The sequence below is a fragment of the Candidatus Allofournierella merdipullorum genome (assembly GCF_048426865.1).
GTDB classification, from domain to species: Bacteria; Bacillota; Clostridia; order Oscillospirales; family Ruminococcaceae; genus Allofournierella_A; species Allofournierella_A merdipullorum.
In genome coordinates this window covers 1-56477 of sequence record NZ_DBFNWJ010000001.1, presented here as the reverse complement: position 1 = coordinate 56477, position 56477 = coordinate 1, and the positions used below count along the sequence as shown (strand labels likewise).

Here is a 56477-nt window from a genome sequence, read left to right as displayed (position 1 = left end):
CAACAGGGAATTTCTCCTCTTTCCCTCTCCCTGTTAACACAACAAGAACATTATAATCAGTTCTATTCGTAAATGCAAGGAAAAACGCCGATTTTTGCCGTAACTGACATTTTTGTCACAATCTTTCTGGTAAATATGCAAAAAATTCAAAAATAGCACTTTCTCTTGGAGCGCATTTATATTATAATAAGAAGTGAACGGTTGTCCCGGCGGGGGCAAAAGCGTGTGCCGGGGCAGGAAACTCGGCCACAAACTCCGCTCAGAGTAATTATTAGTGAGGATACGATGGTTAATAAAGTGAGAGTGACCATTGCGGGCGCACCCTATGCGATCGCAACGACGGATTCCGAAAAGTATATCGCCTCTCTGGCCAAACGGCTGGATGAGGATATCACCAAGCTGCTGGACACCAACGAAAACCTTTCGGTGACCAAGGCGGCGGTGTTCTGCGCCATGGATTATCTGGACGAGTACAAAAAGAGCACCGGCAGCGCCGAGAATATGCGCAGCCAGATCCAGAATTATATTGCCGATGCCGCCAGGGCAAAGCTGGCTGAGGATAAGGTAAAAGCAGAAAATGAAACGCTGCGGCGTGAAAACGATGCCCTGCGGGAGCAGCTGGCACGCCTGCAGGCCAAGCAGAAGGCAGACCGGGAAGCAAAGACGGAAGCGTGAATGGGGGCGCGGTGAGCGCGCCGGAACAAAGGGAGTATTATGCCAAAGATCGAGATCCTTGCCCCGGTGGGCAGTGAAGAGATGCTCCGCGCTGCGGTGTTCAGCGGTGCGGACGCGGTATATCTGGGCTTTTCGGGCTTCAATGCCCGGACAGGGGCCGGAAATTTTGATGCGGACAGCCTGAAGGAGGCAGTCCGGTTCTGCCATGCGCGGGGTGTCAAGGTGCACGTGGCACTGAACACCACCGTTTACGGCGGGGAGCTGGCCGCGCTGGCCGGTGCCGTGAAGGCTGTGGCCGAGAGCGGCGCGGATGCGGTCATCTGCCAGGATCTGGCGGTGGCGCAGCTCATCGGGCGGATCACCCCCGACCTGCCCCGCCACGGCTCCACCCAGATGAGCGTCCACACCCTGCAGGGCGCGCTGGAGCTGAAGGAGCTGGGCTTTACCCGGGTGGTGCTGGCCCGTGAGCTGAGCCTGCCGGAGGTGGAGCACATCACAAAGCACTGCGGCATCGAGACCGAGTGCTTTGTCCACGGCGCGCTTTGCATGTGCGTCAGCGGCCAGTGCTATATGTCGGCCTTCCTGGGCGGCCGCAGCGGCAACCGGGGCTCCTGCGCCGGGCCCTGCCGCCTGCCCTTTGAGGCAAACCCGCTGCCCGAGGGCAAGCCGGGCCGTCTGCACCACCTTTCCCTGAAGGATAACTCCGTCATCGACAAGCTGGATCGGATGCAGGCTGTCGGTGTGGCATCGGCCAAAATCGAGGGCCGTCTGCGCACGCCGGAGTATGTGGCGGCGGCGGTCAGTGCCTGTCTGGCAGGCCGCGAGGGCCGCGCCTACGACCGTGACCTGCTGAAAAATGCGTTCAGCCGCTCCGGCTTCACCTCCGGCTATCTGGATGGAAAGATCGACGGCACCATGTTCGGCGTGCGCAGCGAAGCCGATGCGGAGCTGACCAAAAAGACCCTGCCTGCCCTGCGTGAGCTCTACCGCCGCGATCGCAGCCGGGTGCCGGTGCAGTTCAGGCTGGAGATCGAAGAGGGCGGCGAGAAGCTGACCGTGACCGACGCGGACGGCAACAAGGCCTTTGCCTACGGCGATGCGGAACCGCAGCCTGCCCGCACCGACCCCACCGAGAGCCTGCAGCGCAGCCTTTCCAAGACGGGCGGCACCCCCTTTGCGGTGGAAAAGATCGATGTGGAGATGGACGGCGGCCCCTGGTTCGTGCCGGGCAGTGCCGTGAACGAGCTGCGCCGGGATGCGCTGGAGGCCCTGCTGAAAAAGCGGGAGGTCCTGCGCCCCTGGCCGGTACACGAGGCGGAGCCGGATGCTCTGCCCTTGCGCACTCTGCCGCCCCGCCGCACCCTGCGCGCCCGCTTTGAAGCTTGGGAGCAGGTGCCGGAGCAGGCCCTGAGCGGGGTGGAGTATCTCATCCTGCCCATTGCCCAGGCCGACCGGGTGCCCCGGGAGTGGCGGGAGAAGACCCTTCTGGAGCTGCCGCGCGTGATGTTCGGCGCGCTGGAGGAGGACACCGCCCGCCGCATTGCCGCCACCCAGGATGCGGGTTTTGCGGGCTATGAGGTAAGCAACATCGCCCACCTGCGGCTCTGCCGTGGCCTGCCGATGACCGGCGGTTTCGGCCTGAACGTCACCAACCAGATGGCGGCGCAGTTCTACGCCGACCATGGCCTGAACAGTGTGCTCATCCTGCCCGAGGTCAAGGACAGCGATATCAGCACCATTGCCCCCACCCATAACGGCAAGCCTGTGCCCACCGGTGTGCTGGTCTATGGCCACATGCCGCTGATGGTCACCCGTGCCTGCCCGCTGCAGAACATCCATGACTGCGCCCACTGCAATAAAGCAGGGGAACTGACCGACCGCAAGGCCAAAAAGTTCCCGGTGCGCTGCGGCATGGGCGTGCGGACGATCTATAACCCTGTACCTATTTATATGGGAGACAAGCCCGGTGCCCTGACTGTGGACTATGGCGTGGCCTACTTCACGCTGGAATCCCGGGAGGAAGCTGCCGCCATTCTGGACAGCATCCGTGTCCACGCACCCTTTGAGGGAGAGTTTACAAGAGGACTGTATTTTAAGGGGACGAATTAAACCTCTCAGTCTCGCTTCGCAGGCCGTCAGGCTTTGACGGAGAGGTTTAGCAACAAACAATTTATGAGGTATACTATGGAACCGATCACCGTAAACTATAAAGTATTGGACCCCCGGGCCAAGGTGCCCGCCTATGCAACGCCGGGGGCAGCGGCGGCCGACCTGTGCGCCGTGCTGGATGCGCCCCTGACGCTGGCCCCCATGCAGCGGGCGTTGGTGCCCACCGGCCTTGCCATCGAGCTGCCTGGCCCCCACGCTGTGGCGCTGGTCTATGCCCGCAGCGGCCTTTCCATCAAGCACGGCCTGTGCATGGCAAACGGCGTGGGTGTGGTGGACAGTGACTACCGCGGGGAACTGAAGGTGCCCATGATCAATCTGGGCACCGAGGCCTATACCATCCAGCCCGGTGAGCGTGTGGCACAGCTCTGCATTGCACCGGTGTATACCGCTGCCTTTGCTCAGGCGGCCGAACTGGGGGATACCCAGCGCGGCGCGGGCGGCTTTGGCTCAACGGGGAAGTGAAGCGTATGAAAGATCTGATCCTGGCTTCCCAGAGCCCCCGACGGAAAGAACTGTTGAGCCTGTACACGACGGATTTTACCGTCTGCGTCAGCGATTTTGACGAGGATGCCGTGACGGCGGATACCCCCGCCCGGCTGGTGGAACAGCTTGCCCGGGGCAAGTGCCTTGCTGTGGCCAAGGAACACCCCGGTGCCGTGGTGCTGGGCTGCGATACCGTGGTGGATGTGAACGGCGAGGTGTTTGGCAAGCCTCACAGCCCGGACGATGCCAGACGGATGCTCCGCGCGCTGTCCGGCGCGACTCACTATGTGCACACCGGTGTCTGCGTTTCCGATGGCACCCGCACCGAGAGCTTTGTGGATACCTGCAAGGTCACCTTCTTTCCGCTGAGCGAGGAGGAGATCGAGCGGTACGCCGCCACAGAGGAGCCCTACGATAAGGCCGGTGCCTACGCCATCCAGGGCCGCGCGGCGGTCTGGCTGGATGCCATTGAGGGTGATTATTACACCATTATGGGCCTGCCTGTCAGCCGGACGGTCCGCCTGCTTGAACAGTTCTGACAGTTTGCGCGGCGGAACGTGCAGAAAAATGAAAAATACGGAAAAACTTGACAAAACGCTTGAGAAAACGTTGACTTGCGGCTATAATAGAAACGTGTTATTCTGCGATAGGCGGTCAAACCCTGTGGAGTTTGGGCCGCCGTGCGTTTTGGAATAGACCGGAAATACGAAGGAGAGCTTCATTATGAGTTTTTTGTCAAAGGACGTTGGCGTTGATCTGGGTACTGCCAATACCCTGGTTTACATGAAGGGCAAGGGCATCATCATGCGGGAGCCCTCGGTCGTGGCTGTGGATACCAAGACCGATGAGGTGCGCTGCGTGGGTGCTGAGGCAAAGGCTGTCATCGGCCGTACCCCCGGCAGCATCGTGGCGGTCCGCCCCCTGAAGGACGGTGTCATCGCCGATTTCGATATCACGGCAAATATGCTGGAGAACTTCCTGAAAAAGGCCTGCGGCAACAGCATGTTCTCCCGCCCCCGCGTGGTCATCTGCATCCCCTCGGGCGTGACCGAGGTGGAGCGCCGCGCTGTGCGTGAGGCGACCCTCAAGGCCGGTGCCCGTCAGGTCTCCGTCATCGAGGAGCCCATGGCTGCTGCCATCGGCGCCGGTCTGCCCATCAGCGAGCCCTCCGGCAGCATGGTGGTGGACATCGGCGGCGGCACCAGCGAGGTGGCCGTCATCAGTTTGGGCGGCATCGTGGCGGCCCGCAGCGTGCGCGTGGGCGGCGACGAGTTCGACCAGAGCATCATCGCCTACATCAAGCGCAAGTACAACCTGCTCATCGGTGAGCGCACCGCCGAGCAGATCAAGATCGAGATCGGCTCCGCCTACGAGCTGGACCAGGAGACCAGCATGGAGATCAAGGGCCGCAACCTGGTGGACGGCCTGCCCAAGAACATCACCGTCCACTCCGAAGAGGTGCGGGAGGCTCTGGAAGAGAGCCTGCAGAAGATCACCGACGCCATCAAGGAGACCCTGGAGCGCACCCCGCCGGAGCTGTCGGCGGACATCATCGACCACGGCATCATGCTCACCGGCGGCGGCGCTCTGCTGCGCGGCCTGGATCAGCTGATCAACCGTGAGACCGGCATCGACGTGCACGTGGCCGAGAATCCTCTGGACTGCGTGGCCGTGGGCGCGGGCGCGGTGCTGGATCATCTGGACATCCTCAGCGACGTGCTGGACGACGATTCCAGCCACTTCTGATCGCCGCGAAAAAAGCGGCGCAGCGCGGAAAAACTGTGCGCGGGCGGCGTTCTTTCGCCGCCCGCTTTTGAATTGAACGCCCCGGCGGGCCCGGGGCGCAAGGAGTCTTGCCCATGCGCGACTTTTTCTACACCAAAAAATTCAAGATCCTGCTGGCGGTGGCGGTGGTGCTGGCGGGCATGATGGCCTGGGCCGGCGCCAACGGCCGGCTGACCAACGCCCCCCAGGAAATCATGGGCGCGCTGCTCACCCCAGTCCAGAAAGCGGCCCAGCTGTTCAGCGGCGGGCTGGACGGCCTGCTGGACAAATACGTGCGCATCGACCAGATCATCGCCGAGAACGAGCAGCTCCAGCAGGAGAACCAGGAGCTGCGGGACCAGCTGGTGGACTATGACCAGCTGGCGGCGGAGAACAAGGCCTTCCGGGACCTGCTCAACATCCGGGAGGAGAACCCCGAGTTCCAGTATGCCTCGGCCTTCGTCATCAGCCGCGACCCGCTGGACCGCTTCGGCGGCTTCACCATCGACCAGGGCACCCTGCACGGGGTGGAGAAGGGCGATGTGGTGGTCAGCGACAAGGGCTACCTTGTGGGCCGTGTGCTGGAGGCGGACCTCTCCAGCAGCAAGGTGATGACCATCCTGCAGCCCGGCTCCTATGTGGCCTGCCTTGTGAGCCGCACCCGTGACAGCGGCAACCTGAACGGCTCGGCGGACTACGCCGCCGACGGCATGTGCGTGCTGGAAAACCTGCCCCGGGACACCCTGGCCATGGTGGGCGACGAGATCATCACCACCGGCCTGGGGGGCGAGTTCCCCGCCAACATCCGGGTGGGCACCATTCTGGAACTGCTGCCCGAGAACAGCGGCACCTCCACCATCGCGGTGGTGGAGCCGGGAGCGGACATCAACAAACTCACCCATGTATTCATCGTCACCGACGTATCCGCCGGGGAGTAAACGCAGGGAGGACGCGCCATGACCTCACGCAGAAAGCGCAATCTGATGCTGGCCGGCAAATGGGCCGGCTACTTTGTGCTGCTCCTGCTGGCCGCCACCCTCCAGACCACCCCCGGTTTTCTGGTGCTGGGTGAGATACGCCCGGTGTTCATCCTGCCCCTGTGCCTGGGGGTGGCGGTGTGCGAAGGGGAGTATCCCGGCGCCTTTTTCGGCGCGGTGGGCGGCCTTCTGTGGGACTTCACCGCCGGCCGTCCCGGCGGCCTGCTGGCGCTGGAACTGCTCTTTGTCTGCTTCGGCGCGGCCATCCTGGTGGAGCTTTACCTGCGCCTCAATTCCATGAACTTTGTGCTGGTGAGCGGCGTGTGCGCCCTCATCGTCACCGGCGTGGACTTTTTGTTCTTCTACGCCATGCCCGGCTACGCCGGCGCGGCGGCCCGCTACTTTGAGGTGGTGCTGCCCATCGCGGTGTTCACCGCCGCCCTTTCGCCCACCAGCCTCTGGGCGGCCCGGCAGGTGAACCGCCGCTTCGCATTGCCCGACTGAACCCTGACTTTCACTCACCGACGCACTGAAGGAGGTGCCGCCCATGGACCGAAAAAGCCTTGCCCGCCGTCTCGGCGCGCTGATCGTCGCCACTGTGGTGGTGCTGGGAATTTTTCTTTTGCGGCTGGTGCAGTTCCAGCTGGTGCAGGGCGAAGAACTGCTGGAAAAGGCCCAGCAGGTGAGCAACTACCTGTTCAGCATCCCCGCTGCCCGGGGCGAGATCGTGGACGAATACGGCCGGGCCATGGCCTCCAACGTTTCCGGCTACAACCTGGTCATCAACAAGCTGATGCTCACTGGCGATCTGAACGAGACGCTGGTGGAGCTGGTGGAGATCCTGCAGGCCGGCGGCGATGAATGGAACGACACCATGCCCATCAGTATGCCGGAGAACGGCCACTATGAATTCACCGCCGACGAGGACGACGCCCGCGCCCAGAGCCGGCTGGAGGAGCTGAAGGACAACCTGGTCAAGCAGCAGTACGCCACCGCTGACCAGGTGATGGTCGCCGTGGTGGAGCGCTATGACCTGCAGGACTATGACCCCGAGTGGCAGCGCATCCTGGGCGGCATCCGTTACCAGATGGAGCTGGAAGAATTCAGCGACAACAACAACTTCACTCTCGCCGAGGACGTGAGCAGCCGCACGGTGGCCACCGTGAAGGAGCGGGGCCTCACCAGCGAGGGCGCGGACATCACCGAGACCAGCTACCGGGTCTACGCCGACGGCACCCTGGCGCCCCATCTTCTGGGCTATGTGGGCCCTATCTACGCCGAGGACTGGAAAGTCACCGACGAGGACGGCAATGTCAGCTATCCCCTGAAGGAAAAGGGCTACGCCATGAACGACACCATCGGTCAGGCGGGCCTGGAGCAGGTGGGTGAGGATAAACTGCGGGGCAGCGACGGCCTCAAGCAGGTCACCCGCGACAAAAACGGCGTCATCATCTCCACCGAGGTCATCCAGAACCCGGAGCCGGGCCTCACCATGGTGACCACCATCAACGCCGACCTGCAGAAAAAGGTCTACGAGGCGCTGGAAAACCAGATCCTCAACCTGCAGGCCAACGGCAAGCAGTATAAAGGCAAAGAGGCCTGCGCCGGCGCGGTGGTGGTGATCGACGTCAAAACCGGCGGCGTTTTGGCCTGCGTCAATTACCCCAGCTACGATCTGAACCTGCGCAGCACCAACGCCGCCCAGTATGCCAGCGATCCCAACACCCCGCTGGTGGACCGGGCACTGCGCGGCCTGTATTCGCCGGGCTCCACCTTCAAGCCGGTGGTGGCGCTGGAGGGCCTGCTCTCCGGCCTCATCACCCCCACCGACACACCGGTGCGCTGCGGCGGCGCCCAGGCCAGCTACAACTACTACGTCACCAGCGGCGGCCCCCGGTGCGAGGGCATCGGCCATGTGGGCGGCGGCAGCCTGAACGTCTACGACGCTTTGGGCTACAGCTGCAACACCTATTTCTACGACCTGGGCCGCCGGGAAGGGGCCGAGAACTTCAACGAGATGGCCCGTCAGCTGGGCCTTGCCACCGAGACGGGGGTGGAGCTGTCGGAGTACACCGGCCGCACCACCGACCCGGACGACGACAACTTCACCCTGGGCCTTGAGCTGATGGCCGCCATCGGCCAGGGCAACACCGCCGTGACCCCGGTGCAGCTGGCCACCTACGCCGCCACCATCGCCAACGACGGCACCCGCTACCGCACCCACTTCATCTCCAGCTACCGCGATTCCAACACCGGCGAGGTGGTGGAGAGCTTCGAGCCGGAGGTGGTGGCTCAGGTGGAGGACAACGTGGGCGCCTTCGACGCGGTGGAGGAAGGTATGATCCGCGCCGCCAAGAACAGCAGCGCCCTGCGGGACTACCCTATGACCATCGCCGTCAAGACCGGCAGCCCCCAGCGCGCGGAGTACTACGACAAGGAGAACGGCCTGACCTACCTGAACAGCGCGGTCATCGCCTACGGCCCGGTGGAAGATCCCCAGATCGCCATCGGCGCCATCATGGAATACGGCGGCGGCGGTTCCAATCTGCTGCCGGTGGTGCGGGACATCTTCAACGCCTATTTCATCGAAAAAACCGGCGACCTGCAAAGCGCCGAAGCGGGCCAGCTTCTGCCCTGAAAAACGGCGCAGCAACGCCGTTTGCGGGCGGTTTTTGTCCCTTCTTCACAAAATATCCCTTGCGCTCCGGGATAGTTTGTGCTACTATGATAATACGAGCGTGCTGTTCCCGTCCGCCGGGGCGATATGCAGCTGGCAGAAACCAACCGGCAGGGAGGCATGAGTTTGAGCGCAAAGATCGTGATGGTGGCTTCTGGCAAGGGAGGCACCGGTAAGAGCACCCTGTCGGTGCTGCTGGGCAGCCGCCTTGCCGCCGCAGGGTCAAAGGTGTTGCTCATCGAGCTGGATTCCGGCCTGCGCAGTGTGGACATCATCTCCGGCGTCTACGGCAAAACGGTCTATGACATCGCCGATGTGCTCAGCGGCCGGTGCGAAGGCGCCAAGGCCGTGGTGGAAAGCCCGCTCTATCCGCACCTCTCGGTCATCTCCGCGCCCTATGAATGGGGCGGCACGGTGCAGCCGGAGGCGCTGAACAAGCTGCTGGAAAAAATGTCGCCCTTTTTCGACTGGGTTTTGGTGGACACCGCCGCCGGTCTGGGGGCGCCTTTCAAGGCGGCGCTTTCGGTGAGCGAAACGGTGCTGCTGGTGCTCACGCCGGACCCCGTCACCCTGCGTGACGGCCACATCGCGGCGGACGAGGCCTTTGCCGCCGGCGCAAAACAGGTCCGCCTGGTGCTCAACCGGGTGGGGCCGGGCAGCTTCGGCGGCGCGGTGCGTGACCTGGACGAATGCATCGACACGGTGGGCGCCCAGCTGATCGCCGTGGTGCCCGAGAGCAGCCAGCTTCAGGTGTGCGCCGCCAAAGGACAGGCGCTGCCCGCCGACACCCTGGCCTTCCGCGCGGTGGACAACCTTGCCCGCCGCCTTCTGGGCCAGCGGGTGCCACTCGCCGTGTGGGGCTGAAAAGCCGCCGCAGGCGTTTTTTCAATCATATCCGTACTACGAACATCGTGTAATAAACGTTGGGAAACAGAGCAGGGGGTAGGAAACAATGAATATCGCGCTGATCGCGCACGACACCAAAAAAGAACTGATGGTCCAGTTCTGCATCGCCTATTGCGGCATCCTCAGCCAGCACACGCTGGTGGCCACGGGCACCACGGGCAAGGTGGTCAGCGAGGCCACCGGTCTGCCCATCCAGTGCTTCCTGGCGGGCGTGCAGGGCGGCGACCAGCAGATCGCGGCGCGCATCGCCTGCAACGAGATCGACCTGCTGCTGTTCTTCCGGGACCCCATCAGCGCCAAGCCCCACGAGCCCAACGAGATGAACCTGCTGCGTCTGTGCGACGTGCGCAACATCCCGCTGGCCACCAACATCGCCACCGCCGAGGTGCTCATCCACGGCCTGGAGCGGGGCGATCTGGAGTGGCGCAGCATCGTCAATCCCAAACGGTAAACAAAAAACTCCCGGCCGGGCGGCCGGGAGTTTTTTTATGCCTTTTTTCAGAACATCCGGTAATCCAGTTCCCGGGGCAGCGGCAGGGTTCGGTCGATGTCCGTCTCGGTGAAGGCGCGGCCCTCGGCGGCGGCTTTCTTCCGCGCCTCGGCCTCGAACCACACGTTGGCCAGGCCCAGCGCGCCCTCGCGGATCATGGCGTAATCCACCCGGAAACACTCGTCCACGAAATCCAGCTTGCCCAGTTTCACCGCGGCTTCCGCAGCGGACAGCCGGGCGCTCTGGGTGCGGCGGCTTTCGGGCAGCGCCTGCCACAGGGCCCAGGCTTCGCCGTGGCGGCCGGCCCGCACAAGGCCCTCCAGCGCCAGCTCCGCAAAGCTCACGTCCAGCTTGTCGCCCTCCAGGCGGTGGGCGGCGGTGAACCAGTCCTCGGCGGCGGCCCAGTCCTCACGGCGGGCGGCCAGTTTGCCCAGCGCGGCGGCGGCAAAGGCGTCGCCGGCGGCGGCCAGCGCCTCCAGAACGGGCAGGGCCTCGACCTCGCGGTCGTTCTCCACCAGCGCCACGGCCCACTGGAAGCGGGCGGCGGCGGTGGCGTCGGGACGGGCGGCCAGGGCCTCCAGACGGCCCAGCCATTCGGGCGCGGTCATGTAGGCGGCGGGCAGGGCCGTGTCGGGCAGCATGCCGCCGCCCAGCGCCTCCACCCAGGGCCAGAGAGCGCTCTCCGGGTCGGGGGCGGGGAAGGCCAGATGGGGCGCGAAGTCGCCCTCGCCCTCGGCGGCGCGGCGCAGCCGCTCCAGACCGCCCCGCTCGTCGCCCGCAAAGAGCAGCGAGCCGCCGGGCAGGGTCGCCGCTGCGCCGCAGGCGGCGTCGATGGCCGCCACATCGGCGGCGGGCAGCAGGGCCTCCACCTGCCGGGCCACCTTGTCCCGGGCGTCGTGCCACTCGCCGGCCACGTGGTTGGCGGGGGCGGTGAAGGCGCCGAAGATCTGGGTGAAGGACACAACGGCCTTCGGCCCGATGGTGGCGGTGTGCAGCTGTGTGGGGGCGAGGCCCGCCTGCACCTCGATGTAGTCGCCCTCGCCGGGATTCGAGAGGTAATCGCACCAGTGCCGCCCGCCCTGCAGGTTGCCCCAGCAGAACATCTTGCGGGCGAAGAGGGGCTGGGTGCTGCGCTCAAACAGGCCGCGTCCGTCCTCCTCGGCGGCCACCTCCCAGGGGGCCGGCTCGGTGCGCTCGTTCTGGAAGAAGTACTCGGTGGAGAAGGGGATGTCCCAGGGGTAGCTGGCGTCCGCGCCGCCCATGGTGGGCGGGCAGGGCATCTCGCACCGGCCAAAGCCCGGGTTCACGCCGTAATCGGTCATCTGCAGCTGGTGCAGCACCTGGCCCGAGGGGCTGAACACCCGGGTGCGGGCCGTCAGCGGCACGGCGGTGTTGGTCCACCAGTAGAGGGGAGAGGCGCTGTCCAGCGTGTTCTCGATGCGCACATGCACCGCCAGCTGCTTTGCGCCGTCGGGCAGGTGGAAGTCCAGCTGGTAGACCTGCCGCTGGATGGCCTCATACTGGTACATCCGCAAAAACTCTTCGCCGTCGGCGGCGGTCACCTTGCAGCTGTAAAGCGGCGAGCAGGTGAACACATGGTGGCCGGTGTGGCCCAGGTTCCACTCCACGCCGCCGGAGAACCAGGCGTTGCGGATGCCCAGATTCGCCACCCGCAGCACCGGGTTTTCGAACAGCAGCTCACGCCCCTCGTCCTTGTCGAACAGGGACCACATCCGCCCGCCCAGGGTGGGCATCAGGGTGGCTTTCAGATGCTCGTTTTCCAGCACCAGTGCCGGCAGGCTCACCGGCTCGCTGCTGCGGGTGTAGCGGTCCTGCATGCGGTAGGGCAGGGTGCGCGCGCCGCACCCCACGCCGTAGCCTTCCTCGTCCCGGGGCAGGAAGGTGCCGTTCTGGGGCACCTTGAGGTCCTGCACCGGCGCGCGGAAGAAGGGCTGGGGGTCCTGCGGCCCGGGCAGCGCGCCCGGCAGGGTCAGCTGGGTGGCAGTAAGTTGCATGATGTCAATGCTCCTTTTCCTACAAAAATTCGGTCCGAAATTTGCACCGCCGAGGGTGCTTTGTGACCCCATTATATCCCCGTCCCGGCGGGCCGGACAAGGGGGAGATATTTGGCTTTTCGTCTGCCTTTTTTGTCCTTTCGGAAACGCTGCGCCGCCCTTTTTTCGCCGGGTGGGTGTTGTGGCCGAAGAGGATGTGTTATAATAGGACAAAGCGAAAAACCGCCTGCCCGCGCAGGCGCTGCAAGGGGGAGGACCCATGAGATCACAACTGCTTACCGTGGCCGCCGCCGCGCCCCGGGTGCACATCGCCGCGCCCGAGCGCAACGCCCGGGAGATGCTGGCGCTGGCGGTGGAGAACGCCGACGCGGGCGTGCTCCTGTTCCCGGAGCTGGCCATCACCGGCTACACCTGCGCCGACCTGTTCGGCCAGACCCGCCTTCTGGACGCCGCCTGCCACTGGGTGAACCGGCTGGCAAAGGAGGCCTGGGAAAAGGGCTTCAAAGGCCTGCTGGCGGTGGGCGCGCCGGTGCGTGCGGACAACCAGCTCTTCAACTGCCTGGTGTTTCTGCACGGCGGCGCTCCGGTGGCCATGGTGCCCAAGAGCTGCCTGCCCAACTACGGCGAATTTTACGAAAAGCGGTGGTTCGCCCCCGCCTCGGCCCGTCGGTCGGACAGTGTGCTCTGGCCGCTGGAAAACGGCGAGTGCATCCAGGTGCCCTTCGGCGAGGACCTGCTGGTGACTGACCGCACCGGCGCGGTGGTGCTGGGGGCGGAGATCTGCGAGGACCTGTGGGCCCCCGCTCCGCCCAGCGGCCCCGCCTGCCTGGCCGGGGCGGACCTTATCCTGAACCCCTCCGCCAGCAACGAGACGGTCACAAAGAGCGACTACCGCCGCCAGCTGGTGGCGGGCCAGTCCGCCCGGTGCGACTGCGTCTATGTCTACGCCGGCGCGGGCGATACCGAAAGCACCACCGACCTGGTGTTCAGCGGCCACGGCATGATCTGTGAGAACGGCCGCATCCTGGCCGAACAGCTGTATCCCGCCCCCGGCAGCGTCATCCGGGCGGTGGTGGACATCGAGCGGGTGCGGGCCGACCGGATGCGCCACGGCTCCTATATGGAGAGCATGCGTCCCGGTGTTTACCGCACCGTGCGGCTGGCGGCGGACCTCATCGACCCGGACGCCCAGATGGAGCTGCTGGCCCGGCGGCCGGAGGAGCGGCTGCCCTTTGTGCCCGGCGACCCGGCAAAGCTGGACGGGCGCTGCGCGGAGATCGCCCACATTCAGGCGGCCGGCCTTGCCCGGCGTCTGGAAGCCAGCGGGGTCAGGCGGGCGGTCATCGGCCTGTCCGGCGGGCTGGACAGCACCCTCGCCTTTCTGGCGGCGCTGCAGGCGATGGAGCGGCTGGGCCGCCCCGCCTCCGACGTGCTGGCGGTGAGCATGCCCTGCGTGGGCACCACCAAACGCACCTTCGGCAACGCCGCGTCGCTGGCGCAGCTCACCGGCGCGGAATACCGGGAGATCCCCATCAAAAACGCCCTGGACGGCCACCTTGCGGACATCGGCCATCCCGCCGATCTCTACGATACCACCTTTGAGAACGCCCAGGCCCGGGAGCGCACCCAGATCCTGATGGACCTGGCCAACCAGGAGGGCGGCATCGTGGTAGGCACCGGCGATCTGTCCGAGCTGGCGCTGGGCTGGTGCACCTACAACGGCGACCAGATGAGCATGTACGGGGTGAACGCCTCGGTGCCCAAGACCCTTGTGCAGGCCATGGTGGCCTGGCACGCCCGCCGTCTGTGCGACAACGAGCCCCGCATCACCCGGGTGCTGCTGGACATTCTGGACACCCCCATCAGCCCGGAGCTGCTGCCGGTGGCGGAAGACGGCGCGCTGGTGCAGAAGACCGAGGAGACCCTGGGCAAATACGATCTGCACGATTTTGCCCTCTACCATATGCTGCGGAACGGCTATGCCCCCCAGCGCATTCTGGAGATGGCCTGCCTTGCCTATCCCGAGGTGAGCCGGGAGACGGTGCGCACCACCCTCAAGACCTTCTACCGCCGCTTCTTCACCCAGCAGTTCAAGCGCAGCTGCCTGCCGGACGGCCCCAAGGTGGGCTCGGTGAGCCTCTCGCCCCGGGGCGACTGGCGCATGCCCAGCGACGCCGAGGCGGCGGAATTCCTGGATTTCGAATAAAAGACCCATTTTTTTACAAATACGGATAAAAAATGTCATATTTCACAGGGGATGAATCGTTCTTATAACAGCGTTATCCTAAATATCTTCTCTCAAGGAGGAAGGAATCCATGAACAAGAACATCGTGCTCTGCGTCATCCTCAGCATCATTACTTGCGGCATCTACGCGCTGTATTGGATGTACACCATCAACGAGTCTGCCCGCACCGTGAACCCGAACGAGTGGCAGATGGAAGGTATTCTGGTGATCGTGCTGTCCATTGTTACCTGCGGCATCTTCGGCATGTACTGGTACTACAAGATGGGCAAGGCGTTCATGGCCATCGGCGCGCCCGACAACAGCCTGCTGTATCTGGTGCTGTCCCTCTTCGGCCTGGGCATCGTGAACCTGTGCATCATGCAGGACTCCATCAACCGCGCGTATCCTGCCCAGTAAAATCCGCAAAAAAGCGCCGCCCCCTTGCCGGGGGCGGCATTTTTTGCGCCTTTTCCTTGTATTCGGCGCCAAAAGCAAGTATAATGAACTGATGTAAAAAGACTGTTCGCCGGACCGTTTCGTCCGGCGCGGAAAAGAGGAACCAAAAATGGAGACCATGGGCAACCTGCGCCGCACCCGATATTGCGGCGAAGTGCGCCTGGCGGATGCCGGGCAGGAGATGGTGGTGGCCGGTTCGGTGGCCAAGTGCCGCGACAAGGGCGGCATCATCTTTGTGGACCTGCGGGACACCACCGGTATTTTGCAGCTGGTGTTCGACGACGGCACCGACCGGGCCGTGTTCGAGAAGGCCGGCAGCCTGAAGAGCGAGTATGTCGTGATTGCCAAGGGCACCCTGCGTGAGCGGGACGCCAAGACCGACAAGATCCCCACCGGCGAGGTGGAGCTGTATGTGAGCGAGCTGCGGGTGCTCAGCGCCGCGGAGACCACTCCCTTTGAGATCCGGGACGAGATCAAGGTCAAGGACGAGCTGCGCCTGAAGTACCGCTATCTGGACCTGCGCCGCCCGGCCATGCACGAGCCGCTGGTGGTGCGCAGCAAGATTTGCCAGGTCACCCGCAACTTCCTGTGCGACAACCACTTCTGCGAGATCGAGACCCCGATGCTGATGAAGTCCACCCCCGAGGGCGCCCGCGACTATCTGGTGCCCAGCCGGGTGCAGCCGGGCCACTTCTACGCCCTGCCTCAGTCTCCCCAGATCTACAAGCAGATCCTGATGCTCTCCGGCTTTGACCGCTACTTCCAGATCGCCCGCTGCTTCCGCGACGAGGACCTGCGTGCCGACCGTCAGCCCGAGTTCACCCAGATCGACCTGGAGATGAGCTTCGTCTCTGAGGACGACGTGATGGAGATCTGCGAGGGCCTGCTGAAGAAGCTGTGGAAGGAAGTGCTGGACATCGACCTGCCCGAGCACTTCGAGCGCCTCAGCTGGGACGAGGCCATGGCCCGCTTCGGCTCCGACAAGCCGGACACCCGCTTCGGCCTGGAGCTGCAGGACGTGACCGACGCGGTGCGTTCCACCGAGTTCGCCCCCTTCAAGAACGCCATTGCCGCCGGCGGCAGCGTGCGCCTCATCAACTGCAAGGGCCTGGCCCATCAGCTGACCCGCAAGACCATCGACAAGCTGGTGGACGTGGCCAAGACCTACGGCGTCAAGGGCCTGGCCTACACCCGCCTCACCGAGGAGGGCGAGACCTCCAGCTTTGAGAAGTTCCTCACCGAGGAGGAGAAGGCCGCCCTGCGCAACGCCGCGGGCGCCGAGTGCGGCGACGTGCTGCTGGTGGTGAGCGATGAGAACTCCACCCGCGCCTGCACCGCCCTGGGCCAGGTCCGTCTGGAGGTGGGCCGCCGCTGCGAGCTCATCGACCCCGCCAAGTTCAACTTCCTGTGGGTGGTGCGCTTCCCGCTGTTCGAGTACAGCGAGGAGGAGGGCCGCTTCATGGCCATGCACCATCCCTTCACCATGCCCACCGAGGACTCCATGGACAAGGTGGAGTCCGACCCCGGCGCCTGCTACGCCAACGCCTACGACGTGGTGCTCAACGGCGTGGAGCTGGGCGGCGGTTCCATCCGTATCAACGACCCCGAGCTGCAGGCCCGGATGTTCAAGGCGCTGGGCTTCACCGAGGAGCGCGCCCGCGAGAACTTCGGCTTCCTGATGGACGCCTACCGCTACGGTGCGCCCCCCCACGGCGGCTGGGCCATCGGCCTGGACCGTCTGGTGATGCTGATGCTGGGCCGCGATTCCATCCGCGACGTCATCGCCTTCCCCAAGGTGCAGAACGCCAGCGAGCTGATGAGCGGCGCGCCCGACACCGTGGACGAGAAACAGCTGCGTGACCTGTGCATCGAGTGCACCGGCTCCGAGGAGTAAACAACAAACGAGAACGCCCCCGCGGCCATTGGCCGCGGGGGCGTTTTTCTGTCGGGTCACACCGGAACGGGCGAGGCTGTTTTCTTACAGGCCGTTGTGGGCGTTGTAGGCAGCCGCCAGAGCGTTGGTGTTCTTGATGAGGATGTGCATGGCAATGAAGGGGCCGATGCCGCACAGCAGCGAGCCGACCAGGTACCACAGCAGCACGCTGGTGCCGTTCTCCTGGAAGGTGATGCCATAGCGGGGAGCGTTGGCCGCCAGACGATTGCCCAGCTTGTACTCCCAGTACAGGCCGTAGAAACCGCAGGTGACGAAGCTCAGCAGGATGAAGGCCAGCAGACCGCCGGTCTTTTCGCCGTCATCGCGGCACATGGTGTTCACATCGCGGGCAATGGAATAGATGAAATAGTAGCCGTAGATGCCGCAGGTGATGATGGACAGCAGGATGTAGGCGATCAGGCTGCGGTTGGTCTGGATGCGCACGGCGGGATAACCGGCCGCCTGGGCCTGCGCCTGATACTGGGCAGCCTGGGCCTGCTGCTGGGCCTGATGGGCGTCATAGGCGCTCTTGGCGGAGGCAGCGGCCGCGCCGGCCTGCTGCTGCACCTCGCCCGCGCCCTTTTTCAGAGCTTCGGTGATGATGGTCAGCTTGGCGCTGGGGTCGTTGATGACGCTGGCGGGCTGAGGCGCTTCCTTCATCAGGTAGAGGATGCCCCACACACCGCCCAGGCAGACGGCCAGCCAGAAGGCCAGGCCCACCAGGCTGCCCAGAGCGTTCAGAAACATTCTGAAGGTGAAGAACTGGTAGAAAATGATGTTCAGCAGGATGGAGAGCACCAGGGTCAGCAGCCGAACGATCAGCAGGCCCGCCGCGCTGGCAGTCAGGCCAAAGACCAGGGCTTCGGTGTTCTCTTTGGTGCGGCGCAGCGCCAGCAGCGCCAGCATAGCGGCAGCTGCCAGATAGCACACCAAAGAGCCCAGGTTCAGCACCATGTAGAACAGGGAGGGAATGTCGGCATAGCGCACAAGGGTGACGAGGCTGCCAAAGACGCCGCCGATGGAACCCAGCGCCCGCAGTACGCAGACGACACCGCAGATGGCGGCGAAGATCTTCAGGACCAGGTCATAACTCACGCCGCCGTTCGCGGGAGCCGCGCCGGCAGGCTGGGCCGGAGTGGGGGGAACCGGCGGCGGGCCGCCGACAGGCCCGTTCGCGGGGCCGTTCCCCGGAGTGGGCACCGGGTCGGGCAGGGGCACGGGGGCGGGCCCCTCCTCCTTGGGAGCGGGGTCAGCCACCGGGTCGGGCAGAGGCATAGGCGCGGGATCGGGCAGAGGCATGGGTGCGGGTTCCTCCGCCTTGGGGGCGGGGGCGGCTTCCGGCTCCGGCACAGGCAGGTCGAACACCAGCTCCGGCGCGGGCGGGGCCTCGGGCGCGGGGCCCGGCTCCACCACCAGCTCCGGTTCGGCAGCCGGCGCGGGCGCTTCGGGCTGAGGCGCCTGCTCCTGCACCGGCTCGGTCACAGGCTGGGCTGCGCCGCAGAAGGTGCAAAAGTTGCTGTTTTCGGGGATCTCTTTTCCGCATTGCTTGCAGATCATGGCCATTCCTCACTTTCCAAGCGGCAAAAGCCGCAGAATACGATGGAACAGCCCCGTTTCGGGGGCAAACACCACCACGCTGTCGGTGGGGTCCGCCAGACGCACGGCATACACCGCCACGAAGGCGATGCCTGCCGCCCACAGCAGGGCGCTCGTCAGGCGGCGGGGCAACCGGCGCCGAAAAAGGAACACCAGCACGCCCAGGGGGATCGTCCAGAACAGCGGGTGATAAGCAAAGGCTGCCGCCCAGTTGCCGGAGAGCACCTCCAGCCAGGCGCGGGTCATGCCGCACCCGGCGCAGGACACGCCGGTAATGGCTTTGATGGGGCAGCCCATGCCCAGAAAGTGCAGCGCGACATACAGCGCCGCAATGGCGGCCAGCGCGGCCAGGTCCTGCTTTTTCATCCTGCCGTCCCGGTCAGTTCTTCAGCGCCTGCATGGGAGCGGGGATGCGTCCGCCCCGGTCGATGAACACCTTGGGGCTGCAGGTGCTGATGGACATGATGGGCGCATAGCCCAAAAGGCCGCCGAAATCCAGTTCTTCGCCGGCGGTGCGGCCGATGGCCGGGATCACGCGCACGGCGGTGGTCTTGGTGTTCACCATGCCGATGGCCGCTTCGTCGGCGATGAGGGCGCTGATGACCTCGGCGGGGGTGTCGCCGGGGATGACCACCATGTCGATGCCCACGCTGCAAACGGCGGTCATGGCTTCCAGTTTCTCCATGCACAGGCTGCCCCGGCGCACGGCCTGGATCATGCCCTCGTCCTCGCTCACGGGGATAAACGCGCCGGACAGGCCGCCCACATGGTTGGAGGCCATCACGCCGCCCTTTTTCACCGCGTCGTTGAGCAGGGCGAGGGCGGCGGTGGTGCCGCACTGGCCGCAGCTTTCCAGGCCCATCTCTTCCAGAATGTTGGCCACGCTGTCGCCGATGGCGGGGGTGGGGGCAAGGCTCAAATCAACGATGCCGAAGGGCACGCCCAGCTCTTTGGCGGCCAGATTGCCCACCAGCTGGCCCATGCGGGTGATCTTGAAGGCGGTGCGCTTGATGAGCTCCGCCACCTCGTCCAGGGGGGCGTCCTTGGGCAGCTTCGCCAGCGCCGCGCGCACCGCGCCCGGGCCGGAAACGCCCACATGCACCACACAGTCCGGCTCGCCCACGCCGTGGAAGGCGCCCGCCATGAAGGGGTTATCCTCCGGCGCGTTGCAGAACACCACCAGCTTGGCAGCGCCCATGCACTGATTGTCGGCGGTGGCCTCGGCGGCGGCGCGCACCACCTGGCCCATCTTCTTCACCGCGTCCATGTTCAGGCCGGTCTTGGTGGAGCCGATGTTCACGCTGCTGCAAACGATGTCGGTCTCGGCCAGCGCCCGGGGAATGGACTCGATGAGCCGCTCGTCGCCGGCGGAAAAGCCCTTATGTACCAGCGCGCCGAAGCCGCCGATAAAGTTCACGCCCACCGCCTTGGCCGCCTTGTCCAGCGCCTTGGCGTAGTCCACCGGGTCGGCGTCGGGGGCACTGGCCAGCAGCATGGCGATGGGGGTCACGCTGATGCGTTTGTTGATGATGGGGATGCCGTAGTCACTGCTGATCTTCTCCACCACCGGCACCAGCCGCGCCGCGCGGGTGGAGATTTTATTATAGATCTTCTCGCAGGCGCGTTTGGGGTCGGGGTCGGCGCAGTCCAGCAGGCTGATGCCCATGGTCACGGTGCGCACGTCCAGGTTTTCGGCGGAGATCATGTTGATGGTCTCCATAATGTCGCGGGTGTTGATCATGCTCATTGAAACTGCCTCCCGCTCAAATGTGATGCATCGCGTCGAACACTTCTTCGCGGGTCAGATGCAGCTCCATCTGCATTTCGGCGGCAACGTTGTCCAGCCGGCGGCGCACCTCGTCCATGGGCTGGTCGCATTTTTCCAGATTCACCAGCATGATCATGCAGAACATCTGTTGCATGATGCTCTGGGTCACGTCCTCGATGTTGATGTTCAGCTCGGCGCAGACCTGGCTGACCTTGGCCACAACGCCCACGGTGTCCCGGCCCACAACGGTGATAACGGCTCTCATTATACTCTTTCCTCCCTTATTGCCCCGGGCGCAGGCGGACCGCGCCGTACAGGTTATGCTCATTATACCAGATTTTGCGCTCTTTTTGTTTACTTTGCCGAGGTTTTTTTTTATAATTAAAGGCAAACCACAATCAAAACAAGGAACCGAGGTAGTGAATATGGAACGTTTGCTGCAACTGCTGGAAGAAAACGCACGCCTGTCGGTGGAGGACCTGGCCGCCATGCTTTCCGCCACGCCGGAACAGGTCGCCGCAAAGATGGACGAGTACTCCAAGAGCGGTGTCATCCGTGGCTACAAGGCCCTTGTGGACTGGGAAAAGCTGAACGCCGACCGGGTCAAGGCCGTCATCGAGCTGCGGGTGCGCCCCAAGAAGAGCCACGGCTTTGACGAGATCGCCTCCGCCATCGCCTGCTACGACGAGGTGGAGAGCGTGCTTCTGATGAGCGGCGGCTACGATCTGCAGCTCATCCTCACCGGCCGCAGCTTCCAGGAGATCGCCCTCTTCGTGGCCAAGCGCCTGGCCCCCATGGACGACGTGCTGTCCACCGCCACCCACTTCGTGCTGCGCACCTATAAAAAGGACGGCGTGCTCTATGTGGACGAGGAAAAGGACGAGAGGGAGTGGGCCACGCTGTGATGAACTATGAGAAAGTGATCGCGCCTGCCGCGGCGGCCATGCGCCCCAGCGGCATCCGCAAATTTTTCGATCTGGCCGCCGAGATGGAGGGCTGCATCAGCCTGGGCGTGGGCGAGCCGGACTTCAAGACCCCCTGGCGCATCCGGGACGCGGGCATCCGCAGCCTGGAAAAAGGCCGCACCAGCTACACCGCCAACGCCGGTCTGAAAGAACTGCGCTATGAGATCGCCGATTACATGAAGCGCCGCTTTGGTTTGGAATACACCGACCCCATGCACGAGGTGCTGGTCACCGTGGGCGGCAGCGAAGCCATCGACATGGCCATCCGCAGCCTGGTGGCCCCGGGGGACGAGGTCATCATCCCCGAGCCCTGCTTTGTGTGCTACCAGCCCATCACCACCCTCACCGGCGGCGTGCCGGTGCCGGTGCCTCTGAAAGCGGAGAACGAGTTCCGCCTCACCGCCGAGGAGCTGAAGGCCGCCATCACCCCCAAAACCAAGCTGCTGGTGCTGCCCTTCCCCTGCAACCCCACCGGCGCGGTGATGGAGCGGGAGCATCTGGAGGCCATCGCCCAGGTGCTGCGGGGCACCGACATCATGGTGCTGTCGGACGAAATTTACGCCGAGCTGAACTACGGCACCGCCCGCCATGTGAGCATCGCCAGCCTGCCGGGCATGGCCGAGCGCACCATCGTGGTGAACGGCTTCTCCAAGGCCTTTGCCATGACCGGCTGGCGCCTGGGCTTCGCCTGCGGCCCCGCCCCGGTGATGAGCATCATGACCAAGCTGCACCAGAACTGCATCATGTGCGCCCCCACCACCAGCCAGTACGCCGCGGTGGTGGCCATGCGGGAGTGCGACGACGAGATCGAGCGCATGCGCCGGGAGTACGACGTGCGCCGGCGCCTCTTGGTCAAGCGCTTCAACGACATGGGCCTTTCCTGCTTTGAGCCCAAGGGCGCCTTTTATGTGTTCCCCAGCATCCAGTCCACCGGCCTTTCCAGCGCCGAGTTCTGCGAAAAGCTGCTCTACAGCCAGAAGGTGGCCGTGGTGCCCGGCACCGCCTTCGGCGATTCCGGCGAGGGATTCGTGCGGGTGAGCTACGCCTATTCGGTGGCCCACCTCACCGAGGCGCTGAACCGCATCGAGCGTTTCCTGGAGGAGCTGCGCGCCCATGGATGAGCGTGTGTTCTTTGCCGCCGCGCCGGGCTATGACCGGGATACGGTGGACGCCGCCGTGGAGCGGCTTTTGCGGCAGCTGCCCGCCGCGTCCCTGCTGGCCCCGGGCAAAAAGGTGCTGCTGAAACCCAACCTTCTCTCCGGCACCGCCCCCGAAAAGGCGGTGACCACCCACCCGGCGGTGGTGGCGGCAGTCATCCGCGCCGCGAAGCGCCGGGGCGTGGCCGCCTGTGACATCACCGTGGCCGATTCCCCCGGCGGACCTCATGCCTCCGGTCTCGTCAAGTCCGCCTGGAAGGTCAGCGGCATCGCCGCCGTCTGCGCCGAAGAGGGGGTCAACCTCTACACCGGCACCGCCAGCGGCGAGGCCCCCAAGGCTGAAGGGGCAAAACGCTGTTTCACCCTGCTGGAGCCGGTGCTGGCGGCGGACGTCATCGTCGACCTGCCCAAGTGCAAGACCCACATGATGACCGGCCTTTCGGCGGCCACCAAGAACCTTTTTGGCTGCATCCCCGGCCTGCAGAAGGCCGAGTGGCACATGCGCTGCCCGAAAAAAGAGGACTTCGGCGATATGCTCATCGACCTGCTGCTCACCGTGAAGCCCTCCTTCGCCGTGCTGGACGGCATCGTGGGCCACGAGGGCAACGGCCCCAGCGGCGGCAGCCCCCGGCCTCTGGGCTTTGTGGCGGCGGCGGAAAACCTTTTGTCCATGGATTTGGCCCTCTGTGCTATGCTGGGCCTTGCGCCCCAGAGCGTGCCCTACCTTGCGGCGGCTCAAAGGCGGGGCCTTTGCCCCGCGTCCTTCGACCCGGCCCTGGCGGCAGGGGAGACGGCGCTGTTCGCGCCGGTGGAAAACTTCCGCCTGCCGGACTCCTGGCGCAAGATGAACTTTTCCGACTCCGCCCCCCGGGCGGTGCGCTGGGCGGTGCCCGCGGTGGAAAAGTGGGTGGCGCCCCGGCCTCAAATCGCCCGGGCGCGGTGCATCGGCTGCGGCCGCTGCGCCGAGATCTGCCCCCAGCACACCATCGAGGTCAAAAACAAGAAGGCTCGCATCAAGCCCAAAGACTGCATCCGCTGCTTTTGCTGCCACGAGGTCTGCCCGGTGCAGGCCATCGACACAAAGCGGTTTTTCCTTTTCAAAAAACTGTGAGGTGAACGCGCCATGAAACAGGTCACCGTTCTGGCCCCGGCAAAACTCAACCTGACGCTGGACGTCACCGGCCTGCTGCCCGGCGGCTACCACGCGCTGGACATGATCATGCAGGCCATCACCCTCCACGAGCGGGTCACCCTGCGCAAAAGCCGGGACCTTATCCTGCGGCTGCCGGGCAGCCGTGTGCCTCCCAACGAAAAGAACACCGCCTATAAGGCGGCCATGGCCTTCTTCCACTACACCGGCCTGCTGGCGGGGGCAGAGATGGAAGTGCGCAAGGTCACGCCGGTGCGGGCGGGGATGGCGGGCGGCAGCGCCGACGCCGCCGCCGTTCTGGTGGGTCTGAATGCCCTCTACGACGCCCGCCTTTCCATGAGCGAACTCTGCGCCATCGGCGCACAGCTCGGGGCGGACGTTCCCTTCGCTTTGCTGGGCGGCACCTGCCGGGTGCAGGGCAAAGGCGACCTTCTGCGGCCGCTGCCTCCCTGCCCGGACTGCCGCTTTGTGGTGGCCATGCCCAGCGTGGGGGTGAGCACCCCCGCCGCCTTTGCCGCCTACGATGAGGTGGGCTGCACCGTCCACCCGGACGGCGAGGCCGCCGAGGCCGCCGTGCGCGCGGGGGACCTGGACGCTCTCTGCGCCGCCATGGGCAACGCACTGGAAGAATGCAGCGGCGCCAAGGAAACGCCCCACATCAAGAAGCTGCTGCGGCAAAACGGCGCGAAGCAGGCGCTGATGACCGGCAGCGGCGCGGCGGTGTTCGGTGTGTTCGATGACCCTGAGCGGGCCGAAGCCGCCCGGGCCGCGCTGGCAAAGGAGTACCGCCAGGTGTATCTGGCCGCCCCCGACCGGGGCGGCGCGCGGGTGCTTCCTGCGCCGAAACACCGGGGCTGAATAAACCGCAAAAAACACGTCTATACTTTTGGCAGATGTTACCAAAAGGAAGGACGTGTTTTTTTGTTTGCAAAGTTTCATGTTCGCCTCAGCCGCCGGGCGGTGCTGGAGTTCAGCGCGGGGCTGGGCCTTTTCTTCGCGGTGGTACTTACCTGCTGGATGTCCAGCTTCTGCGCTCTGGCCGACGAGGTGCGGGCGAACACCCTGCGGCTGCATGTGCAGGCCAATTCCGACTCCGAGGCCGACCAGGCTCTGAAACTCATCGTGCGGGACGCGGTGCTGGAGGAGATGGGCCCGGTGTTCGCCGCAGCCGAAAGTGAGGCCCAGGCGGCGGCCATCGCGGAAGAGTCCCTGCCTCAGCTGCAGGCCTGCGTGGAGTGCACCCTGAAAGAGCAGGGCAGCGGCCTTTCCGCCCGGGTCTATCTCACCGAGATGTACTTCGACACCACCTATTATGAGGACTTCACCCTGCCCGCCGGGGTCTACGACGCGCTGCGGGTGGAGCTGGGGGCCCACGCGGGCAAAAACTGGTTCTGCGTGCTCTATCCCGGCCTGTGCCTGCCCGCCGCGGGCGAGGCGGCGGTCTACCCCACCGAGGCCCAGCAGAATCTGGTGGAAGCGCCCAAGGTGGAGGTGCGTTTCGCGGCTCTGGAATGGCTGGAGCACCTCACCGGCGGAGCGAAAAACTGAACGGAGGGCACGTTCCCGCATCCCGGCGCATACAATGGGGCCAAGGAGGGATGCGATTTATGGCACAGATCAATCAGGCCGGTGTCACCGCGATGCCGCCCTATTTCGGCACAGTTTTGAGGAATGGTTCGTCCGGGCCGGACTGCGCGCAGGTGCAGACCTGGCTCAACGGGGTGCACAGCCGGTGGCCCCAGGTCCCGTCGGTGACGGTGGACGGCAAATACGGCAACAACACCGCCAATGCGGTGAAGGCGTTCCAGACGCTGGCGGGCATCACCGCCGACGGCCAGGTGGGCTCCACCACCTGGAACGCCCTCTACGGCGAGTTCGCCGACATCCGCGGCGCGGGGGAGGTCTTCTGCGGCATCACCGCCCGCTCCGGCAACAAGGGCGCGGTGGTCAAGAGCATGCAGCAGAAGCTCATCCGCATCCGCCAGGTCTACACCGCCATTTCGTCCATCAGCGCGGACGGGGCCTTCGGCAATGCCAGCTCCGGGGCGGTGAAGCAGTTCCAGCGTCAGTTTGCCCTGACCATCGACGGCTCCTTCGGCCGCAACACCTTCGCCGCCTTGGCCAAGGTCTACGGTCAGGTGATGGCGGGCACGCCCACCCCGGTGCTGCCCCGCTATCCGGGCCTTTTGCAGCGGGGGAGCACCGGCGACTCGGTGCGCTGCGTGCAGAGCTACCTGTCCGCTTTGGGCGGCACCGTGCCCAAGGTGACCATCGACGGCCAGTACGGCAGCGCCACCACCGCGTCGGTGCGCTCCTTCCAGCGGCTGGCCCGCCTTACCGAGGACGGCAAGGTAGGCCCCGCCACCTGGAGCGGCCTTGTGATGGCCTTCAACCGCACGCTGTAAAAAAGGATGGCCCCGCCGGTCAAGCGACCGGCGGGGCCTGCTTTTTTAAAAATCCCAGCCGTCGAAGATTTCGCCCTGCGCCTCTTCGCCGCAGTTGCAGAAGGCTTCGTCCTGCCATTCGCCCAGCGGGTCAAGGCCCAGCGCCTCGTCCAGCGCCGCCTCGTATTCCCGGGCAAGGGCACGCTCCTCGCGGCTGCCGGTCAGCGCCGCTTCTTCCAGAAGCTGCGCCAGTTCCGCCGCTTCGCCCTGTTCCGCCAAACGCCAGGCCAGCGTTTCGGGGTCTGCTTCCCCTTCGGCCAGCCCCCAGCGCCCCGCAAGGGCGGTGAGATTTTGCCGCAGCGTCATGTTACCGCCTCCTTCGGGTCCGTTTCGTAAAGCTGCACATTGGAGCTGTTCTTGCCGGCGGGGCGCACGCCGGGCAGTTTGCCGCCCCGCACCAGATGGTAAAACGTTCGGCCCAGCGAGAGCTTGAGCCCCCGGTCCAGCGTGCCCCAGTCGTCGCACAGGCTCATCACGGCAAAGGGCTGCCCCGCCGGCTGGGCAGCCGCCCGCTGTTTCAGCGCTTCAAAGCGCTCTATGAATACCTGCTCGCACAGCGGAAACTGTTTGACGCACTGGGCCAGCGGCAGCCCGTGCTCTTTGGACAGCTTTTTTGCCAGCGCGTGCTCCTCGTCGGTGAGGGTCACAGAGACGATCACAGACACAAAAACACCTCCTGTGTTCCATTCTGATGATTAGTGGAAATTGCTCTTCTCTGATTATACGCAAAAATCAGCGAAGAGTCAAGAGAAAGGCCCCGCCGGTTTTCGCCGGCGGGGCTTTTGCGTTTCAAGCTTATTCCTTCGGCCCGAGGCCCAGCGCGTCCATCTCGCCGCGCATGCCCTCGATGCACAGGCCGATGACCTCGGAAAGATCCATGCCCAGCATGTCGCAGCCCTGCTGGATGACCGCGCGGTCGATCTTGGCGGCAAAGCGCTTGTCCTTGAACTTCTTCTTCACGCTGGAAACTTCCAGGTCGGAGATGCCGCCCGGACGCATGCGGGCGGTGGCGCCCACCAGACCGGTGAGCTCGTCCACGGTGAACAGGCTCTTTTCCATATCGGTCTCGGGCTTCACATCGTTGCAGTACTCCCACCCGTGGGACAGGATGGCGCGGATGCTCTCCTCGTCCACGCCGGCGGCGCGCAGGGGCTCGGCGGTGTGGTGCAGGTGCTCTTCGGGGAACTGCTCGTAATCGTAGTCGTGCAGGTAGCCCACCGCTTTCCAGTACTCCTCGTCCGCGCCGAAGTGGCGGGCCATGGCGCCCATGGCGGCGCTCACGCCGATGGCGTGCTCGAACAGGTGGTCCTCGGTGGTGGTGCTCGCCAGCAGCTGGCGGGCGGTCTCCATGGTAAGTCCGGGCATGAATGACGACCTCTTTTCCGTAGGTTTTTCACCATTATAACCCGCCCGGTCAAAAAATGCCAGAGGAAAAACGCGCCCCGGTGGACAAGCCGCCCCTTTCTGCGTATCATAAAAACAGACATCTTTTTCGCAGGGAGGGAGCAGCCATGCTGCAGCTGGTTTTGGGCCCGTCGGGCAGCGGCAAATCGAATTATCTGCTGGAGCGCATCGAGGAGCGTGCCCGGGCCGGGCAGCGCAGCCTGCTGCTGGTGCCGGAGCAGTTCACCTCCAGCACCGAGAGCCGCATCTACGCCCGCCTGGGCGACGAATACTCCGGCCGGGTGGAGAGCTTCAGCTTCACCAGCCTTGCGGAAAAACTGCTGAATCTCTACGGCGGCGCGGCGGTGCGCACCCTCACCGACGCGGGCCGGGCGGTTCTGGTGCGCCGTGCGCTGGAATCCATGGGCGACGCGGTGCATTACTACAGCCGCCACCGGCGCAGCACCGCCTTCTGTGAAAAGTGCGCCGAGACTCTGAACGAGCTGAAAAGCGCCGGCGTGAGCGCCGCCCAGCTGGAGCAGCTGGCGGAGGGCGCCGGCCCCTCGGGGGAGAAACTGCGGGAGCTGGCGGGGGTCTACGCCGCCTACCAGGCCCTGCTGGAGGGCGCGGCCATGGACCCCACCGACCGGGTGGCCGCCGCGGCCGAGCGCCTTGAGCCGGACTTTTTTGCCGACGCGGCGGTGTTCATCGACGAGTTCGACACCTTCAACGCTCCCAAGCGCCGGATGCTGGAGCGGATGCTCCAGTGCGCGCCCTCCATCACGGTGGCCCTGTGCGCCGACGGTCTGGAGGACCGGGAGGGGGGCCTTGGCCTGTTCAGCGGAGCCAAAAAGATGGCCGGGGCGCTGCGGGCCATGGCCCGGGAAAACGGCGTGGCGGTGGCCTCGCCGGTGATTTTGACCGAGGACAAGCGCCACAAAAACGCCCCCGACCTGGCCCGGCTGGCGGCGCTGCTGGCAGGGGCGGAGCCGGACCCCGGCCCCGCCGACCCGGCGCAGCTCACCCTGCTGCGGGCGGAGGACCGCCAGACCGAAGCCAAACTTGCCGCCGCCGCGGCGGCAAAGCTGGCCCGGGCGGGCGTGCCTTACAGCAAGATGGCGGTCATCTGCCGGGACGCCTCCCAGTACCTGGCCGCTGTGCGCTACGAGTTCCGGCTGGCGGGCATCCCCCTCTTTTTTGACGAGCCGGCCAGCGCCGAGCACGCCGCGCCCCTGCGGCTGGTGAAGGCGCTGCTGAGCCTGCTGCGCCGGGGCGTCTCCACCGAGACGGTGCTGGCAGTGGCCAAGACCGGCCTCACGAGCCTCTCCGAGGCCCAGCTCTGCGCGCTGGAAAACTACGCCTACACCTGGCAGCTCTCCGCCGCCCAGTGGCAGCAGCCTTTTACTCTGTCGCCGGCGGGCTTCGGGGGCGAGATGCGCCCCGCCGAGGCCGAACAGCTGGCGCTGGCGGAGTCCGCCCGGCAGGCGCTGGCGCCGCTGCTGGCGAACTTTGCCTCGGCGGCGCGCAAAAAGCCCGCCGCCGCCCTGTGCGAGAGCCTTTACCGCACCATGCTGGCCCTGGGCGCGGAGGAAAAACTCACCGCCTCCGCCGCAAAGCTGAAGGAGGAAGAGGGCATCCCCGCCGCCGAGGAGGCGGTGCGGGTGTGGGATCTGGCGGTGAACCTTCTGGACCAGATGGCCCTGCTGCTGGGGGAGGAGACCCTGCCCCCCGCCGAGTACGGCGAGCTGTTCGACCTGCTGGCCCGCACCACCGATCTGGGCCACATTCCCCAGAGCCTGAACGCGGTGATCTTCACCACCGCCGGGCGGATGCGGCTGGACGAGCCGGACTACTGCTTCGTGCTGGGCCTGGGGGAAGGGGAGTTCCCCGCCGCCCCCGGCGATCGGGGCCTGCTTACCCATGCCGAGCGGGACGCCCTCATCCGCCAGGGGGTGGAGATGCCCGACTGCTTTGAAAACCGCATGGTGCGCGAGCAGGTCTGCTTTTACAAAGCCCTCACCGCCGCCGCCAAAGGCGTGTGGATGAGCTGGGCTTCGGGCCCGGCGGCCCTGCCCATGACCAGTGCTCTGACCGAAGCGAAGGCCTGCCTGGACCCCGCCGCCCCCGCGCTGGAAACGGCGGATCTGGCCGCCACCCCCGCAGCCGCCCTGGACCTTCTGGGCGAAAGCTGGGACGCCCAAAGCCCCGTCACCGCCGCCCTCTTCGCGGCGGTGGAAGGCAGCGAAGCGGGCAAAGCCGCCCTGGCCCCCGTGCGCCGGGCGGTGAGCCGGGAGCCCTTCGCCGTGCAGGACACCGGGGCCATGCACCGCCTGCTGGGGGACCACATGCGCCTTTCCCCCAGCCGGATGGAGCGGTATTATTCCTGCCCCTTCGCCTATTTCCTGGAGTATGTGCTGGGCGCGCGGCCCCGCAAGCAGGCGGCCCTCACCGCCGACCAGACCGGCACGCTGGTGCACTACATTCTGGAACAGGCCCTGAAGCGGGCGGGGGAGGGCTTTGTGGACCTCTCGGAGACGGAGATGGCAGACCTTGCCGCTGCCGTGGCCCGGGAGTATGTGTCCGCCAATATGCCCGGCACCGGCGCCCGCTTTGAATACCTTATCCGCCGGCTGCAAAAGAGCGCCGCGGCCCTGCTGGCCTTTATCCAGGCCGAGCAGCGCCAGGGCTCTTTCCGCCCGGTGGCCTTCGAGCTGGGCATCGGCGACGGGCCGGAGGCGGTGCCCTCGGTGGTGCTCACCACCAAGACCGGCGAGACGGTGCGGATGGTGGGCAAGATCGACCGGGTGGACGCCTGCCGTGAAGGGGACAAGACCTGGCTGCGGGTGGTGGACTACAAGACCGGCAGCAAGGAGTTCCTGTTGGAGGACGTGCGCCGGGGCCTCAACTGCCAGATGCTGGTGTATCTCTTCACGCTGGTGCGCAACGCCGGCGACAAATTTGAGAACCCCGCCCCGGCGGGCGTGCTTTACCTGATGGCCGACCCGGCCCCCGCCCGCGGCGACCGGGCCGAGGCCGCCCAGGGGCTGGACTACAAGGTGGAAGGCGTGGTGGTGGGCGAGCCGGAAGTGCTCTCCGCCATGGACAGCGCCGCCACCGGCCTCTATGTGCCGGTGCGCTTTGACAAGGCGGGCCAGCCACGCCTGGGCGAGGCGCTCACCTCGGTGGAGGAGCTGGCAAAGCTGCAAGGCGAACTGGACGATTTGGTGGTGAAGATGGCCGAGGAACTCTACGCCGGAAAGATCGCCGCCGAGCCGCTGGCCGCCGGACGCAAACAGGAGACCCACTGCCGCTTCTGCGATTACCGCAACGTCTGCCGCCGGCAGGAATGAAAGGGGGAAGGAAAGATGCAGTTCACCAAGGACCAGCAGACCGCCATCGACCACGAGGGCTCGGCGCTGCTAGTGAGCGCCGCCGCGGGCAGCGGCAAGACCGCCGTTCTGGTGGAGCGGGCGGTGCGCCTGCTCACCCGTGAGCAGGACCCCGTGCCCGCCGACAAGCTCCTCATCGTCACCTTCACCCGGGCGGCGGCAGCCAGCCTGCGGGCAAAACTGGCCGCACGCCTGGCGGACGAACAGCGCAAACAGCCCGGCTCCGCCTGGCTGCGCCGCCAGCGGATGCTGCTGCAGCGGGCCAGCATCGGCACCATCGACTCCTTCTGCTTGCAGCTGGTGCAGACCCACTTCGGAAAACTGGACATCCCCCCGGATTTTTCCACCGCCGACGGCCCGCAGCTGGCCCGGCTGCGGGCGGGGGCGCTGGCCGACGCGCTGGAAAACGCCTACACCGACCCGGACTTCTGCGCCTTTGCCGACCTTTACGGCAAAAGCCGCAGTGACAAGCAGGCCGCCCGGGTGCTGGAACAGCTCTATGACTTTCTCTCCAGCATGCCCTTCCCGGAGGAGAGCCTGGAAAAACTGGCCGCCGACTGGGCCGGGGACGGCCCGATGGACGCCACCGCGTGGGGCAAGGCCCTGCGGGCCGAAGGGCTGCGGGGAGCACAGTGCGCCCTTTCGCTGGCGCTGGAAAATCTGGCCGAGGCCGAGGAGGACGGCGAGCTGGGCAACTACCTGCCCGCTTTGCAGAGCGATGTGGACGCCGCCCGGGCGGTGGAGGCCGCCGTGGCCTCGGCGCCCTGGAACGACATTCTGGAGACCTTCCGCGGGCTTGCGTATCAGCCCCTCAAGGCGGTGCGGGGCTACAAGGGCTGCTCCATGGAGCGCATCAAGGCCCGGCGGGAAATTTTGAAAAAGATTTTTGGCCGCCTGCAGGAAACGGTGTTCGTCTGCACCGAGGAGGAGTTCGCCGCCGACCGTGCCGCCGCCGCGCCGCTGGTGGCCGCGCTGGTGCGGGCCGAACAGGACTTCATCCGCCGCTTCTGGCAGGCCAAGGCGGAGGAAAAACTACTGGAATTCAGCGACGTGGAGCATCTGGCCCTGCGCCTTCTGCAAACGCCGGAAGGGCAGCGCACCGAGCTGGCGGCCCAGCTGTGGCGGGAGTACGCGGCGGTGATGGTGGACGAATACCAGGACACCAACGCCCTGCAGGACGCCCTCTACGCCGCCCTCGCCGCCCCGAACGGGGAGAACCTGTTCTTTGTGGGCGATCTGAAGCAGAGCATCTACCGCTTCCGCCAGGCGGACCCGGAGGTGTTTCGGGACAAGCTCTCCCGCTACGCCCCCTACGGCCAGCCCGGCCCCCAGAAGGTCTTTCTGGACGCCAACTTCCGCAGTGCCCCGGGGGTCATCGACGGGGTCAACGCCATCTTCGAGGCGGTGATGAGCAGCAAAGTGGGCGGCGTGGACTACGGCCCCGGCGAAAAGTTGGTGCCGGGTCTGGGCGATCTTTCGGCCTACGGCGGCTACGCCGGCGGGTGCGAAGTACAGGTTCTGGAGGGCGGCGGCCCCGCCGCCGAGGCGGCCTTCATCGCCCGCCGCATCCGGGAGCTCACCGACCCCGCCTCTGGCTTCACCGTGCGGGGCGAGGCGGGGGAGCGGCCCGCTGCTTACGAGGATTTCTGCATTCTCACCCGCAGCCGCTCCAATTTTGACATCTACGCCGACGCGCTGGAGGCCGCGGGCATCCCGGTCTATGTGGACCGGGCCGAAAACCTGCTGGACGCCCCGGAGGTGCGGGTGCTGGCCAGCCTCGTTCGGGTGCTGGACAACCCCGCCCAGGATGTGCATCTGGCGGCGGTGATGCTGGGCCTCGCGGGCTTTGAGCCGGACGATCTGGTGCGGCTTCGCACCCTGCGGCCCCAGGGCAGCTTCTACGGCGCGGTGAGCGCCGCCGCCGAGGAAAAGACCGCCGCCTTCATGGACTGGCTGCGGGGGTTGCAGCGGCTGGCCCAGACCCTGCCGGTGGATCGGCTGATGGAAGAGATTTTCCTGCGCACCGGCTGCCTTGCCGCCGCCGGCGCCATGGAGGAAGGCCAGGCCCGGCGGCAGAACCTGCGCCGGTTTGCCGCCTTCGCCGCCGACTGCGGCAAAAACGGCCTCGCCGGCGTGGTGCGGGCCATGGACGCGGCTCTGGCCGAGGGCGGCGTGCCCGGCCCCGAACAGGGCCAGAGCCGCCCGGGCTGTGTCACCATCATGACGGTGCACCGCTCCAAGGGGCTGGAATTCCCGGTGGTCATCGCCGCCGGGCTGGACCGCCCCTTCAACCGGGAGGACCTCATCGCCCCGGTGGTGCTTCACCCGCGGCTGGGGCTGGGTCTCACCCTGCGGGCCGGCACCGGCGGCACCTACACCACCGCCGCGTTGCGGGCGGTGCAGGCCGCCCAGACGGCGGACGCCGTCAGCGAGGAGATGCGGGTGCTCTATGTGGCGGCCACCCGCGCGCGGGACCGGCTGCTGCTCACCATGAGCCTGAAAAACCCGGAAAAGGCGCTGGGGCGGCTGGCCGCCCAGCTCACCGCCGGGGGCCTGTGCCGGCCCTATCTTTTGCAGCACTGCGCCAGCCGGGCGGACTGGGTGCTGCAAGCCCTGCTCACCCACCCTTCCGCCGGATGCCTGCGGGGGCTGGTGAACGCGCCGGTGCCGGCCCGCGCCCGGCCGCTGGGCCACACGCTGACGGTGGCCTTCCAGCCGGCGGAGGAATCTGCCGAACCCCTTCCGGCGGCCGAGGGCCTGCCCGCCGCCGCCCCGGACGCGGCCCTTGCCGCGGCGCTGGCCGACCGCCTTGCCTGGCGTGACCCGGCCGCGGCGCTGCAGACGGTGCCCGCCAAGGTGAGCGTTACCGCCCTGGCCCACACCGAGGAGGAACTGACCCCCGCCCGCCCGGCCTTCATGTACAAAGAGGGCCTCACCGGCGCGGAACAGGGCAGCGCCCTCCACGCTTTTTTGCAGCACGCGGATCTTGCCGCCGCGGCCCAGGACCCGGAGGGGGAGGGCCGCCGCCAGCTGGAGAAAAAACTCCTGGCCGCCGAGCAGCACCGCAGCCTGCCCTGGGCGCAGCTGCGCCGCTTTTTCGAAAGCGGCGCCTTTACCCGGATGCAGGCCGCCCAAAACGCCCTGCGGGAGTACGCCTTCATCACCTCCGTCCCCGCCGGGCAGCTCTCGCCCGGGGCCGCGGGCCGCGGCGCGCGGGTGCTGGTGCAGGGCGTGGCGGACGTGGTGCTGGAATTTGAAAATCATCTGGAAATTCTGGACTACAAGACCGACCGGGGCAAGGACGAAGCGCAGCTGGTCAGCGCCTACGCCGCCCAGCTGCGGATGTACGCGGCGGCCATCGGGCGGCGGTTTGCAAAGCCGGTGACAAAGCTCACGCTCTACAGTTTCGCCCTGGGGCGGGAGATCGACGTGCCGCTGGGCTGATTTTTTTCAAAAAGCGCTTGACACAGCCCCCCGGGCGTGGTAAGCTATTCGGGTAAAGAAAGCAGCTGACGGTTTGCCGCCGCGCTCACCTTGGGGCCTTCCGGGCCCGGGTCAACATGCTCACCGCCCCTTTGCGGGCCGGTGCGTCTTGTGTGTTCGCGCGGCTGCCATGACCTGGCGGCCGCGTTCATTTTTCCGGGCAAATGATATGGGGGTGTATCCAAATCGCTACCAACGGCAAAAAAGAGATCGAGATCAACGAGGCCATTCGTGACAGGGAAGTTCGCCTGATCGGTGCAGACGGCAGCCAGCTGGGCGTTATGTCCGGCCGGGAGGCTCTGCGGCTGGCGCAGGAGCAGGACCTGGATCTGGTGAAGATCGCGCCGCAGGCCGTGCCGCCTGTGTGCAAGATCCTGGACTACGGCAAATACCGTTTCGAGCAGCAAAAGCGCGAAAAGGAAGCCAAGAAGAACCAGAAGGTCATTGAGATTAAGGAGATCCGGCTTTCCCTGAACATCGACACCAACGACTTCAACACCAAGGTCAACCAGGCCGAGAAGTTCCTGAAGGCGGGCCACAAGATCAAGGTCTCCATCCGGTTCCGCGGCCGCGAGATGGCCCACACCAATCTGGGCCTCGAGGTGGAAAAGCGCTTTGCCGACGCGCTGCCCGATGCGCAGGTCGACAAGGCTCCCAAACTGGAGGGGCGCAGCATGCAGATGTTCATGAGCCCCAAGCCCGGCGCCCAGCAGAAGTAACACAAAATCTTAGGAGGAACGAACAATGCCTAAAATCAAAACCCATTCCGGTGCGAAAAAGCGCTTCAAGCTCACCAAGACCGGCAAAGTGAAACGCGGCCATGCCTACCGCAGCCACCTGCTCAACGGCCACGGCAAGACCACCAAGATCAAGCGTGGCTACCGCAAGAACGCCTACGCCGACAAGACCAACGCAGCCGCTGTCAAGGCCATGCTGCCCTACGCCTGAGGTCTTTAAAAGGCAAGACCCACGAATTCGACAAGTGACTGTGTAAAGGAGATAGAACAATGGCTCGTATCAAAGGCGCGATGATGACCCGCAAACGCAGAAAGAAGACCCTGAAGCTCGCCAAGGGCTTCTACGGCAGCAAGTCCAAGCATTTCAAGATGGCCAAACAGCAGGTGATGAAGAGCGGCAACTACGCCTTCGTCGGCCGCAAGCTGAAGAAGCGCCAGTTCCGCAACCTGTGGATCACCCGCATCAACAACGCTGTCCGTCCTCTGGGCATGAACTACTCCAGCTTCATGAACGGCCTGAAGAAGGCCGGCATCGAGCTGAACCGCAAGATGCTCAGCGAGATGGCCATCCACGACGCCGCCGGCTTCGCCGCTCTGGTGGAGACCGCCAAGAAGGCGCTGTAAATAAGAAAACAAGCAACGCCCGCGCGCACGCACGGGCGTCGCTTTGTATTGAAAGCAAAAGGCCCCGCGCCGATGAACCTTCGGCGCGGCGGGCCTTGTTTTGAGAGGTGCGAAGTGGCCCAGCGCATTACCAGCCGTGAAAACGACAAAATAAAATATGCCTGCAAACTGGCCCGTTCGGCGGCCTTCCGCGGGGGCGAAAACGCCTTCTTCGCGGAGGGCTTAAAGCTCTGTACCGATCTGGCCGCCGCCTGCCCCTTAAAGGTAATATATTATACCGCCGCCGCCCTGGAAAAGACCCCCGCGCTGGAAAGCCTCGGGCGGGAGAGCTACCTAGTGGAGGAGCACGTGGCCGAAAAGCTGGCGGAGGGCGCCTCCCACCAGGGGGTGTTCGGCGTGTTCGAACGCCCCACCGCCCGCTTTGAGGACCTGCCCGTGCCCGGCCGCCTGCTGGCGCTGGAGCGGGTGCAGGACCCCGGCAATGTGGGCGCGCTCTTGCGCAGCGCCGCCGCCTTCGGCTTCGAGGGCGTTTTGCTCTCGCCCGGCTGCGCCGACCCCTTCGGCCCCAAGGCCCTGCGGGCCTCCATGGGCGCCGCCGCGCGCCTGAAAGTGGTGCAGACGCCCCACCTGCCCGACGCGCTGGCCGCCTTGCGGCAAAAGGGCGTGACGGCGCTGGCCGCCGCCCTCTACAACAGCCGCCCGCTGGATGAAGTGCCCGCCGCACAGCCCGGCGGGGTGTGCCTGGTCATCGGCAGCGAGGGCCAGGGCCTCACCGACGCCGCCGTGGCCGCCTGCGACGCGGCGGTGCGCATTCCCATCACCGACAAGGTGGAAAGCCTCAACGCCGGCGTGGCGGGCAGCGTGCTGCTGTGGCACTTCCGGGGGGCGGGCAAATGACCGACACCTGCTGCTGGCTGTGGCTGGCTTATGTGCTGGGCCCCGGCGCGGCCCACTGCCGCCGCCTGCTGGACGTTTACGGCAGCGCCCGGGAGGTGTTTGACGCGGTGGGACGTGAGGACCTTTCCGGCCTGCTCACCGCCGGCCAGTGCGAACGTCTTTCCACCGACCCCGCCGTCTTTGTGCCCCTGGAAGGGCGCTGTGTTTCCATGGGCGTGCAGATCCTCACCATGGCCGACGGGGACTACCCCAGCCGCCTTAAGGACATCGAGGACGCGCCCCCGGTGCTCTTTTGCACCGGCGATGTTGCGGCGCTGAACGCCGAACACACCGTGGGCATGATCGGCTCCCGCCGCCCCAGCGCTTACGGGGTGGAGGCCGCCGCCGGCATCGGCAAAGAGCTGGCCGAGGCGGGCGTTTGCCTGGTCAGCGGCCTCGCCGACGGGCTGGACAGCGAAGCCCACAAGGCCGCCGTGAACGCCGGCGCGCCCACCATCGGGGTGCTGGGCACCCCCATCGACCAGACCTATCCCGCCTCCAACCGCCGCCTGCGGGCCCAGATGGAGGAAACGGGGGCGGTCATCAGCGAGTTCTTTCCCGGCGAGGCGGCCCAGCGCGGCAACTTCCTGCTGCGCAACCGCCTCATCGCGGCCCTGAGCGACGCCCTCTGCGTGGTGGAGGCCCGGGAAAAAAGCGGCACCATGAACACCGTGGGCCACGCCGAGCGCTACGGCCGGGCGGTGTGGGCGGTGCCGGGCGGCATCTTCAGCGAGGTGTGCGCCGGGACCAACCGCCTGCTGGCGGAAGGCCGGGCCCGCATGGCCACCGGCGGCGGCGCGCTGCTGGAGGCGCTGGGCCTTTCGGCGCAAAGCGCACCCCCCGCCGCCCCTCAAAAGGCCGTGCCCCTCACCGAGGCGGCCAAGGTCATGCTGGGCCATCTGACCCAAACGCCCCGCCCGGTGGAGGCGCTGAGCGCCGAGACGGGCTTTGACACGGGAACAGCCCTGGGCGCGCTGCTGGAACTGGAAGTGGCGGGCCAGGCTGTGGCTTGTGCCGGCGGGCAGTTCCGCCGCAAATGAAACCGTTAAGGAGAAACAAATGTCGAAACTGGTCATTGTGGAGTCGCCTGCCAAGGCGAAAACCATTGGAAAATATCTGGGCGACGGCTACGAAGTCACCGCCAGCATGGGCCACATCCGCGATCTGCCCGCCAGCCAGCTGGGCATCGACGTGGACCACGACTATGCGCCCCAATACATCAACATCAAGGGCAAGGAAAAGCTCATCAAGGAGCTGAAAGCCGAGGCCAAAAAGGCCGACGAAGTTTTTCTCGCCACCGACCCGGACCGTGAGGGCGAAGCCATCAGCTGGCACCTGGCCTACCTGCTGGGCCTGCCGGTGGACGCGCCCAACCGGGTCACCTTCGGCGAGATCACCAAGAAGGGCGTGTCCGAGGGCATGGCCCACCCCCGCGCCATCGACATGGATCTGTTCAACGCCCAGCAGGCCCGCCGGGTGCTGGACCGTCTGGTGGGCTACAAGCTCAGCCCCTTTCTGTGGCGCAAGGTGCGCCGGGGCCTGTCCGCCGGGCGGGTGCAGAGCGTGGCCGTGCGCTTGATCGTGGACCGGGAAAAGGAAATTGAGGCCTTCCAGCCCCAGGAGTACTGGAACATCGACGCCACCCTCGCCGCCGGGCACAAGAAGTTCACCGCCCGGCTCTACGGCACCGCCGCCGGCAAAAAACTGGAGATCCCCACCGGCGACAAGGCCGCCGAGGTGGTGGCGGCGCTGGAGGGCAAGGACTACACGGTGACCAAGCTCACCCGGGGCAGCCGCAAAAAGACCCCCGCGCCCCCCTTCATCACCTCCACTCTGCAGCAGGAGGCCAGCCGCCGGCTGGGCTTCACCGCCACCCGCACCATGCGTGCCGCCCAGACCCTCTACGAAGGCGTTGACATCGCCGGCCGGGGCACCATGGGTCTCATCACCTACATGCGTACCGACAGCCTGCGGGTCTCCGACGAGGCCGTGGCCGGCGCGCGGGAGTACATCGGCGCCCAGTACGGCGAGAAGTACGTCTACACCGGCAAGCGCACCTACAAGAGCCGCAGCGCCACCGCCGCCCAGGACGCCCACGAGGCCATCCGGCCCAGCGTGCCCTCCCTCACCCCCGACGAGGCGGACAAGAGCCTCACCGGCGACACCGCCAAACTCTACCGCCTTATCTGGAGCCGGTTCATCGCCAGCCAGATGAGCGACTGCGAGCAGGACACCGTCTCCGCCCAGATCACCGCCGGCGACTACCAGTTCCGCGCGGCGGGCTTCGTGGTCACCTTCGACGGCTTTACCGCCCTCTACGAGGAGGCCACCGACGAGAAGGAGAAAAAGGAGACTGCTCTGCCCCCGCTGGAGGAGGGCCAGACCCTCAAGCTCAGCCAGCTGACCCCCGAGCAGAAATTCACCCAGCCCCCCGCCCGCTACACCGAGGCCACCCTCATCCGGGCGCTGGAGGAAAACGGCATCGGCCGTCCCTCCACCTACGCCCCCATCATCACCACCATCGTGGACCGGGGCTATGTGGAGCGGGAGCAGAAAAAGCTCAAGCCCACCGTGCTGGGCCGCACCATCAACGAGCTGATGTTGGCCGAATTCGGCAGCATCGTGGACGTGGCCTTCTCCGCCGACATGGAGAAAAAGCTGGACCAGGTGGAGAGCGGCAAGGCCGACTGGCACGACATCATCGACGATTTCTACAAGCCCTTCGCCGCCAGCCTTGAGAAGGCCGAGAAGGACATGGAGGGCAAAAAAATCAAGGTGCCCGACGAGGAGACCGACGAAATTTGCGAAAAGTGCGGCCGCAAGATGGTCATCAAGACCGGCCGCTACGGCAAGTTCCTGGCCTGCCCGGGCTTCCCCGAGTGCACCAACACCCGGCGTCTGGTGAAGGACACCGGCGGCCGCTGCCCCAAGTGCGGCGGGCGGATGCTGGTGCGCCGCAGCGCCAAGGGCCGGGTCTACTACGGGTGCGAAAATTACCCCAACTGCGATTTCATGACCTGGGATGAGCCGGTGCCCCAGACCTGCGAAAAGTGCGGCGCCACCCTGTTCAAAAAAGGCAGCCGCCTCTATTGCGCCAAAGAGGGCTGCGGGTTTGAGACCCAGGTGACCAAATGAGCAAAGTAAGAGTGCTGGGCGCGGGCCTCGCCGGGTGCGAGGCCGCCCTGTGGCTGGCGGAAAAGGGCGTGGAAGTGGAGCTCTTTGAGCAAAAGCCCGCCCGCAAAAGCCCCGCCCACAAAAGCGAAAATTTTGCCGAGCTTGTCTGCTCCAACAGCCTCAAGGCCGACCGGCCGGATTCCGCCTCCGGCCTTTTGAAAGCCGAGATGGACCTGCTGGGCAGCCACCTGCTGCCGGTGGCCCGCCGTGTGCGGGTGGCGGCGGGCGGTGCTTTGGCCGTGGACCGGGACGCTTTCAGCGCCGGGGTGACCCGGCTGGTGGAAGACCAGCCGAACATCACCGTGGTGCGGGAAGAAGTGAACGAACTGGACGAGAGCCTGCCCACCCTGGTGGCCACCGGCCCCCTCACCGACGGGGCGCTGGCAGCGGCCATCGCCGAGGTCACCGGGGGCGATGAGCTTTCCTTCTACGATGCGGCGGCCCCCATCGTCACCGCCGAGAGCCTGGACATGAACCGCATTTTCGCCGCCAGCCGCTACGGCCGGGGCGACGCGGACTACCTCAACTGCCCCTTTAATAAAGAGGAGTACGAGGCATTCCACGCCGCGCTGGTGGGCGCGGAGCGGGCGGAACTGCATGAGTTCGACGGCAACCTCACCGTCTACGAGGGCTGCATGCCCATCGAGGTGATGGCGGGCCGCGGTGCGGACACCATGCGCTTCGGGCCGCTGCGCCCGGTGGGCCTGGTGGATCCCGCCACCGGCCACCGCCCCTGGGCCAACGTCCAGCTGCGGCGGGAGAACGAGGCGGGCACGCTTTATAACATCGTGGGCTTTCAGACCAACCTCAAGTTCGGCGAGCAGAAGCGGGTGTTCTCCATGATACCGGGGCTTGCGAACGCCGACTTTGCCCGCTACGGCGTGATGCACCGCAACACCTTCTTGAACAGCCCCCGGCTGCTGAATCAGGGCCTGCGCCTCAAAGGCCACGAGGACCTGTGGTTCGCCGGCCAGATCACCGGCTTCGAGGGCTACATGGAATCCGCCGCCTGCGGCCTGCTGGCTGCCCGCAGCATCTGGGCGGCCCTGAACGGGCGAAGCTACGAAGCGCCCCCGGCAAACACTATGCTGGGCCAGCTCACCCGCTACATCACCAGCGAAAACAAGAACTTCCAGCCCATGGGCGCGAACATGGGCCTGCTGCCCCCGCTGGAAGAGCACATCCGGGACAAGCGCCTGCGCTACGCCGCCATCTCTGAGCGGGCTCAGGCCGCCATGGCCCTCTGGGCGAAGGAAACGGAATAACAACACGAAAGAAAGGGTGCAACTGCCATGAAGATCATTCTGGACGCCATGGGCGGCGACAACGCCCCCGCCGAGATCCTGAAGGGCGCGGCCGCCGCGGTGGCCGCCTGGCCCGATGTGGAAATTCTGGCCGTGGGCAACGCGGAAAAAATTGCCGCCTGCGTGAAAGAGAATGCCATCGAGATGAAGAACATCGAGATCGTCAACGCCACCGAAGTCATCGAGATGTGCGACGAGCCGGCCAAAGCCGTGCGCGCCAAGAAGGAATCCAGCATGGTGGTGGGCCTGCGGATGCTGGCCGAGGGCAAGGGCGACGCCTTTGTCTCCGCCGGCTCCACCGGCGCGCTGCACGTGGGCGCGAGCCTCATCGTGCGCACGGTGAAGGGGGTCAAGCGCCCGGCGCTGGCCACCGTCATCCCCGGCAAAACGCCCTTTTTGCTGCTGGACTGCGGCGCGAACGTGGAGTGCCGCGCCTCCATGCTGGAGGCCTTCGGTGTGATGGGCAGCGTCTATATGAACAAGGTCATGGGCCTGGAACAGCCCCGGGTGGCGCTGGTGAACAACGGCGCCGAGGAGACTAAGGGCACCCCCACCTATGTGGAGGCCCATCAGTTGCTGAAAAACAACAAGGCCATTCATTTTGTGGGCAACATCGAGCCCCGTGACATCCCCGCCGGCCAGGCGGACGTGGTGGTGGCCGACGGCTTCACCGGCAACGTGGTGCTGAAACTCACCGAGGGCCTGGCCAAGTATTTCGGCGCAAAGCTGAAAGAAATGTTCAAAAAGAGCCTGGGCACCAAGCTGGGCTACCTGCTTTTGAAGGACGGCGTGGCCGACTTCAAAAAGAGCATGGATGCCGACGAGTACGGCGGCGCCCCCCTGCTGGGCACCCGCCGGCCGGTCATCAAGGCCCACGGTTCCTCCAATGCCCGGGCCATCCAGAACGCCATCCGCCAGGCAAAACTTTGCGTGGAGAGCGATCTGTGCGGCGTGATGGCCGAGAGCCTGGCCGCTGTGGCCGAAGAAGAAGCCGCCAACTGACCCGTTAGAGGAGGCACCTTTTCATGCATCAACTGGAAACCGTCATCGGTTACACCTTCAAGGACCCCTCCCTTCTGGAGACCGCCCTCACCCACACCAGCTACGCCAACGAGGCCAAGGGCCGTGTGAAACACAACGAGCGACTGGAATTCTTGGGCGACAGCGTGCTCTCCATCGTGGTGGCGGACTATCTGTTCCACCACTGGACCGACCGCCCCGAGGGCGAACTCACCAAGGCCCGGGCCAGCCTGGTCTGCGAGAGCGCTTTGTTCCAGTTCGCCCAGGAAATCGACCTGGGGCGCTATCTGCGCCTTGGCCGGGGCGAGGAGATGGGCGGCGGCCGCATGCGGCCCAGCGTCGTGTCCGACGCCTTTGAGGCCCTCATCGCCGCCTTGTATCTGGACGGCGGCATGGAGGTGGCCCGCGCCTTCATCCTGCCCTTCATCACCGAGGGCAAGACCGCCGAGGCCGACTACAAGACCCAGCTGCAGGAGGTCATCCAGCAGAACCCCGAGGAGCGCCTGCGCTACGAGCTGGAGGGCGAGACCGGCCCCGACCACGACAAGCATTTCCAAATGGCGGTGTACCTCAACTCCAACCTCATCGGCCGGGGCGAGGGTCACAGCAAAAAAGCCGCCGAGCAGGCGGCCGCCCGGCAGGCCCTCAAACTGATGGGCCTTGTGAAATAACGCTTTGGGAGCATTGCAATGGTACTGAAAGAACTGGAGATACAGGGGTTCAAGAGCTTCCCCGACCGCACCCGCGTCAAGTTTGACCAGGGCATCACCGCCGTGGTGGGGCCCAACGGGTCGGGCAAGAGCAACATCTCCGACGCCATCCGCTGGGTGCTGGGCGAGACCAGCTCCAAGCAGCTGCGGGGCGCGGGCAAGATGGAGGACGTCATCTTCGGCGGCACCCAGCTGCGCAGCGCCATGGGCTACGCCATGGTCAACCTCACGCTGGACAACTCCGACCGCCGGCTGGAAGTGGACGCCGACGAGGTGGTCATCGGCCGCAAATACTACCGCTCCGGCGAGAGCGAATACTCCATCAACGGCCAGAACGTGCGCTTAAAGGACGTATACGAGCTGTTTCTGGACACCGGCCTCGGCCGGGACGGCTACTCCATCATCGGCCAGGGCCGCATCGCCGAGATCGTGGGCGCGAAGAGCGCCGAGCGCCGGGAGATTTTTGAGGAGGCCAGCGGCATCGCCAAATACCGCTACCGCAAAAACGAGGCCGAACGCCGCCTGGCCGGCGCGGAGGATAACCTGGCCCGCCTTCGGGACATTTTGGGCGAACTGGAGAGCCGGGTGGGCCCCCTGGAAAAGGAGAGCAAAAAGGCCGCCCAGTTTCTGGAACTGAGCGCCAAGCGCAAGGAGCTGGAGGTCACCCTCTGGGTGGACGGCGTGCGCCGCGCCAAGGAGACGGTGCGCAACCAGCAGCGCCAGTACGAGACCGCCCAGGCGGACTACGACGGCCTTTGCGCCGAGATCGAGGCCATCGACGCCGAGACCGAAGCCGTGCAGGCGGAGATGCAGCGGCTGATGGTGGAGGTGGAGCGGTGCAACGCTGCCATCCGCGCCATCACCGAGGAGCAGGCGGGCAGCGACAGCCGTCTGGCCGTTCTGCAGAACGACATCGACCACAACAACGCCAGCATCGCTTCTTTTAAAGAGGAGATCGAGGCCGCGGGCGCGGGCAAGGAGGGCATCGCCGCCGAAATCGCCGGTCATCAGAAGGCCATCGAGGAGCTGGAAGCCAAAATGGCCGAGCTGGAGGCGGAAGCCGCCCGCCGCGAGGAGCAGCTGGCGGTCATCCAGGCGGAGAACGCCGCCACCGGCGAGCGCCGGGGCGCTGTCACCGGCCTGCTGGCCCAGCTCACCGCCCGCCAGACCGACGCCAAGGTGCGGGCCGCGGGCTGTGCCTCCAGCGCGGCGGCCGCCGCCGAGCGTCTGAACGCCATCGCCGCCGAAAAGGAAAAGAGCGCCGAGGCGCTGAAAAACCTTGAAGCCGAGCAGGCGGACACCGCGGCCTACCTGGCCACGGTGAACGACACCCTCGCCCGGCTGGAAAACGTGCAGAACGGCCTGAAGATGAAGCTGGCCAGCCGCAAAAAGCAGCTGGACGAGGCGGACGCTGCCGAGCAGCAAATTACCCGCCAGCGGGAGGCCGCCGTGCAGCGCCTGCAGGTGCTGGGCGATCTGGAACGCAACATGGACGGCTACCAGCAAAGCGTTAAGACCGTCATGCGCGCCGCCCAGAACCGCCGCCTGCGGGGCATCCTGGGCACCGTGAGCGGCCTGCTCACCGTGCAGCCGGGCTACGAGCTGGCCATCGAGACGGCTCTGGGCTTTGCGCTGCAGAACATCGTGGTGGACGGCGAGGCCGCCGCCAAGGCCGCCATCGCCTTTTTGCGGGACGAAAAGGCCGGCCGGGCCACCTTCCTGCCCCTGGACACCATTAAAGGAACCCGCATGGATTCCTCCCGCCTTTCCGGCAGCGCCCGGGTGGCGGCGGATTTAGTGAAGTGCGACGCCAGATACGACAACATCGTGGCCAATCTTTTGGGCCGCATCATCGTGGTAGATGAAATTAACGAGGCCTCCCGCGTGGCCCGCAGCCTGGACTGGCGCAACCGCGTGGTCACGGTGGACGGCCAGGTCATCAACGCCGGCGGTTCCTTCACCGGCGGTTCCACCAGCCGTTCGGCGGGCCTGTTCAGCCGCCGCCAGGAGATGGAGGACCTGAAAAAGAAGGTGGCGGACCTGGAGAAAAAGCAGGACGCCGCCGCCGAAGCCACCGACAAGTGGAAGGCGGAGGTGGACGCGCTGAACGCCCAGCTCACCGCCGCCTCCAGCGAGGCCATCACCGCCGGCGGCGATAAGATCCGCGCCGAGGCCGAGGCCCGCCGCATCGAGGCGGCCCTCAGCCAGGCGAAAGCCGCCGCCGAGCTTTCCGCCGCCGAGGCGGACAGCCTCGCTGCCCAGAAGGCGAAGGACGAGGCCGAAGGGCAGGCTGCCGCCGCCGAGCAGGAAAAGCTGGCCGGGGAAATTGCGGCTCTGGAAAAAGAGCTGGCGGAACTGGCCGGCAGCGACGACAGCTTTTTGGCCACCCGCGCCCGCCTTTCCGATGAACTCAGTGCCGTGCGCATGCAGCGGCTGGAAGCCGGCAAGGACAAGGACCTCCACGCGGCGGCCATCGAAACGCTGGCCGGCCGCTCCGGCGAGAGCGAGGAGCGAGACAGAGCCCTGCGGGCCAACATCGCCCGCCTCGAGGCCCTGAATGCCGAGAACGAGGAAAAGATGGCCGCGGTGCGCCTGCAGAAAGAGGAGGCCGCCGGCCGCATCGAAGAGCAGGAGGCGAAGATCGCCGCCGCCAGCGCCCGCCGCATGGAAAAGGAGGGCGAGGTCAACCAGAAGACCCAGAAGGTGCGCGCCATCACCGACCAGCGGGAAAAGATGAGCCAGGAGATGGCCCGCCTTGCCGAGCGCAAGGCCGCCGCCGAGGTGGAGTACGACCAGACTATCGCGAAACTCTGGGAGGAGTACCAGCTCACCATGACCGACGCCCAGGCCCTCTGCGTAGAGTTCGACTCGGTCACCGACCTGCGCCGCCAGGTGGGCGAGGTGCGGGGCAAGATACGCGCTCTCGGCAACGTGAACGTGTCCGCCATCGAGGAATACAAAGAGGTCAGCACCCGCTACGAGACCCTGCGGGACCAGGTGCGGGACGTGGAAAAGAGCAAGGCCGAGCTGACACGGATGATCGGCGAACTCTCCGGCGAGATGAAGACCATCTTCACCGAAAGTTTCAACCAGATCAACGGCCACTTCGGGCGCATCTTCAACGCCCTGTTCGGCGGCGGCTCCGCCAGCCTGTCTCTGGCCGACCCGGAGAACGTGCTGGAAAGCGGCATCGACATCCAGGTGGCCCCTCCGGGCAAGGTCATCAAGAACCTGTCGGCCCTGTCGGGCGGCGAGCAGGCGCTGGTGGCCATCAGCATCTACTTCGCCATCCTGGCGGTGAACCCCGCCCCCTTCTGCATCCTGGACGAGATCGAGGCCGCGCTGGACGACGTGAACGTGGTGCGCTACGCTCAGTACCTCCAGCGCATCTGCGACGCCACCCAGTTCATCGTCATCACCCACCGCCGCGGCACCATGGAGGCCGCCGACGTGCTCTACGGCGTCACCATGCAGGAGGACGGCGTGTCCAAGCTGCTGCGCCTCGACCTGGACGAGGTGGACGCGTCGCTGGTGAGCTGACAAAGGCGAAAAAAGGCGCGCTTTTGCAACAATCGCCGCCGCTGGACCGTATATACTTACAGTACGCCCCGCCCCCGGCGGGAACATCAAAAAACGAAGGGAACAGACCATGGGATTTTTCAGCCGCAGAGAGAAACTGGACGAGGGCCTTGCCAAGACCCGCAAGGGCTTTTTTGCTGGCATTCTGGACATGATGAACGCCGGCAGCATCGACGACTCCTTCTACGATGACCTGGAGGACCAGCTCATCCTGGCGGACGCGGGCGCCGACGAGGCCGACCGGCTGGTGACCGCTCTGCGCCAGCGGGTGCGCAGCGAGCACATCAAGAACGCCGCCGACGCGATGGCCGCCCTCAAGGCCATCATCGTGGAGGAGCTGAAAGCCGACAACGAGATGGACCTCTCCGGCCATCCGGCGGTCATCATGGTCATCGGCGTCAACGGCGTGGGCAAGACCACCAGCATCGCAAAGCTGGCCCGGCTCTACAAGGCCCAGGGCAAGAGCGTGCTGCTGGTCGCTGGCGACACCTTCCGCGCCGCCGCCGCCGAGCAGCTCACCATCTGGGCCGACCGGGTGGGCGTGCCGGTCATCCGCCACGGCGAAGGGGCCGACCCCGCCGCCGTCGTGTTCGACGCGGTGCAGTCCGCCGCCGCCAAAGGGGTGGACCTGGTCATCTGCGACACCGCCGGCCGCCTGCACACCAAGCACAACCTGATGGCCGAGCTGGCGAAGATCCGCCGCAGCGTGGAAAAAGCCTGCCCCACCGCCAGCGTGGAGACCCTGCTGGTGCTGGACGCCATCACCGGCCAGAACGCCATCAGCCAGGCCTCCCAGTTCGTGGAGGCTGCCGGCGCCAGCGGCATCATCCTCACCAAGCTGGACGGCACCGCCAAGGGCGGTTCGGTCATCAGCGTCAAGCAGAAGCTGGGCCTGCCGGTGCGCTTTGTGGGCGTGGGCGAGGGAATGGACGACCTGATGGAATTTTCCGCCGAGGACTTCGCCGAAGCCCTCTTCGCGGAGCACTGAAAAGGAGAAACAGCATGCTCATCTGCGCCGCCACCGGCAACGCCGGAAAACTGAAAGAGATCCGCCGCATTCTGGAGGCTCAGGGCCACATGGTCAAAAGCCAGAAGGAACTGGGCATCACCCTGGAGCCGGAAGAGACCGGCACCACCTTTGCCGAAAACGCCCTCATCAAGGCCAAGGCTATCTGCGAGGCCGCCGGCCTGCCCACCCTGGCCGACGACTCCGGCCTTTCGGTGGACGCGCTGAACGGCGAGCCGGGGGTCTATTCCGCCCGCTACTGCGGCCGCCACGGCGACGACGAGGCCAACAACGACAAACTCCTGGCCGCCCTTTCCGGCGTGGAGGCGAGCCGCCGCATGGCGAAGTTCGTCAGCGCGGTGTGCTTCTACCTGCCCGGCGGCCGCCAGCTGACGGTGCTGGGCGAGTGCCCGGGCCGGGTGGGCTTTGAGCGGGCCGGCTCCAACGGCTTCGGCTACGACCCGCTGTTCATCCCCGACGAGGTGGGTCTGCCGGGAGGCGGCAAGGCTCCCAACGCCGAGGGCCGCAGCTACGCCCAGCTGGAAGACTGGGAGAAGGACGCCATCAGCCACCGTGGCGTGGCCATGGCCAAACTGGACAGAGAACTGCCCGCTTTTCTGGCGGCGGGGGAGGGCGCGGGCGCGCCCATCACCGCCATCGAGGACAGTCTGGGCTTTGAGCGCAACGAAAAGCGGGACGGCGACCGCCTCACCCGCGCGCTGCGCTGAACACAAAACAACTACGGAGGATTATTCTATGCTCACAAGCAAACAGCGCGCCGCGCTGCGCAAGGCCGCCAACGGCCTGGACCCGGTGTTCCAGGTGGGCAAGGGCGAGATCGACGAGACCCTCATCAAGTCCACCGCCGACTGCCTGGCCGCCCGGGAACTCATCAAGATGAAGGTGCTGGAGACCAGCGTCTACTCCGCCCGCGAGGCCGCCGAGCTGCTGGCCGAAAAGACCGGCGCCGAGGTGGTGCAGGTCATCGGCTCCAAGTTCGTGCTCTTTTTGAAAAAGAAAAAGGAGAGCCGTTTCGACGACCTTTTGAAGTAACGGAGGAAGGTGCGCGCCATGAACGGCGAAAAGCGCGGCCCGCTGGCGGAAGGTGAAAGGGTGCTGCTCTTCGGCGGCACCTTCGACCCGCCCCACAACGGCCACATCCATTTTCTCAAAAGCGCCATCGAGGCGGCAAAGCCCGCGCGGGTGGTGGTGATGCCCTCCTGCATCCCGCCTCACAAAGCGGCCAGCGCCACCCCGGCGGCGCTGCGCCTTGCCATGTGCGAGTGCTTTAAACCCCTGTTCCCGGTGCTGGAAGTCAGCGACTGGGAGATACGCCAGGGCGGCAAAAGCTACACCATCGACACGGTGAAGATGCTGGAACAAAAATACCCCGGCGCGTCGGTGTACCTGTGCGTGGGCAGCGACATGCTCACCACCTTCACCGAATGGCGCAACTGGCAGGAGCTGCTGCGCCGCACGGTGCTGGTGGCCCAGAGCCGCGAGACGGGGGACATGCCCGCCCTGCGGGCCGCCGCCCGTGCCCTTGAGGCCGAGGGCGGGAAAGTCCTCTTTACCGACTCTCCCGCGCTGCCCCTGGCCTCCACCGACCTGCGCGCCCACCGGCGGGACCTGTCCGAGGTGCCCGAAGCGGCCCGGCGGGTGATCGAAGAAAACCATCTCTATGAAAGGTGACAACAACATGACCTGCGGCGAAGCCGAAAAAATGGTGAAAAAGGCGCTTTCCAAAAAGCGCTTCACCCACACCGTCAACGTCAGGGACAAGGCGGTGGAACTGGCGGCCCTCTACGGTGCAAGCGGGGAAAAGGCGGCGCTGGCCGCCCTTTTGCACGACGCGGCCAAAGAGCTGCCGAAAGAGGAATTATTGCAGATTCTGCGGGAAAATGCTATAATAGCAGGTGACGCTGAAAACAGCCCGCCCCCGGTGTGGCACGGCGTCTGCGCGGCCATCCTGGCCCAGACCCGCTGGGGTGTGGAGGACAGGGAAGTGCTGGACGCCATCCGGTGTCACACCACCGGCCGGCCCGGCATGACCAAACTGGATAAGATCATCTTTTTGAGCGACATGATCAGCGCCGAGCGCGACTACCCCGAGGTGGAGGAGCTGCGCCGGCTTTCCCTGCAGGACCTGGACACGGCGGTGGCCACGGCCCTGCGCTACAATGTGGAGTGGATGGAAGCTTGCGGCAAAACCATCGACCCGATCACAAGGCGGGCGCTGGACGACATGGAACGTATCGTCAGCGCCCGGTAAAACGGAGGTTTGCCCCATGAACGATCCCAAGCAGCACAGAAAGCTCAACACTTCTTCCGCGTCCCACGGCGCGTCGGGCGCGTCCCGCAGCAGCGCCGGTTCTTCCACCGGCCGCAAGATCAACCGCAGCGGCGCGTCCGCCGCTTCTTCCTCCGGCCCGGCGCGCACCACCTATCACGCGCCCTCTTCCGCGCCCAGCCGGCCCGCGGCCTCCCGCCCGGCGGCCCGGCCCGTTTCCACCGGCCACACTGCCCACAGCCCGGCCCCCCGCCGGCGCAAAAAAAAGGGCAGCGCGCTGAAAACCGTGCTCATCAGCCTGTGCTGCTTCTTCGGCGTGCTGGCCCTGGGCCTCTTCGGCGTCTACCAGTGGGTGGTTCATTCCATCAGCCCCGAGGGCGGCGCCCCCACCATCAACGAGATCATCAACACCCCCAGCGAGTATAAGGGGGACGTGGTGAACGTGCTGGTGTGCGGCATCGACTACGAGGAGGGCCGCGCTTACAGCAGCGACGGCTCCAACGACGGCATGACCGACATGATCATGTACGTCAACTTTGATGTGGCCAACCACAAGATCAATATGCTCCAGATCCCCCGGGACACCTACCCCGGCGAGGAATACAAGCACGGCAACACCGGCAAGATCAACGCCGTTGCCCTGTACAACGACGGCATCGGCAGTCTGATGGAGCTCATCCACGAGCAGTACAAGCTGCCGGTGGACTACTACGTCACCATCGATATGCAGAGCCTGAAGGAGATCGTGGATCTCTTCGGCGGCATTGAGGTCTACATCCCCAAGGATATTTCCTATAAGGGCAGCACCCTGGAGCAGGGCTACCGCAACCTGGACGGCGAGGCCGCCGAGTTCTTCGTGCGCAACCGCAACTACGCCCAGGCGGACATCGCCCGGCTGGATATGCAGCGCTACTTCTACCAGGGCCTCTTCGCCCGCATCCGCACCGCCACCGTGTGGGACCTGGCCAAGCTGGCCCCGGTGGCCCTCAAGTATGTGGAGACCAACATCCCCATGGACGAGCTCATCAGCATGGGCGTGAGCTTCCTGCAGGTGGACAGCGCCAACATCATGATGTGCAAACTGCCCACCTATTCGGCGGCTCAGCGCTACAACGACCAGTCCCATCTGATCTGTGACGTGGCCAAGACCACCGATCTGCTGAACCAGTACTTCCGCACCTACGGCGGCCCGGTGGATCAGCTGGATGTGCCCACCCTGGCCACCACGGGCGAGTCCACCGACCCCAACGTGCAGTACATGGGCCAGCTGGACACCGAAGCCGAGGCCGGTCAGGCCGCCGGCTGATACCCATCACCAACAACAGCCGGCCCGGGGCCGGCGAAAGGAGAACCCAATGGAAAGTTTGCAGCTTGCCACCGCCATCGCCAAGGTGCTGGACAAGAAAAAAGCCTCTGACGTGAAGGTGCTCAAAGTGCGGGACCTCACCGTCCTCACCGATTACTTCGTCATCGCCACCGGTACTTCTTCCACCCATGTGAAGAGCCTGGCCGAGGAAGTGGAGTTCCAGCTGGGCGAGCAGGGCGTAAAGCCCCTGCGCACCGAGGGCTACGACTCCAAGAACTGGATCCTGCTGGACTTTGGCACCGTCATCGTGCACGTGTTCTACCCCGAGGCCCGCAGCTTCTACGATCTGGAGCACCTGTGGGCCGACGCCGAGCCGGTGGACGTGAAGTTCGAAGAGGACGAGACCGACGCGCAGTGAACCGGCAGCGCATCCCGCCGCCGTTTGAATCAAATGAATTTCTGGAGTTGATGTCAGGTGAAATACGATTTCAAGGCTGTTGAGAGCAAGTGGCAGAAGATTTGGGCGGACGAAAAGACCTTCGCCGCCAAGCTCGACCACTCGAAACCCAAGTTCTACGCCCTGGTGGAGTTCCCCTACCCCAGCGGCCAGGGCCTGCATGTGGGCCATCCCCGCAGCTACACCGCGCTGGACATCGTGGCCCGCAAAAAGCGCCTCGCCGGCTACAACGTGCTCTACCCCATGGGCTGGGACGCCTTCGGCCTGCCCACCGAGAACTTCGCCATGAAGAACCACATCCACCCGGAAGTGGTCACCAAGAACAACGTGGCCCGGTTCAAGAGCCAGCTGCAGGCTCTGGGCCTGTCCTTCGACTGGGACCGGGAGATCAACACCACCGACCCCGAGTACTACAAGTGGACCCAGTGGATCTTCCTGCAGCTGTATAAGCACGGCCTGGCCTACAAAAAGGAAATGAACGTCAACTGGTGCACCGGCTGCAAGGTGGTGCTGGCCAACGAGGAAGTGGTCAACGGCTGCTGCGAGCGCTGCGGCGGCGAAGTGGTCCACAAGGTCAAGAGCCAGTGGATGCTGAAGATCACTGCCTACGCCGACCGCCTCATCGACGATCTGGACGGCCTGGACTTCATCGACCGCGTGGTCACCCAGCAGAAGAACTGGATCGGCCGCAGCCACGGCGCGGAGGTCACCTTCAAGACCACCACCGGCGAGGACCTGGTGGTCTACACCACCCGCCCCGACACCCTCTTCGGCGCTACTTACATGGTGCTGGCCCCCGAGCACGCTCTGGTGAAGGAGTGGCTGGAGAACGGTACCATCACCAACGCCGAGGCCGTGCGTGCCTACCAGGCCGAGGCCGCCCGCAAGAGCGACTTTGAGCGCACCGAGCTTGCCAAGGACAAGACCGGCGTGTGCCTGGAGGGCGTGAAGGGCGTCAACCCGGTGAACGACACCGAGATCCCCATCTTCATCTCCGACTATGTGCTGGCCACCTACGGCACCGGCGCCATCATGGCGGTGCCCGCCCACGACACCCGCGACTACGCCTTCGCCAAGGCCTTTGACCTGCCCATCATCGAAGTGGTGGCCGGCGGCGACGTGGAGAAGGAAGCCTTCACCGACTGCGCCACCGGCGTGATGGTGAACAGCGGTTTCCTCACCGGCATGACTGTGGAGCAGGCCAAGAAGGCCATCACCGACTGGCTGGAAGAAAACGGCAAGGGCCACGCCAAGGTCAACTTCAAGCTGCGCGACTGGGTGTTCAGCCGCCAGCGCTACTGGGGCGAGCCCATCCCCATGGTGAACTGCCCCTGCTGCGGCTGGCAGCCCCTGCCCGAGAGCGAGCTGCCCCTGCGCCTGCCCGAGATCACCGACTTTGAGCCCGGCCCCGAGGGCGAGAGCCCCCTGGCTCGCCACACCGAGTGGGTGAACACCACCTGCCCCAAGTGCGGCGGCGCGGCCAAGCGGGAGACCGACACCATGCCCCAGTGGGCGGGTTCCAGCTGGTACTTCCTGCGCTATATGGACCCCCACTGCGACACCGCCCCCGTGAGCAAGGAGGCCGTGGAGTACTGGGGCCCGGTGGACTGGTACAACGGCGGCATGGAGCACACCACCCTGCACCTGCTGTACAGCCGCTTCTGGCACAAGTTCCTCTATGACATCGGCGTGGTGCCCACCAGCGAGCCTTACAAAAAGCGCACCAGCCACGGCATGATCCTGGGCGAGAACGGCGAGAAGATGTCGAAGAGCCGCGGCAACGTCATCAACCCCGACGATGTGGTGGCCGAGTACGGCGCCGACACCCTGCGCCTGTACGAGATGTTCATCGGCGACTTCGAGAAGGCCGCGCCCTGGTCCACCCAGTCCATCAAGGGCTGCAAGCGTTTCCTGGACCGCGTCTGGGGCCTGGCGGATCAGATCGTGCCCGGCGAGGGCTACCGCCCCGAGCTGGAGAGCGCCATCCACCGCACCATCAAGAAGGTGGGCGAGGACATCGAGGTGCTCAAGCACAACACCGCCATCGCGGCGATGATGAGCCTGGTGAACGATTTCTACGCCGCCGGCGGCGCCACCAAGGACGAGTTCGGCACTCTGCTGGTGCTGCTGAACCCCTTTGCGCCCCACATCACCGAGGAGCTGTGGCAGCACTGCGGCTTTGAGGGCCAGATCGCCCACGCCGCCTGGCCCGTTTACGACGAGGCCAAGTGCGTCGAGAGCACCGTGGAGGTGCTGGTGCAGCTGAACGGCAAGCCCAAGGCCCGGCTGAATCTGGCCGCCGGCATGGACGCTGCCGCCACCCTGGCCGCCGTGAAGGCGGCCCCCGAGGTGGCCGCTCTGCTGGAAGGCAAGACCCTGGTGAAGGAGATCGCCGTGCCCGGCAAGCTGGTCAACCTGGTGGTAAAGGGTTAAAACTTTGTGAACAACTGCGAAATCCTCCCTTGCGGAGGAATTTCCGGTTGACAGAATCCTCTGGGGCATAGTATAATCGGTATGTTGGGTACTTTTCTTTTAAAGTACCGGCAAAACTCCTGCCTCAGGTCCAAGGGAGGGAAGTAAGATGTCGGAAGTTCGTGTCAAGGACGGCGAGTCGCTGGAAAGCGCCCTGCGCCGCTTTAAGCGCTCCACCGCGCGCAGCGGCGTGTTGGCGGAAGTTCGCAAGCGCGAGGCGTATGAGAAGCCCTCCGTGCGCCGCAAGAAGAAGTCCGAAGCCGCCCGCAAGCGCAAGTATAAGTAAGCGGCGGTGCCGGTTAACCGGCTGACAACGCACCAAGCGTCCGGGCGGGCCCATCGCGGGCCCGCCCGTTTTCGTTTTTCAGAGTTTGACAAGGAGGCCGCCGGCCCATGCTCATCACACCGGAATATCTCTTTTCCAGCGTCAGCTCCATCACCCCCGCCTTTTTGAAGGAAAAGGGCATCGCCGCGCTGGTGCTGGATGTGGACGACACCCTCACCGCCCACGGCAGCCAGCAGCTGGACGAGGAGGTGGAGCGCTGGCTGGAGACCATGCGCGCCGCCGGCGTCAAGCTGATGATCGTCAGCAACAACACCAAAAACCGGGTCAGCCCCTTTGCCGCCCGGCTGGGGCTGCCCTTCGTCTCCATGGCCTGCAAGCCCCTCACCTTCGGCCTTGCCGCCGCCCGCCGGCGGTTCGGCGTGAAGCGCCGGCAGATGGCCATCGTGGGCGACCAGCTCTTCACCGACCGGCTGGCCGCCAGCTTCTTCGGCATTCGGGCGCTGGTGGTGTCGCCCCGGGGCGGCCCCGCCCGAAAGGACATCCAATTCAAGCGTAAGCTGGAACAGCCCTTTCTGCGCCGCTACTATCAAAAAGGAGGCAAACTGCTGTGAACAGCCCTTTGTTCGGCACCGCCGGCACCAGCGAAAGCTTCAAGGCCATGGGCTATAAGACCAGCGCCCAGGTGCCGGAGTACACCGCCGCCATGGGCCTGGACGCCTTCGAATACCAGTGCGGCCGGGGCGTGCGGCTGGGCGAGGCTCTGGCAAAGACCATCCGCGCCGGCGCCGAGGCCCGCAGCATCTATTTCAGCCTCCACGCCCCTTACTACATCTCCATGAGCAGCATGGAGGAGGAAAAGCGCCTGAACAGCGTGGACTACATCCTGCAAAGTGCCGCCGCGGTGCGGGCGCTGGGCGGCCGCCGGGTCATTTTCCACGCCGGCAGCTGCGGCAAGCAGAGCCGGGAAGAGGCGCTTGCAAAGGCGCTGGACACCATGGCCCGGATGCAGACGGCGCTGGACGAGGCGGGTTTTGAGGACATCACCCTCTGCCCCGAGACCATGGGCAAGGTGGGCCAGCTGGGCACCCTGGACGAGGTGCTGGCCCTGTGCAAGGTGGATAAACGCATCACCCCCTGCATCGACTTCGGCCACCTGAACGCGAGAGACGGCGGCTGGATCAAGGGTAAAGAGCAGTACGCCTTTATTCTCGACCGCATGGCCGAGGAACTGGGGGACGAGCGGGCGGTGAACTTCCACGCCCACTTCAGCCGCATCGAGTACACCACCGGGGGCGAAAAGCGCCACCTGACCTTCGCGGACACGGTGTTCGGCCCGCCCTTCGAGCCGCTGATGGAAGTTTTGTGGCAGCGGCGGCTGGCCCCGGTGATCGTCTGCGAGTCCGCCGGCACCCAGGCGGAGGACGCGGCGGTGATGAAAGGGTATTACAAAGCCCTTGCAGGCGGCTGAACAGCGCGCCTTTTTGCCAGAAAAGGGTTGCAAAACAGCCGCCCTTAGGGTAAAATATTTACGGATATGTCAAGGTAATTCTTGAGATTATAAAAAGTTATGGAGGATCCTTTATGATTTCTGCAGGCGATTTCCGCAACGGCGTTACCTTCGAAGAGGACGGCAAGGTGCTGCAGGTCGTCGAATTCCAGCACGTGAAGCCCGGCAAGGGCGCTGCCTTTGTGCGCACCAAGACCAAGAACGTCATCACCGGTGCCGTCACCGAGACCAGCTACAACCCCAGCGCGAAATTCCCCACCGCCTTCATCGAGCGGCGTGAGATGCAGTACAGCTACAACGACGGCGGCCTGTACTACTTCATGGATATGGAGACCTACGAGCAGGTGCCCATCAACGAGAAGGATCTGGGCGACGCCTTCAAGTTCGTCAAGGAGAACGAGATGGTGAAGGTGCTGAGCTACAAGGGCAACGTGTTCGGCATCGAGGCCCCCAACTTCGTGGTTTTGGAGGTCACCGAGACCGAGCCCGGCTTCAAGGGCAACACCGCCACCAACACCCTGAAGCCCGCCAAGCTGGAGACCGGCGCTGAGATCCGCGTGCCCCTGTTCATCAACGAGGGCGACAAGATCCGCATCGACACCCGCACCGGCGAGTACATGGAGCGCGCCTGAGCGAACCAATGAGAAAAGCCCCGGGCGGCGGCGCAGCCGCTGCCCGGTTTTTTCATTTCAAAACAAGTGTTTAGGAGGGATTTCCCAATGGAACTGAAAGAGAAAGCCGCTTACCTGAAGGGCCTGATGGAGGGTCTGGAGATCAGCGAGGAGACCAAAGAGGGCAAAGTGCTGAAGGCCATGTATGACCTGCTGGCCGATCTGTGCGACACCGTGGCCGATCTGGACGACGATCTGGACCAGGTCTACGACGAGCTGGACGCCATGGACGAGGACATGGACGAGCTGGAAGAGTACGTCTACGGCGACGACATCGAAGATGAGGACGACG

Annotated in this window: 52 protein-coding genes; 44 read left to right on the top strand and 8 right to left on the bottom strand. The window is 65.3% G+C overall.

The window, feature by feature from the left end; translation table 11 throughout:
* Nucleotides 1-285: 285 nt before the first annotated feature.
* The 10 genes from zapA to mgsA all read left to right on the top strand — a co-directional run bounded on the left by zapA (nt 286) and on the right by mgsA (nt 10102).
* Nucleotides 286-675, top strand: a complete 390-nt coding sequence (zapA, locus tag ACMNAY_RS00260; protein WP_418717939.1) for a cell division protein ZapA — start codon at nt 286-288, stop codon at nt 673-675.
* Nucleotides 676-714: 39 nt separating this feature from the next.
* Nucleotides 715-2784 (top strand): DUF3656 domain-containing U32 family peptidase, encoded by a 2070-nt coding sequence (locus tag ACMNAY_RS00255; RefSeq protein ID WP_418717938.1) that lies wholly within the window; start codon nt 715-717, stop codon nt 2782-2784.
* A 75-nt stretch (nt 2785-2859) separates the two neighbouring features.
* Nucleotides 2860-3306: a dUTP diphosphatase gene (gene dut / locus ACMNAY_RS00250; RefSeq protein WP_418717937.1), complete on the top strand. Its 447-nt coding sequence runs from the start codon at nt 2860-2862 to the stop codon at nt 3304-3306.
* Nucleotides 3307-3311: 5 nt separating this feature from the next.
* Nucleotides 3312-3866, top strand: a complete 555-nt coding sequence (locus ACMNAY_RS00245) for a Maf family protein (protein WP_005932346.1) — start codon at nt 3312-3314, stop codon at nt 3864-3866.
* Nucleotides 3867-4050: 184 nt separating this feature from the next.
* Nucleotides 4051-5073, top strand: coding sequence for a rod shape-determining protein (locus ACMNAY_RS00240; RefSeq protein ID WP_418717936.1), 1023 nt, complete (start codon nt 4051-4053; stop codon nt 5071-5073).
* Between the two features lie 113 nt (nt 5074-5186).
* Nucleotides 5187-6029, top strand: coding sequence for a rod shape-determining protein MreC (gene mreC, locus ACMNAY_RS00235; protein WP_394976820.1), 843 nt, complete (start codon nt 5187-5189; stop codon nt 6027-6029).
* Nucleotides 6030-6047: 18 nt separating this feature from the next.
* On the top strand, nt 6048-6572 hold the full coding sequence (mreD, locus tag ACMNAY_RS00230; protein ID WP_418717935.1) for a rod shape-determining protein MreD: 525 nt from the start codon (nt 6048-6050) through the stop codon (nt 6570-6572).
* Nucleotides 6573-6615: 43 nt separating this feature from the next.
* Nucleotides 6616-8706, top strand: a complete 2091-nt coding sequence (locus ACMNAY_RS00225) for a penicillin-binding transpeptidase domain-containing protein (protein ID WP_418717934.1) — start codon at nt 6616-6618, stop codon at nt 8704-8706.
* 165 nt (nt 8707-8871) lie between these two features.
* The gene (locus tag ACMNAY_RS00220; protein ID WP_418717933.1) at nt 8872-9609 is read left to right on the top strand and encodes an AAA family ATPase; all 738 of its coding nucleotides are present in this window, start codon (nt 8872-8874) and stop codon (nt 9607-9609) included.
* An 88-nt stretch (nt 9610-9697) separates the two neighbouring features.
* Nucleotides 9698-10102 carry a methylglyoxal synthase gene (gene mgsA / locus ACMNAY_RS00215; RefSeq protein ID WP_177521873.1) on the top strand — a complete coding sequence of 135 codons (405 nt, stop codon included), beginning with the start codon at nt 9698-9700 and terminating at the stop codon, nt 10100-10102.
* Nucleotides 10103-10149: 47 nt separating this feature from the next.
* Here mgsA and ACMNAY_RS00210 read toward each other — a convergent pair whose 3' ends face one another.
* The gene (locus tag ACMNAY_RS00210; RefSeq protein WP_418717932.1) at nt 10150-12156 is read right to left on the bottom strand and encodes a DUF5107 domain-containing protein; all 2007 of its coding nucleotides are present in this window, start codon (nt 12154-12156) and stop codon (nt 10150-10152) included.
* 259 nt (nt 12157-12415) lie between these two features.
* On the opposite strand from ACMNAY_RS00210, the gene ACMNAY_RS00205 reads away from it, so the two are divergent.
* The 3 genes from ACMNAY_RS00205 to aspS all read left to right on the top strand — a co-directional run bounded on the left by ACMNAY_RS00205 (nt 12416) and on the right by aspS (nt 16732).
* The gene (locus tag ACMNAY_RS00205) at nt 12416-14362 is read left to right on the top strand and encodes an NAD(+) synthase (protein ID WP_418717931.1); all 1947 of its coding nucleotides are present in this window, start codon (nt 12416-12418) and stop codon (nt 14360-14362) included.
* 110 nt (nt 14363-14472) lie between these two features.
* Nucleotides 14473-14799 carry a DUF4234 domain-containing protein gene (locus tag ACMNAY_RS00200; protein WP_394976808.1) on the top strand — a complete coding sequence of 109 codons (327 nt, stop codon included), beginning with the start codon at nt 14473-14475 and terminating at the stop codon, nt 14797-14799.
* Nucleotides 14800-14947: 148 nt separating this feature from the next.
* Nucleotides 14948-16732 (top strand): aspartate--tRNA ligase, encoded by a 1785-nt coding sequence (aspS, locus tag ACMNAY_RS00195; RefSeq protein ID WP_418717930.1) that lies wholly within the window; start codon nt 14948-14950, stop codon nt 16730-16732.
* 84 nt (nt 16733-16816) lie between these two features.
* Here aspS and ACMNAY_RS00190 read toward each other — a convergent pair whose 3' ends face one another.
* The 4 genes from ACMNAY_RS00190 to ACMNAY_RS00175 are packed head-to-tail and all read right to left on the bottom strand — an operon-like array spanning nt 16817 to nt 20400.
* Nucleotides 16817-18328, bottom strand: a complete 1512-nt coding sequence (locus ACMNAY_RS00190) for a DUF4234 domain-containing protein (protein ID WP_418717929.1) — start codon at nt 18326-18328, stop codon at nt 16817-16819.
* 9 nt (nt 18329-18337) lie between these two features.
* Entirely contained in the window at nt 18338-18733 is a 396-nt protein-coding gene (locus ACMNAY_RS00185; RefSeq protein ID WP_418717928.1) for a DUF2752 domain-containing protein, read from the bottom strand.
* Nucleotides 18734-18746: 13 nt separating this feature from the next.
* Nucleotides 18747-20108 (bottom strand): PFL family protein, encoded by a 1362-nt coding sequence (locus tag ACMNAY_RS00180; RefSeq protein ID WP_418717947.1) that lies wholly within the window; start codon nt 20106-20108, stop codon nt 18747-18749.
* A 22-nt stretch (nt 20109-20130) separates the two neighbouring features.
* Nucleotides 20131-20400, bottom strand: a complete 270-nt coding sequence (locus ACMNAY_RS00175) for an ACT domain-containing protein (protein WP_418717927.1) — start codon at nt 20398-20400, stop codon at nt 20131-20133.
* A gap of 160 nt (nt 20401-20560) precedes the next feature.
* Here ACMNAY_RS00175 and ACMNAY_RS00170 point away from each other — a divergent pair, with 160 nt between their 5' ends.
* The 6 genes from ACMNAY_RS00170 to ACMNAY_RS00145 all read left to right on the top strand — a co-directional run bounded on the left by ACMNAY_RS00170 (nt 20561) and on the right by ACMNAY_RS00145 (nt 25812).
* Nucleotides 20561-21040, top strand: coding sequence for an Lrp/AsnC family transcriptional regulator (locus ACMNAY_RS00170; RefSeq protein ID WP_418717926.1), 480 nt, complete (start codon nt 20561-20563; stop codon nt 21038-21040).
* Nucleotides 21040-22221, top strand: a complete 1182-nt coding sequence (locus ACMNAY_RS00165) for an aminotransferase class I/II-fold pyridoxal phosphate-dependent enzyme (RefSeq protein ID WP_418717925.1) — start codon at nt 21040-21042, stop codon at nt 22219-22221. Before ACMNAY_RS00170 ends, ACMNAY_RS00165 begins: the two co-directional genes overlap by 1 nt.
* The gene (locus tag ACMNAY_RS00160) at nt 22214-23368 is read left to right on the top strand and encodes a DUF362 domain-containing protein (protein WP_418717924.1); all 1155 of its coding nucleotides are present in this window, start codon (nt 22214-22216) and stop codon (nt 23366-23368) included. The genes ACMNAY_RS00165 and ACMNAY_RS00160 overlap by 8 nt, the downstream gene beginning before the upstream one ends.
* 12 nt (nt 23369-23380) lie before the next feature.
* Nucleotides 23381-24265: a 4-(cytidine 5'-diphospho)-2-C-methyl-D-erythritol kinase gene (gene ispE / locus ACMNAY_RS00155; RefSeq protein ID WP_418717923.1), complete on the top strand. Its 885-nt coding sequence runs from the start codon at nt 23381-23383 to the stop codon at nt 24263-24265.
* A 63-nt stretch (nt 24266-24328) separates the two neighbouring features.
* Nucleotides 24329-24955, top strand: coding sequence for a stage II sporulation protein R (locus tag ACMNAY_RS00150; RefSeq protein ID WP_418717922.1), 627 nt, complete (start codon nt 24329-24331; stop codon nt 24953-24955).
* Nucleotides 24956-25014: 59 nt separating this feature from the next.
* The gene (locus tag ACMNAY_RS00145) at nt 25015-25812 is read left to right on the top strand and encodes a peptidoglycan-binding domain-containing protein (RefSeq protein WP_394976792.1); all 798 of its coding nucleotides are present in this window, start codon (nt 25015-25017) and stop codon (nt 25810-25812) included.
* A gap of 45 nt (nt 25813-25857) precedes the next feature.
* Here the strand turns inward: ACMNAY_RS00145 and ACMNAY_RS00140 are convergent, their stop codons facing one another.
* The 3 genes from ACMNAY_RS00140 to ACMNAY_RS00130 all read right to left on the bottom strand — a co-directional run bounded on the left by ACMNAY_RS00140 (nt 25858) and on the right by ACMNAY_RS00130 (nt 27216).
* Nucleotides 25858-26157: a hypothetical protein gene (locus ACMNAY_RS00140; protein WP_418717921.1), complete on the bottom strand. Its 300-nt coding sequence runs from the start codon at nt 26155-26157 to the stop codon at nt 25858-25860.
* The gene (locus ACMNAY_RS00135; protein WP_394976790.1) at nt 26154-26516 is read right to left on the bottom strand and encodes a DUF1413 domain-containing protein; all 363 of its coding nucleotides are present in this window, start codon (nt 26514-26516) and stop codon (nt 26154-26156) included. The genes ACMNAY_RS00140 and ACMNAY_RS00135 overlap by 4 nt, the downstream gene beginning before the upstream one ends.
* 130 nt (nt 26517-26646) lie before the next feature.
* Nucleotides 26647-27216, bottom strand: a complete 570-nt coding sequence (locus ACMNAY_RS00130; protein ID WP_394966803.1) for an HDIG domain-containing metalloprotein — start codon at nt 27214-27216, stop codon at nt 26647-26649.
* A gap of 146 nt (nt 27217-27362) precedes the next feature.
* Here ACMNAY_RS00130 and ACMNAY_RS00125 point away from each other — a divergent pair, with 146 nt between their 5' ends.
* The 25 genes from ACMNAY_RS00125 to ACMNAY_RS00005 all read left to right on the top strand — a co-directional run.
* Nucleotides 27363-30584, top strand: a complete 3222-nt coding sequence (locus tag ACMNAY_RS00125) for a PD-(D/E)XK nuclease family protein (RefSeq protein ID WP_418717920.1) — start codon at nt 27363-27365, stop codon at nt 30582-30584.
* A 15-nt stretch (nt 30585-30599) separates the two neighbouring features.
* A complete protein-coding gene (locus ACMNAY_RS00120; RefSeq protein WP_418717919.1) occupies nt 30600-34067 on the top strand; it encodes a UvrD-helicase domain-containing protein in 3468 nt (1155 codons plus the stop codon).
* A 203-nt stretch (nt 34068-34270) separates the two neighbouring features.
* On the top strand, nt 34271-34825 hold the full coding sequence (gene infC / locus ACMNAY_RS00115) for a translation initiation factor IF-3 (protein WP_394966798.1): 555 nt from the start codon (nt 34271-34273) through the stop codon (nt 34823-34825).
* 25 nt (nt 34826-34850) lie between these two features.
* Entirely contained in the window at nt 34851-35054 is a 204-nt protein-coding gene (gene rpmI / locus ACMNAY_RS00110) for a 50S ribosomal protein L35 (RefSeq protein WP_177521333.1), read from the top strand.
* A 59-nt stretch (nt 35055-35113) separates the two neighbouring features.
* Complete coding sequence (rplT, locus tag ACMNAY_RS00105; protein ID WP_394966796.1) at nt 35114-35467, top strand: 50S ribosomal protein L20; 354 nt, start codon at nt 35114-35116, stop codon at nt 35465-35467.
* A 114-nt stretch (nt 35468-35581) separates the two neighbouring features.
* Nucleotides 35582-36364: a TrmH family RNA methyltransferase gene (locus ACMNAY_RS00100; protein WP_418717918.1), complete on the top strand. Its 783-nt coding sequence runs from the start codon at nt 35582-35584 to the stop codon at nt 36362-36364.
* Complete coding sequence (gene dprA, locus ACMNAY_RS00095) at nt 36361-37443, top strand: DNA-processing protein DprA (protein ID WP_418717917.1); 1083 nt, start codon at nt 36361-36363, stop codon at nt 37441-37443. The genes ACMNAY_RS00100 and dprA overlap by 4 nt, the downstream gene beginning before the upstream one ends.
* Before the next feature lie 19 nt (nt 37444-37462).
* Nucleotides 37463-39538 (top strand): type I DNA topoisomerase, encoded by a 2076-nt coding sequence (gene topA, locus ACMNAY_RS00090; RefSeq protein ID WP_418717916.1) that lies wholly within the window; start codon nt 37463-37465, stop codon nt 39536-39538.
* Nucleotides 39535-40842 (top strand): methylenetetrahydrofolate--tRNA-(uracil(54)-C(5))-methyltransferase (FADH(2)-oxidizing) TrmFO, encoded by a 1308-nt coding sequence (gene trmFO / locus ACMNAY_RS00085; protein WP_418717915.1) that lies wholly within the window; start codon nt 39535-39537, stop codon nt 40840-40842. Before topA ends, trmFO begins: the two co-directional genes overlap by 4 nt.
* A gap of 27 nt (nt 40843-40869) precedes the next feature.
* Nucleotides 40870-41883 (top strand): phosphate acyltransferase PlsX, encoded by a 1014-nt coding sequence (gene plsX, locus ACMNAY_RS00080; RefSeq protein ID WP_418717914.1) that lies wholly within the window; start codon nt 40870-40872, stop codon nt 41881-41883.
* A 23-nt stretch (nt 41884-41906) separates the two neighbouring features.
* Nucleotides 41907-42572 (top strand): ribonuclease III, encoded by a 666-nt coding sequence (gene rnc / locus ACMNAY_RS00075; protein WP_418717913.1) that lies wholly within the window; start codon nt 41907-41909, stop codon nt 42570-42572.
* Nucleotides 42573-42590: 18 nt separating this feature from the next.
* Entirely contained in the window at nt 42591-46151 is a 3561-nt protein-coding gene (gene smc, locus ACMNAY_RS00070) for a chromosome segregation protein SMC (protein ID WP_418717912.1), read from the top strand.
* Nucleotides 46152-46260: 109 nt separating this feature from the next.
* Nucleotides 46261-47178, top strand: coding sequence for a signal recognition particle-docking protein FtsY (gene ftsY, locus ACMNAY_RS00065; RefSeq protein WP_418717911.1), 918 nt, complete (start codon nt 46261-46263; stop codon nt 47176-47178).
* Between the two features lie 14 nt (nt 47179-47192).
* Nucleotides 47193-47924 carry an RdgB/HAM1 family non-canonical purine NTP pyrophosphatase gene (gene rdgB, locus ACMNAY_RS00060; RefSeq protein WP_394976768.1) on the top strand — a complete coding sequence of 244 codons (732 nt, stop codon included), beginning with the start codon at nt 47193-47195 and terminating at the stop codon, nt 47922-47924.
* Nucleotides 47925-47952: 28 nt separating this feature from the next.
* Nucleotides 47953-48249, top strand: a complete 297-nt coding sequence (locus ACMNAY_RS00055; RefSeq protein WP_394966777.1) for a YhbY family RNA-binding protein — start codon at nt 47953-47955, stop codon at nt 48247-48249.
* A gap of 18 nt (nt 48250-48267) precedes the next feature.
* Nucleotides 48268-48888 carry a nicotinate (nicotinamide) nucleotide adenylyltransferase gene (gene nadD, locus ACMNAY_RS00050; RefSeq protein ID WP_418717910.1) on the top strand — a complete coding sequence of 207 codons (621 nt, stop codon included), beginning with the start codon at nt 48268-48270 and terminating at the stop codon, nt 48886-48888.
* A complete protein-coding gene (yqeK, locus tag ACMNAY_RS00045) occupies nt 48878-49468 on the top strand; it encodes a bis(5'-nucleosyl)-tetraphosphatase (symmetrical) YqeK (protein ID WP_418717909.1) in 591 nt (196 codons plus the stop codon). The genes nadD and yqeK overlap by 11 nt, the downstream gene beginning before the upstream one ends.
* Before the next feature lie 16 nt (nt 49469-49484).
* Nucleotides 49485-50792, top strand: a complete 1308-nt coding sequence (locus ACMNAY_RS00040; protein ID WP_418717908.1) for an LCP family protein — start codon at nt 49485-49487, stop codon at nt 50790-50792.
* 49 nt (nt 50793-50841) lie between these two features.
* The gene (rsfS, locus tag ACMNAY_RS00035) at nt 50842-51210 is read left to right on the top strand and encodes a ribosome silencing factor (RefSeq protein ID WP_394966769.1); all 369 of its coding nucleotides are present in this window, start codon (nt 50842-50844) and stop codon (nt 51208-51210) included.
* A gap of 57 nt (nt 51211-51267) precedes the next feature.
* Nucleotides 51268-53682: a leucine--tRNA ligase gene (gene leuS, locus ACMNAY_RS00030; protein ID WP_418717907.1), complete on the top strand. Its 2415-nt coding sequence runs from the start codon at nt 51268-51270 to the stop codon at nt 53680-53682.
* Between the two features lie 148 nt (nt 53683-53830).
* Nucleotides 53831-54007, top strand: a complete 177-nt coding sequence (gene rpsU / locus ACMNAY_RS00025) for a 30S ribosomal protein S21 (protein ID WP_177521317.1) — start codon at nt 53831-53833, stop codon at nt 54005-54007.
* Nucleotides 54008-54114: 107 nt separating this feature from the next.
* Nucleotides 54115-54618, top strand: coding sequence for a YqeG family HAD IIIA-type phosphatase (locus ACMNAY_RS00020; protein WP_418717906.1), 504 nt, complete (start codon nt 54115-54117; stop codon nt 54616-54618).
* Nucleotides 54615-55475: a TIM barrel protein gene (locus ACMNAY_RS00015; protein WP_394976756.1), complete on the top strand. Its 861-nt coding sequence runs from the start codon at nt 54615-54617 to the stop codon at nt 55473-55475. The genes ACMNAY_RS00020 and ACMNAY_RS00015 overlap by 4 nt, the downstream gene beginning before the upstream one ends.
* 113 nt (nt 55476-55588) lie before the next feature.
* A complete protein-coding gene (efp, locus tag ACMNAY_RS00010; protein ID WP_394969134.1) occupies nt 55589-56146 on the top strand; it encodes an elongation factor P in 558 nt (185 codons plus the stop codon).
* An 87-nt stretch (nt 56147-56233) separates the two neighbouring features.
* Nucleotides 56234-56477: CD1247 N-terminal domain-containing protein (locus tag ACMNAY_RS00005; protein WP_418717905.1), on the top strand; the 244-nt coding region annotated here is incomplete at its 3' end.

Bases quoted from the DNA above. Each gene is read 5' to 3' on its own strand.
- topA (WP_418717916.1), top strand. From the start codon at position 37,463: ATGTCGAAACTGGTCATTGTGGAGTCGCCTGCCAAGGCGAAAACCATT.
- ACMNAY_RS00240 (WP_418717936.1), top strand. From the start codon at position 4,051: ATGAGTTTTTTGTCAAAGGACGTTGGCGTTGATCTGGGTACTGCCAAT.
- ACMNAY_RS00170 (WP_418717926.1), top strand. From the start codon at position 20,561: ATGGAACGTTTGCTGCAACTGCTGGAAGAAAACGCACGCCTGTCGGTG.
- mreD (WP_418717935.1), top strand. From the start codon at position 6,048: ATGACCTCACGCAGAAAGCGCAATCTGATGCTGGCCGGCAAATGGGCC.
- ACMNAY_RS00255 (WP_418717938.1), top strand. From the start codon at position 715: ATGCCAAAGATCGAGATCCTTGCCCCGGTGGGCAGTGAAGAGATGCTC.
- ftsY (WP_418717911.1), top strand. From the start codon at position 46,261: ATGGGATTTTTCAGCCGCAGAGAGAAACTGGACGAGGGCCTTGCCAAG.
- aspS (WP_418717930.1), top strand. From the start codon at position 14,948: ATGGAGACCATGGGCAACCTGCGCCGCACCCGATATTGCGGCGAAGTG.
- ACMNAY_RS00175 (WP_418717927.1), bottom strand. From the start codon at position 20,400: ATGAGAGCCGTTATCACCGTTGTGGGCCGGGACACCGTGGGCGTTGTG.
- ACMNAY_RS00040 (WP_418717908.1), top strand. From the start codon at position 49,485: ATGAACGATCCCAAGCAGCACAGAAAGCTCAACACTTCTTCCGCGTCC.
- ACMNAY_RS00020 (WP_418717906.1), top strand. From the start codon at position 54,115: ATGCTCATCACACCGGAATATCTCTTTTCCAGCGTCAGCTCCATCACC.
- ACMNAY_RS00165 (WP_418717925.1), top strand. From the start codon at position 21,040: ATGAACTATGAGAAAGTGATCGCGCCTGCCGCGGCGGCCATGCGCCCC.
- ACMNAY_RS00180 (WP_418717947.1), bottom strand. From the start codon at position 20,108: ATGATCAACACCCGCGACATTATGGAGACCATCAACATGATCTCCGCC.
- ACMNAY_RS00140 (WP_418717921.1), bottom strand. From the start codon at position 26,157: ATGACGCTGCGGCAAAATCTCACCGCCCTTGCGGGGCGCTGGGGGCTG.
- zapA (WP_418717939.1), top strand. From the start codon at position 286: ATGGTTAATAAAGTGAGAGTGACCATTGCGGGCGCACCCTATGCGATC.
- rpmI (WP_177521333.1), top strand. From the start codon at position 34,851: ATGCCTAAAATCAAAACCCATTCCGGTGCGAAAAAGCGCTTCAAGCTC.
- trmFO (WP_418717915.1), top strand. From the start codon at position 39,535: ATGAGCAAAGTAAGAGTGCTGGGCGCGGGCCTCGCCGGGTGCGAGGCC.
- yqeK (WP_418717909.1), top strand. From the start codon at position 48,878: ATGAAAGGTGACAACAACATGACCTGCGGCGAAGCCGAAAAAATGGTG.
- dprA (WP_418717917.1), top strand. From the start codon at position 36,361: ATGACCGACACCTGCTGCTGGCTGTGGCTGGCTTATGTGCTGGGCCCC.
- ispE (WP_418717923.1), top strand. From the start codon at position 23,381: ATGAAACAGGTCACCGTTCTGGCCCCGGCAAAACTCAACCTGACGCTG.
- mgsA (WP_177521873.1), top strand. From the start codon at position 9,698: ATGAATATCGCGCTGATCGCGCACGACACCAAAAAAGAACTGATGGTC.
- ACMNAY_RS00145 (WP_394976792.1), top strand. From the start codon at position 25,015: ATGGCACAGATCAATCAGGCCGGTGTCACCGCGATGCCGCCCTATTTC.
- ACMNAY_RS00130 (WP_394966803.1), bottom strand. From the start codon at position 27,216: ATGCCCGGACTTACCATGGAGACCGCCCGCCAGCTGCTGGCGAGCACC.
- ACMNAY_RS00225 (WP_418717934.1), top strand. From the start codon at position 6,616: ATGGACCGAAAAAGCCTTGCCCGCCGTCTCGGCGCGCTGATCGTCGCC.
- ACMNAY_RS00055 (WP_394966777.1), top strand. From the start codon at position 47,953: ATGCTCACAAGCAAACAGCGCGCCGCGCTGCGCAAGGCCGCCAACGGC.
- dut (WP_418717937.1), top strand. From the start codon at position 2,860: ATGGAACCGATCACCGTAAACTATAAAGTATTGGACCCCCGGGCCAAG.
- ACMNAY_RS00185 (WP_418717928.1), bottom strand. From the start codon at position 18,733: ATGAAAAAGCAGGACCTGGCCGCGCTGGCCGCCATTGCGGCGCTGTAT.
- mreC (WP_394976820.1), top strand. From the start codon at position 5,187: ATGCGCGACTTTTTCTACACCAAAAAATTCAAGATCCTGCTGGCGGTG.
- smc (WP_418717912.1), top strand. From the start codon at position 42,591: ATGGTACTGAAAGAACTGGAGATACAGGGGTTCAAGAGCTTCCCCGAC.
- ACMNAY_RS00205 (WP_418717931.1), top strand. From the start codon at position 12,416: ATGAGATCACAACTGCTTACCGTGGCCGCCGCCGCGCCCCGGGTGCAC.
- ACMNAY_RS00210 (WP_418717932.1), bottom strand. From the start codon at position 12,156: ATGCAACTTACTGCCACCCAGCTGACCCTGCCGGGCGCGCTGCCCGGG.
- ACMNAY_RS00190 (WP_418717929.1), bottom strand. From the start codon at position 18,328: ATGATCTGCAAGCAATGCGGAAAAGAGATCCCCGAAAACAGCAACTTT.
- rplT (WP_394966796.1), top strand. From the start codon at position 35,114: ATGGCTCGTATCAAAGGCGCGATGATGACCCGCAAACGCAGAAAGAAG.
- ACMNAY_RS00160 (WP_418717924.1), top strand. From the start codon at position 22,214: ATGGATGAGCGTGTGTTCTTTGCCGCCGCGCCGGGCTATGACCGGGAT.
- rnc (WP_418717913.1), top strand. From the start codon at position 41,907: ATGCATCAACTGGAAACCGTCATCGGTTACACCTTCAAGGACCCCTCC.
- infC (WP_394966798.1), top strand. From the start codon at position 34,271: ATGATATGGGGGTGTATCCAAATCGCTACCAACGGCAAAAAAGAGATC.
- rdgB (WP_394976768.1), top strand. From the start codon at position 47,193: ATGCTCATCTGCGCCGCCACCGGCAACGCCGGAAAACTGAAAGAGATC.
- ACMNAY_RS00125 (WP_418717920.1), top strand. From the start codon at position 27,363: ATGCTGCAGCTGGTTTTGGGCCCGTCGGGCAGCGGCAAATCGAATTAT.
- rpsU (WP_177521317.1), top strand. From the start codon at position 53,831: ATGTCGGAAGTTCGTGTCAAGGACGGCGAGTCGCTGGAAAGCGCCCTG.
- ACMNAY_RS00200 (WP_394976808.1), top strand. From the start codon at position 14,473: ATGAACAAGAACATCGTGCTCTGCGTCATCCTCAGCATCATTACTTGC.
- plsX (WP_418717914.1), top strand. From the start codon at position 40,870: ATGAAGATCATTCTGGACGCCATGGGCGGCGACAACGCCCCCGCCGAG.
- ACMNAY_RS00245 (WP_005932346.1), top strand. From the start codon at position 3,312: ATGAAAGATCTGATCCTGGCTTCCCAGAGCCCCCGACGGAAAGAACTG.
- rsfS (WP_394966769.1), top strand. From the start codon at position 50,842: ATGGAAAGTTTGCAGCTTGCCACCGCCATCGCCAAGGTGCTGGACAAG.
- ACMNAY_RS00120 (WP_418717919.1), top strand. From the start codon at position 30,600: ATGCAGTTCACCAAGGACCAGCAGACCGCCATCGACCACGAGGGCTCG.
- nadD (WP_418717910.1), top strand. From the start codon at position 48,268: ATGAACGGCGAAAAGCGCGGCCCGCTGGCGGAAGGTGAAAGGGTGCTG.
- efp (WP_394969134.1), top strand. From the start codon at position 55,589: ATGATTTCTGCAGGCGATTTCCGCAACGGCGTTACCTTCGAAGAGGAC.